The organism is Streptomyces sp. NPDC088553 (assembly GCF_044752965.1).
GTDB lineage: Bacteria > Actinomycetota > Actinomycetes > Streptomycetales > Streptomycetaceae > Streptomyces.
The window spans coordinates 1-53,994 of record NZ_JBIVMG010000005.1 but is presented as its reverse complement, the minus strand read 5'-3'; the positions used below and the strand labels follow the sequence as shown (position 1 = coordinate 53,994).

The window sequence follows — 53,994 nt, the reverse complement described above, 5'->3', positions numbered from 1 at the left end:
GAACCTGCTGGTCACCGGCCACCTGGAGACACCGGTGGAGAGCCCGAGGCCGGCCCGCCGGGCCCGTCAGCGCGGCTGAACCGGAAGCGCGACCACCCTCACTCGTTCCGTAAAAAATAGTCCGCAACAAAACCTTCTGCTAACGTCACTCCTGTCGGCTCCACCGAACAGGAGTGATCCCCGTGCCCACGTCCCCCGTGCCCACGCCCCCCGCACCCACATCCCCGCGCACCCCCTCCCGCCGGCTCGCCCTCGGCGTCCTCGCCACCGGCATGCTCATGACGGTCCTCGATGGCAGCATCGTCACCGTCGCGATGCCCGCCATCCAGAGCGACCTCGGCTTCACCCCCGTCGGCCTCAGCTGGGTCGTCAACGCCTACCTGATCGCCTTCGGCTCGCTCCTCCTCCTCGCCGGCCGCCTCGGCGACCTGATCGGCCGCAAGCGGATGTTCCTCGCGGGCACCGGGATCTTCACCGCCGCCTCCCTCCTCGCCGGAGTCGCCACCTCCCCCGGCGTCCTCATCGCCGCCCGCTTCCTCCAGGGCGTCGGCAGCGCGATGTCCTCCGCCGTCGGCCTCGGCATCCTCGTCACGCTCTTCACCGTGCCGCGCGAACGGGCCCGCGCCATCGCCGTGTTCAGCTTCACCGGCGCCGCCGGCGCCTCCCTCGGCCAGGTCCTCGGCGGCATCCTCACCGACGCCCTCACCTGGAACTGGATCTTCTTCATCAACCTGCCCATCGGCCTCGCCACCCTCCTCGTGGCCCTCCGCGCCCTCCCCTCCGACCAGGGCCTCGGGCTCAGGGCCGGCGCCGACGTCCTCGGCGCGGTGCTCGTCACGACCGGCCTCATGACCGGGATCTACGCGGTCGTCAAGATCGAGGAGTACGGGGCCGGCTCGGCGCACACCCTCGGCCTGGGGGCCCTCGCGCTCGCCCTCCTCGCCGCCTTCCTCGTCCGCCAGGCGAAGACCGCCAACCCGCTCATGCCGCTGCGGATCCTCCGCTCGCGCAGCGTCTCCGGCGCCAACGCCGTCCAGATGCTGATGGTCGCAGCGCTCTTCTCCTTCCAGATCCTCGTCGCGCTCTACCTGCAGAAGGTCCTCGGGTACGGGGCCGCGGAGACGGGTCTCGCGATGCTGCCCGCCGCGGCCGTCATCGGCGCCGTCTCCCTCGGCGTCTCGGCCCGCCTCATCGCCCGCTTCGGCGAGCGGAACGTCCTGCTCACCGGCCTCGTCCTGCTCGTCGGCGTCCTCGGCCTGCTGGCCCGCGTGCCCGTCCACGCCTCCTACACCACCGACCTGCTCCCCGTGATGCTGCTCGCCGCCGGCTTCGGCCTGGCGCTCCCCGCCCTCACCTCGCTCGCCATGTCGGGCGCCGAGGAGAAGGACGCGGGCCTCGCCTCCGGACTCTTCAACACCACCCAGCAGATCGGCATGGCCCTCGGCATCGCCGTCCTCTCCACCCTGGCCGCCACCCGCACCGAGTCGCTCACCGCGGCCGGCCGGCCCGCCGCCGAGGCCCTGACCGGCGGCTACCACCTGGCGTTCGCCGTCGGCGCCGGTCTCCTGCTCGCCGCCCTGGCCCTCGCCTTCACCGTCCTGCGCCGCCCCGGGAAGCCGGGGTCGCCGGGAACCCCGCAGCGGACCTCGAGGAAGAGGAAGGCCAAGTCCCCCGCGACAATGGCGGCATGAGAGCCGACCGACTCGTCGCCGCCCTCCTCTTCCTCCAGACCCGGCAGCGCGTCACCGCCGCCGAACTGGCCGCGGAACTGGACGTGTCCGAGCGCACCGCACGCCGGGATCTCGAAGCTCTCGCGAGCTCCGGGATCCCGGTGTACTCGCAGGCCGGCCAGGGCGGCGGCTGGTCCCTCGTCGGCGGAGCCCGTACCGATCTGAGCGGTCTCACCGCCCCCGAGATCCGCGCGCTCTTCCTCCTGACCGGACCGGACACCGACGCCGACCCCCGGACCCGGACCGCCCTGCGGAAGCTCGTACGGGCCCTCCCCGCGACCCTCCGGGAAGGCGCCGAGGCGGCGGCCCGCGCCGGTGTCTCCGACGGCACGGACTGGGCGGGCACGGAGACGGACGAGGCTCGACTCGCCCCGCTCCAGCGGGCGGTGGTCGACGCGCGGGAGGTCAGGATCGGCTACGCCCGCCCCGGCCGGGAGCCCCGCGAGCGCACCGTCCAGCCGCTCGGCATCGCCGCGAAGTCCGGGGTCCGCTACCTCGTCGCCGGCACCGAGCACGGCCTGCGGACCTTCCGGATCGGCCGCGTCACCTCCGTCACCGAGACCGGCGCCCCCGCCGTACGCCCCGACGGCTTCGACCTCCCCACCGCCTGGCGCGCGCTCGCCGCCCGCATGGAGGACCGGATGGTCGCCGCGACGGTACGGGGCCGGGCCGCCCCCGGCACGGAGCCGGTCCTGGAGGGCCTGCTCGGCGGGCGCATACGGTACGGGGAACGCGCCGCGGACGGCTGGGCGCCGTTCGAGGCCGACGGGCCGTCCCCCGAGGTGGTCGCCGCCCGACTGGCCGGCCTCGGCGCCCGCGTGGAACTCCTCGACCCGCCGCAGGCACGTGCGGCCCTCGCCCGCGTCGGAACCGAACTCACCCTGCTGTACGGGCGGCCGGCGCCGCCGGACAGTCCGGTACCGGCGCCGTCGGACAGTCCGGTACCGGCGCCGTCGGACAGTCCGGTACCGGCGCCGCCAGGCACTCCGGAAGCGCCGCCTCGTGGACCAGGGTCAGCCGTGACACCGCCCGTGTGAGCGCCACGTACAGCCGGTTCCGCCCCCGCGCCTCGGCCGCCACGATCGCGGGCGCCGGGACATCACCCGCTTCGGACTGCACACGGCCACGCTCGACGACGTCTTCCTGGCCCTCACCGCCGAGAAGGAGCCGACGCCTCAGAAGATGTCGGGCGAGAACGGCCGCAGCGGCGTACGGAACAGCAGGTCGGCGCGGGCGGCCGCGCCGGCCGTCAGCTCCTCGACGCGCCCGAGCCGGGTGAGCCGTACCGCCGACTCGTCACCGAAGGCGAGCACGCCCAACTCCGCGATGTCGAAGGCGAGATCGGCGGACTCGTCCGTAGGGACGCAGGAGACGCCCTCCGGGGAGGCGTCCAGCCGGTAGCGCCCGCCGGCGAACCCGCCCCCGTCCCGCAGGTCGAGCACCAGGGCGTCCGCCACCGGGTACGTCCGGCTCTCCAGGACCCGGACGACGTCGAGGACCCGCACCCACAGCATGTCCACGTGGGTCAGCACCCGCGCGGCGCGCGGGTCCGGCAGCAGCAGCGGCAGCGGCTCGTCGGGCGCCCGGTAGCCGGAACGGACGGTGGAGATCCAGTCGACGGAGCAGAGGTAGTGCCAGAGGGCCCGCTCGGCGGCCGGGGTGACGGCGATCAGGTCCCGTACCCTCGCCGTGTTCACCGGCTGCTTGGCGTCGTCCCACTTGTCGTCCGAGGTGTACGCCACGAAGCCCTCGACCTCGCCGGACTCCGACCGGTACACCGCGTAGTACGGCTCCCGCCACGGATCGCTCTGCACGCTGCGGCCGGTGCCGACCTCCCAGTCGCGCGGGGAGCGGTCGGTGACCCCGGCGCGGACGCCGGCGAGCCGGCGGTGCGTCTCGGGGCCGATCTTGCGGATCTCGTCGGCGTCGGTCAGATCGATCCGGCCGCCGTCCTCCGGACGGCCCGAGCGCCGCGGGTCGAGCCCGGCCCGGCCCACGTCCACGCTCCACTCGGTGCTGTGGCTCGCCGGGCCGAAGCCGAAGCGCCCGTAGATCGGGTACTCGGCGGCGATCAGGGTGGCGATCGCGTCGCCCCGCTCCTTCGCGGCGGCCAGGTCCTCGGACATCATCCGGCTGAGCAGTCCGCGCCTGCGGTGCGTCGGGGAGACGGTGACCTGGGTGATCGCGTCGGCGGTGAGACTGCCGCCGCCGACCGTGCTGACCTCCTGCCGGAAGGACCGGAAGGTGGCGACGATCCGGTCCCCGTCGAAGGCCCCGGCGGTCCGCGCGAGGTCGACGTGCGGCAGCCGGTCGGCGACCTCCGCGTCGGTCACGACCGGTGGGCGGAGGAAGCCGGTGCGCAGGGCGCGCTGCCAGTCGGGGAACTCGGACTCCGTCACCGCGCGTACGTCGACAGTCATCCCTCGACCCTACGCACGGCCCCGGCACACCCGCACGCGAGTTTCCCGGGGCGTCCCCCACCGCTCACGCCAGCAGGTCGTCGACCTGCGCCTCGCCCTCCCGGTAGCGGCGGGCGATCTCGGCGCTGCAGTCGTCGGCGGTCCGCTGGAGGTGCTGCCGGCGACGGGAGATCTGCTGCTCGTACCCGGCGAGCCGCCCCATCCCCGCGTGCAGCTCCTCGTCCGTGCGGGCCGTGAGGTCCGACAGCTCGACCTCCGACAGCATCTCGGACGCGAGCCGCCGGTACTCCTCGCTGCGCGGCGTCGAAAGGGTCACGTGCCGGGCCGACGAGCGGTGCCGCGAGGGCACGTCGGCGAGGATCTCGGAGAGCCGGTCGAGGACCGGGGCCTCAGGGTCGGTCCGCCGCGCCAGCTCGGCCCGCAGGATGTCGATCCGGCCCTGGAGCATCCGGCGGACGTAGCTCAGGTCGGCCTCGTCGCTCTGCGCGTCCCGGCGCAGGGCGCGCAGCTCGGGCAGCCGGAGCGCACCGAGCTCGGGCTGGGTCCGGTCCGGCAGGGCGGCTTCGGCGGTCCTCTGTACGGGTGGGCGCGTGGCCGGGCCTCCGCCCGGTCCACCGCCCCTGGTTCCGGCGCGGATCAGCGGTACGGGGCCGGACGGCGTCGGCCCGGTGCCAGGTGCACTCATGAGAATCGTCCCCTCGACCGGTGCGGAGCCGCACCGCCTGACACGCATCGTGCCACTCATGCACGGGCGCGTGCAGGCGCTCTGCACCCGTTCGGCCCCTCATCCGTCGGACTGGTGGCCACTCGGTAGGTTGGGGCCCATGCGTGCAGTGGTGCAGAGGGTGGACGGCGCGAGCGTCGTCGTCGCAGGGGAGACCGTCGGTGAGATCACCGGCGAGGGCTTGTGCGTGCTGGTCGGGGTGACCCACGACGACACCCCGGAGAAGGCCGCCCAATTGGCCAGAAAGCTCTGGTCCGTCCGGGTACTGGACGACGAGAAGTCGTGCTCGGACGTGAACGCCCCGCTGCTCGTCATCTCCCAGTTCACGCTCTACGGCGACGCCCGCAAGGGCCGCCGCCCCACCTGGAACGCGGCCGCGCCCGGCCCGGTGGCCGAGCCCCTCGTGGACGAGGTCGTGGCCCGGCTGCGCGCGCTGGGCGCCCACGTGGAGACGGGCCGGTTCGGAGCGGACATGCGCGTCTCGCTCACGAACCACGGCCCGTTCACGGTGCTGATCGAGGTCTGAGCGGCCCCGGCGGCGTCACGGCTCGACGACCGTCTCCTGCGCCGCCGCTGTCGTCCCGGCGATCAGGGGGGCGTCCACCGGTACGTTCCGCTTCACCAGGGCCAGGGCGATCGGCCCCAGCTCGTGGTGGCGGACGGAGCTGGTCACGAAGCCGAGCTGGCGGCCCTCCTCGCCGTCGGCGGCGAGCCGGAGCGGGGTGCCGTGCCCGGGCAGCAGCACCTCGCTGCCGTCCAGGTGCAGGAAGACCAGGCGGCGCGGCGGCTTCCCCAGGTTCTGCACCCGGGCCACGGTCTCCTGGCCCCGGTAGCAGCCCTTCTGGAGGTGGACGGCGCTGCCGATGAGGCCGACCTCGTGGGGGATGGTCCGGTGGTCGGTCTCGAAGCCGAGCCGCGGCCGGTGGGCCTCGACGCGCAGCGCCTCGTACGCGAGGATGCCGGCGGCCGGGCCGTGCGAGGCCCCGAAGGACTCCAGGTCGGCGCGGGGCAGGAAGAGGTCGCGGCCGTGCGGGGTCTCGCGTACGACGACTCCCTCGGGCACCTCGGCGATGGAACCGGCCGGGAGGTGGACGACGGCGATGTCGTCCGTACGGTCGGCCACCTCGACCCGGTAGAAGAACTTCATCGACTCCAGGTACGCGACGAGCTCCTCGCGCGTCCCCGGCTCGACGTGCGCCCACACCGTCTCGCCGTCGTCGACGAGGTACAGGGCGTGCTCGATGTGCCCGTTCGCCGAGAGGATCAGCGCCTCGGTGGCCTGTCCGGGCACGAGGTCGGTCATGTGCTGGGTGACGAGCAGGTGCAGCCAGCTCAGCCGGTCGTCACCGGTGACGGCGACGACACCGCGGTGCGAGAGGTCGACGAAACCGCGTCCGTCGGCGAGGGAACGCTGCTCACGGAACAGGTCGCCGTAGTGCGCGGCGACACCTTCGTCGCGGCCTTCCGCGGCGACGGCGCCGGGCAGGGACAGCAGAGGGCTGGTCGTTGAATGTCGCTGCATGGGGCAAGCCTACGACTCGCTGTCCAGCGCCTTCCGCGTGCAGTCCGCACACCGCCCGAAGATGGCGAAGTGCTTCATGTCGGTCTCGAAGCCGAAGGTCTCGCGGAGCTTCCCGGTGAACTCGGCGGCCACCTCGACATCCGCCTCGATCACCTCGGAGCAGTCCCGGCAGACCAGGTGCAGATGGTGGTGCCGGTCGGCGAGGTGGTACGTCGGAGCCCCGTGCCCCAGATGGGCGTGGCTCACCAGACCGAGCTCCTCCAGGAGCTCCAGGGTCCGGTAGACGGTGGAGATGTTCACCCCGGACGCGGTCCTGCGGACCTCGACGAGGATGTCGTCGGGCGTCGCGTGTTCGAGCGCGTCGACCGCCTCCAGGACGAGCTGACGCTGCGGCGTCAGCCGATAGCCGCGCTGCCGCAGGTCGCTTTTCCAGTCGGTACTCACCACGCCCCCCAGTGTAGGAGGGCGCGGCGCTCCGCCCCAGGTTCCGGCGGGATCCCGGGGGGATCCCGCGGCTTCTAGCGGAAGAAGGCGATGCCGTCGTCGGGCAGGTCGCCGAGGTTGCGGGCCATGTCCGCGACCTCTTCCGGCGTCACGACCTTCTTCAGGTGCGCCGACATGTACGGCCGCAGGGAGACCTCGGGGGTCGCCTTCTCGCCCACCCACATGAGGTCGCTCTTGACGTAGCCGTAGAGGCGCTTGCCACCGGAGTACGGCCCCGAGGCCGCGGTGCGGGCGACGGCGTCCGTGGCCAGGTCGATCTGCGGCTTCTGGTCGGCGAGCTCGCCGTACCAGATCTCGACGATGCCCTGGTCACGGACCATGACGACCTCGACCTTGCGGTCCTTGTCGATGCGCCAGTAGCCGCTCTCGCTCTCCAGCGGACGGACCTTGTTGCCCTCGTTGTCCAGGACCCAGGAGTGGGACGTGTACTCGAGGAAGTCCCGGCCGTCGTGGCTGAAGGTCACGGACTGCCCGAAGTTGCACTTCTCGGCGCCGGGGAAGTCGGAGACACCCGCGCCCTCCCACGTGCCGAGCAGGAACGCGAGGGGGACGAGGTCCGGGTTGAGGTCGGACGGGATCTCGATCATGAGCAGCTCTGGCGTTCTCTAGAAGTGGTTGGCGAGAAGGATTAGCGCTGGCCCTGGTACAGCTTCTTCACGGCCAGACCGGCGAAGGCGATCACGCCGACGGCGACCAGGACCAGGAGGGTTTCGAAGAAGATGATCACAGGGTGCTCCTCGACTGAGCGGTGAAGGCGGAACGGGCCGGACCCCAGCTTAGTGGGCGGGGGCCCGGCCCACTCGGTGAGGTGGGTCTCGCACGCTGTGACCGGCGCGGCGGAGCCGCCCACTACAGTTCGGCACATGCCGAAGAAGCTCGTGATCAAGGTGACCGCGGGGGCCGAGGCCCCCGAACGCTGCTCCCAGGCCTTCACGGTGGCCGCCGTGGCCGCCGCCAGCGGCGTCGAGGTCTCGCTCTGGCTGACCGGCGAGTCCTCGTGGTTCGCCCTCCCCGGCCGCGCCGCCGAGTTCGAGCTCCCGCACGCCGCGCCTCTCCCGGACCTGATCGACGGGATCGTGGCGGCCGGCGGCCGCATCACGGTCTGCACGCAGTGCGCGGCCCGCCGTGACATCGAGGAGAAGGACCTCCTGGAGGGCTTCCGCATCGCCGGCGCCCAGCTCTTCGTCCAGGAGGCGATGGCGGACGAGACGCAGGCGCTCGTCTACTAGCGCTCGCCCACCGGCCGGCGCCCGGGGTCAGGGCTCCCGGCGCTTCTTGCCGTCCAGCTCGTCCCACCACTCGTCCGACTGCGGGTCGCCCGAGGGGTCGTCCCACCAGCGATCCTCCGGGCCCCGGCGGTTCGCGACCATCGCGGCGACCGGGGGGATGACCATGGCGACCACGCACATGCCGATGGCCACCGGCATCGAGAAGAGGCGCACGACGGCCCAGGCGCCCACGAAGAGCAGCAGGCAGGCGCCCATCATCCAGAAATAGATGTGGCGACGTCGTGCGTACACACCTTCAGGGTACGACCGAAGGGCCGTGCCTCAAGTCCTGGAAATGGCGTCCAACCCCCCAGGAGGCACGGCCCTTCGGCCGGTTCGGTGTCGCGGATCAGACCGCGATGGCGACCTCCGCGAGGCCACCGTGCTGCGCCACGACCTGACGGTCGGCGGTGCCGCCGGGGACCAGGGCGCGGACGGTCCAGGTGCCCTCGGCCGCGTAGAAACGGAACTGGCCGGTGGCGGAGGTCGGGACCTCGGCCGTGAACTCGCCGGTCGAGTCCAGGAGGCGGACGTAACCGGTGACGGGCTCGCCGTCCTTGGTCACGAAGCCCTGGATGGTGGTCTCACCGGGCTTGATCGTCGAGGCGTCGGGGCCGCCGGGCTGCGCTCCACACATGTCGTTCTGTCCTTACGGTCGAGGGGTCCGGAGGAGGGAGGTCCGGGGTTACTTGTTGGCGCCGAGCTCGATCGGCACGCCGACGAGGGAGCCGTACTCGGTCCACGAGCCGTCGTAGTTCTTGACGTTCGGGACGTTCAGCAGCTCGTGCAGGACGAACCACGTGAGCGCGGAGCGCTCGCCGATGCGGCAGTAGGCGATGGTGTCCTTCGCCAGGTCGACCTGCTCGTCCTCGTAGAGGGCCTTGAGCTCGTCGTCCGACTTGAACGTGCCGTCGTCGTTGGCGTTCTTCGACCACGGGATGTTGCGGGCGCTCGGCACGTGGCCGGGGCGCTGCGACTGCTCCTGCGGGAGGTGCGCCGGGGCGAGCAGCTTGCCGGAGAACTCGTCGGGCGAGCGGACGTCGACCAGGTTCTGGGCGCCGATCGCGGCCACGACGTCGTCGCGGAAGGCGCGGATCGAGGAGTCCTGGGCCTTGGCCTTGTACTCGGTGGCCGGGCGGGCCGGGACGGCGGAGCCGTCGACCAGGTCGCGGGAGTCGAGCTCCCACTTCTTGCGGCCGCCGTCGAGGAGCTTCACGTCCTGGTGGCCGTAGAGCTTGAAGTACCAGTAGGCGTAGGAGGCGAACCAGTTGTTGTTGCCGCCGTAGAGCACGACCGTGGTGTCGTTCGCGATGCCCTTCGCCGAGAGGAGCTTCTCGAAGCCCTCCTGGTCGATGAAGTCGCGGCGGACCGGGTCCTGCAGGTCCTGGGTCCAGTCGATACGGATGGCGTTGCGGATGTGGTTCTTCTCGTAGGCCGAGGTGTCCTCGTCCACCTCGACGATGGCGACCTGCGGGTTGTCGAGGTTGGCCTCGACCCAGTCCGCGTCGACCAGGACGTCGCTGCGAGCCATGCTGTTCTCCTCCGGGGCAGTGTGCGGCGGTGTGGTGCGGGTGTGCGATGTGGTGCGGTACGCCTCGTCGCGGGCGGCTCGTCGGGTGACGTGTCAGGGACGTGTCGGGCAAGCGGACGTGCGTGACGGACGTGCGGCTACACGGGGCGGCCCCGACCTCGGTCGGAGGGCCTGAGGAATACGGGAGTGGTGAGTCCCGCTCAGACGGAGCGACAGAGCATGGCGGCGACGCGGCACAGGTCTACTGCCCGCCGCTTCGTGAGATCCGCCTGTCGCTTCATGCCCTCGATCGTAGGGACGGACAGGCGGCCGTGTCACCGGTGTGTCGTATTTTGAGACGCGATCGTCCGAGATGCGAGACGCGATCACCGTACGAGACGGCTCCGGACGCCTCCGTGCCGGGGCGTCCGGTTCAGATTCTGCTGGCCGGACAGCGCTGTCTCAGCATGTGACCAACGGGTACGCAATCGGGGGCCGTACGGCCGACTCGGACCTCTCGGCCGGCTCGGATACGCTCGGGCGGCTCACTCGGCCGGCTCGGACCGCTCGGGCGGCCTCCCGGGCCGTCAGCCCGCCAGGACGACGTCCCTGCCGGTCACCGAGACGGCGAGGCCGTCCGGCCTCGGCTCGACCTTCTCCACCTTCATCCCGGCGATCACGCCGATCGACCGGTCGAAGTCGGTGCGCGCCCGGACCAGGTCCTCGATGCCGGGGATGCCCTCGCCGGGCACCTCGTCGGCGCGGACGCGGATCGTGTCGCCGTTCACCACGGTCACCGTCGAGACGACCGTACGGGTCAGGGTGCGGCCCATCACCTTCACGCCGCCGGTCACCTTCACCTTCCCGTTGCCGCCGTAGGCGACGACGGCCTCCTGGTCGGAGGCGGCGGTGAGGTCCGCGTACGAGATGAGGGCGGTCCCGCTCGCGGAACCCGCCTTCGCGCCCGACCAGTCGCCGGTCACGGTCACGTCCCGCAGCGCCACGTTCAGCTCGCCGACCCGGATGTTCTTGTCGCCCGCCGTCGCGGTGACGCCGGTCAGCCGGACGTCGACCTCGTCGAGCCGCTTGGCCGCGACCTGGGTCAGGAACGGGAAGCCCTTGATGTCGACCTCGACGGCGTCGCTCTTCGCCGAGGAGAGCTTCACCCGGCCCGCCGCCTCGTCCTCGGCGTACGCCACGGCCAGCCGGTCGATCCCCACCAGGACCCCGCCCAGCACGACGGCCACGATCAACAGAATCCGCAGTGCTCGCATGGGCTGTGCGTCCCCCCTGGAGATGAATGAAGTCCGGCCCCCCGACACGAAGATCGACGTGCCGGGGGGCCGGTTGGTTCCCTCGTGGTCCCCAGGAGGGGTCAGACCAGAGCCCGGCCCAGCAGGTAGACCGCGGGTGCGGCGGCCGTCAGCGGCAGCGCGACACCGGCCGTCATGTGCACGAAGCGGGACGGATAGTCGTAGCTCGCCACCCGCAGGCCGACCAGCGCGCAGACCCCGGCCCCGAGGCCCAGCAGCGCACCGGAGGAGCCCAGGTCGGCGAGACCGCCGGCCGCGATCCCCGCGCCCGCCGAGGCCAGCAGCGCGGCGATCAGGGAGACGGGTCCGGGCAGCGGGAGCGCCCGGGCGAGCACGGCCGCGGCGACCGCGACCCCGCCGACGACGACCGCGTCCGGGTCGGCGCCCAGGTGTCCGGTGGCGACGACGGTGAGGGCCGCCGAGGCGATCGTGGCCATCAGGCCGTACATGCGCTCGTCCGGGTCGGCGTGGCTGCGCAGCTGGAGGACCAGGCAGAGCAGCACCCAGACGCCGAGCGTGCCGAAGATCGCGGCGGCCGCGTTCTCCCGGCCGGTGACGAGCAGGGCCGCGTCGGCGGCGAGGCCGCCGGCGAAGGCGAGGGCGATGCCCTGGCGGGCGGGCCACATGCCGTTGAGCCGGAACCAGCCGGCCGCGGTGAGGCCCTGGAGCAGCACGAGCGGGACGAGGAGCCCGTACGTGCCGAGGGCGGCGCCACCGGCGAGCAGCAGTCCGAGGACGGCGGTCAGCGCGGCGGGCTGCATCCCCGGCTCGATGATCGGCGAGCGGCCCTCGGCGCGGGCGCGCTGGGCGTCGGTGATCCGGGTGTTCCCGGAGGTGGTCGGCGAGGACCAGCCGGGACCCGCCCCACCGGGGGGCGCGGGAACGGGCTCCGCGACGGGGGCGGGGGCGGGGGCGGGGGCCGCCACCGGCTGTGCCTGCTGCCGAGGCTGCTGGTGCTGCGGCTCCGCGTAGTACCCGGCGGGGCTCCCGTACGACTCGTAGGAGGCCTGGCCCGACGCGTACGCGTCGTACGGCTGCTGCTGAGGCTGGTGGTGCGGCTGCTGCTGGTAGGCCTGCTGGGCCTGCGCGGCCTGCGCCCGGTCGGCCTGGACCTGCTCGTACGTGACGGCCGGCTGGAACTGGGTGTCCCAGGTCTGGCCCTCCCACGTCTGGGTGACGTCGGGGCCCTGCTGCTCCTGGTGCCCGTTCCCGGTCCCGTTCGCGTACGGGTCGTACTGCTGACCGCCGTGGTACTGGTCGTTGCTCATGCTCTGGGGTTCACCCTCCTGCGAACGGGGGGAGCACCTCGACCGTGCCGCCCTCGGCAAGCCGTACCGTCTCATGGCTCCGGGTCCCGACGGGGTCGCCGTCGACCAGGAACGAGCACCGCTTGAGGACCTGGACGAGCTCGCCCGGGTGCTTCGCGCGGGCCGCGTCGAGGGCCTCGGCGAGATGCTCGGCGGTGTACGGCTCCTCCGCGACACCGGCGGCGGCCTTGGCCGCGGCCCAGTAGCGGATGGTTCCCGCTGCCATAGCGGCGCTCCCTTCGTTCGTGTGCGCGCCGCCCCCCATGATGGGCTATGCGCGCGTCAGCCAGTCCCCGAGCCGGGCGAGCAGCGCCTCGTCCGCCGCGTTCTCGGCGTGGCCCATCCCCCGCTCGAGCCACAGTTCCGCCTCCCCCGCCCCGGCCAGCATCCGCGGGTGGTCGAGCGGGAAGTACGCGTCCCGGTCGCCGTGCACGATCAGCAGCGGGGTCGGCGCGATCAGCGGCACCGCCTCCACGGGAGAGAGGGGCACGGGGTCCCAGGCGCGGCTGTCGATCCGGGTGCGGAACCCGTACCGCCCGACGAGGCGGCCCGCCGGACGGGTGACCACCCAGTGGAGGCGGCGCATCGGCGCCGTCCCCCGGTAGTACCAGCGGGCGGGCGCGGAGACGGCGGCCACCGCGTCGGCGCGTCCGTCCGTGTCCCGGGCGAGGGCCGCGTGGCGCAGGACCACGGAGCCGCCCATGGAGAAGCCGACCGTCGCCACGCGCGCGTGGCCGAGCTCACGTGCCCAGCGGACGGCGGCGGCCAGGTCGAGGACCTCCCGGTCGCCGACGGTGGAGAGGCCGCCGGAGGCGCCGTGGCCCCGGAAGGAGAAGGTGATCACCGCCGCGCCCCGCCCGGCGAACACCCGTGCGGCGCGGCGGACGGCGGGCCGGTCGGCCGACCCGGTGAACCCGTGGGCGACGACGACCGCCGTATCGGTGACACTTGCCGGAGAGGGTTCGTAAACCGCCTCGATCCGGACATCGTCATCCGTACGCAACATTGCCCGCCGGGAGCCGGAAGTGATCAGGGAGACATCCACCATATGAAATCGACCCTCTCCCTCTGAACTCATGTGGGCTATTCTCCTTGGCAGAGGATCCGGGCGACGCAGCCCCCGGGTCCTTTTGCGTTTTCCGACCGTTGTTACGGACGGATGAACAAAAGCTCTCAGGGCGCGAGAGCCGGCAGTGATCTGTACGAAGCAGTGCACGTCCTCGCAGGGACCGAGGAGGAACCGACGTTATGAGCGAGCGACCGAAGCACGACCGACCGACGGCAGGGGCGGCAGGTGGTGCGCGATGAGCGCCTTGCTGCTCCTCACCAACGCTCTCCAGCCTTCCACCGAGGTGCTGCCCGCCCTCGGTCTGCTCCTGCACAACGTCCGGGTCGCCCCGGCCGAGGGCCCGGCCCTCGTGGACACCCCCGGCGCGGACGTGATCCTCGTCGACGGGCGGCGCGACCTCCCGCAGGTCCGTTCGCTCTGCCAGCTGCTCCGGTCCACCGGGCCCGGCTGTCCGCTGATCCTCGTCGTCACCGAGGGCGGTCTCGCGGCCGTCACCGCCGACTGGGGCATCGACGACGTGCTCCTCGACACGGCGGGTCCCGCCGAGGTCGAGGCGCGGCTGCGGCTCGCGATGGGCCGCCAGCAGATCGTCGCGGACGACTCCCCCATGGAGATCCGCAACGGCGACCTGTCGGTCGACGAGGCGACGTACAGCGCCAAGCTCAAGGGCCGGGTCCTGGACCTGACCTTCAAGGAGTTCGAGCTCCTCAAGTACCTGGCCCAGCACCCGGGCCGGGTCTTCACCCGCGCGCAGCTCCTGCAGGAGGTGTGGGGGTACGACTACTTCGGCGGCACCCGGACGGTCGACGTCCACGTACGGCGGCTGCGGGCCAAGCTGGGCCCCGAGCACGAGTCGCTGATCGGCACCGTCCGTAACGTCGGCTACCGCTTCGTCACCCCCGAGAAGGTCGAGCGGGCGGCGGAGGAGGCGCGGGCCAAGGCAGAGGAGACCCGTGCGCAGGAAGAGGCGCGGGCGGCCGCCCGCGTCAAGGACGCCACGGGGGATGTCACCCCCCTGGCGGACAAGAACGTGGCGGATGCCACAGTGCGACCTGCCGGTAGGTAGGTCACCCCGCGTAGACTGCCGCGCGTGGCCAAGGTGACGCGGGATGACGTAGCTCGACTGGCAGGTACTTCGACCGCGGTCGTGAGCTACGTCATCAACAACGGACCCCGGCCGGTCGCCCCGGCCACGCGCGAGCGTGTCCTCGCCGCCATCAAGGAACTGGGCTACCGCCCCGACCGGGTGGCCCAGGCGATGGCGTCCCGGCGCACGGATCTCATAGGCATGATCGTGCCGGACGCGCGGCAGCCGTTCTTCGCGGAGATGGCGCACGCGGTCGAGCAGGCCGCCGCGGAGCGCGGGAAAATGGTGCTGGTCGGCAACTCGGACTACCGCGACGAGCGCGAGGTCCACTACCTGCGGGCCTTCCTCGGCATGCGGGTCTCCGGACTGATCCTGGTCAGCCAGGGCATGAGCGAGCGGGCCGCGAGCGAGATCGAGGCCTGGGACGCGCGCGTGGTGCTGCTGCACGAGCGGCCCGAGGCCCTCGACGACGTGGCCGTCGTCACCGACGACATCGGCGGCGCCCAGCTCGCCACCCGGCACCTCCTGGAGCACGGCCACCCGTACGTGGCCTGCATGGGCGGCATCCCGAACACCCCGGCCGTCGGCGACCCCGTCGCCGACCACGAGGAGGGCTGGCGGCGGGCCATGCTGGAGGCGGGCCGCTCGATCGAGGGCCGGCTCTTCCAGGCCCCGTACAACCGCTACGACGCCTACCAGGTGGCCCTCAAGCTGCTCGCGGGCCCGGACAGGCCGCCGGCCATCTTCTGCTCCACCGACGACCAGGCCTTCGGTGTCCTGCGGGCGGCGCGCGAGCTGCGCATCGAGGTGCCGACGGAGCTGGCGGTCGCGGGCTTCGACGACGTGAAGGAGGCGGCGCTCACCGACCCGCCGCTGACCACGATCTCCTCGGACCGGCCGGCCATGGCCCGTGCGGCGGTGGACCTGGTCCTGGACGACTCGCTCCGCGTGGCGGGCTCGCGCCGCGAGCGCGTGAAGCTCTTCCCGTCGGCGCTGGTGGTCCGCCGCTCCTGCGGCTGCGACGGCGGCTGAGCGGTTCGCCCCACCGAGAGCCCTCCCTTCCAGGAGGGCTCTTTATATCGGGCATACAGGCTTCTGTCGGGCTTCTCAGCCGGTCCTCAGACGGCTCTCATGAACAGCTCCGAGAGTCATTGCCATGACGGACTTCCAGGAGCAGCAGCCGCAGCAGCCCTACTACCCGCCGCACCCGCCGAGGCCGCCCTACGCCCCGGCCCAGCCGCCGGTGGGCGCCGGGCAGACCGCCGCCCAGCCGATCGTCACCGAGCCCGGCACCACCGTCTGGCCGTCCGGTGGGCACGTACCGCCGTCGGGTCCGCCCGTCCCGCCCGTCCCGCCCGTCGCCCCCATGGGCGCCCCGTCCGGCGCCCCCGCCGGAGGCCCCGGCTCCCGGCGCCGCGCCAAGCGCGGGGTCGGTCTGATGGCCGCCGTGGCCATCGCGGCCGCCGCGATCGGCGGCGGTACGGCGACGCTGGTCCAGCAGGCCACCTCGGGCACCCCCGTCGCCGCCTCCTCCTCGAACGTGAACGGCACCAACGTCTCCACCGGCAACACGGGCACGGTCGCCGGCGTCGCCGAGGCCGTCTCCCCCTCCATCGTCGAGATCTCCGCGAGCTCCACCTCCGGCAAGTCCACCGGCTCGGGCGTGATCATCACCTCCGACGGAGAGATCGTCACCAACAACCATGTGATCTCCGGCGCGTCCGAGATCACCGTGCAGCTCAGCAACGGCAAGTCCTACCGGGCCGAGGTCGTCGGCACCGACCCCGACAAGGACCTCGCCCTCATCAAGCTCCAGGGCGCCTCCGGCCTCAAGACCGCCACCCTCGGCGACTCGTCCAAGGTGCGGGTCGGCGACCAGGTCGTCGCCATCGGCTCCCCCGAGGGCCTGACCGGGACCGTCACCAGCGGCATCGTCTCCGCGCTCGACCGGGACGTGACCGTGGCCAAGGACGACGGCGGCGGCGACAGCCAGGACCAGCAGGGGCAGCAGCAGTACGACCCGCGACAGGGCTGGCCGTTCGAGTTCGGCGGACAGCAGTTCAACGGCGACACCGGCTCGTCGAAGACCACGTACAAGGCGCTGCAGACCGACGCCTCGCTCAATCCGGGGAATTCCGGCGGCGCGTTGATCAATATGAACGGCGAGATCATCGGAATCAATTCGGCCATGTATTCGCCCAGTTCTTCGAATGGTTCGACGGCCGGCAGCGTCGGCCTCGGATTCGCCATCCCGGTCGACACCGTGAAGGCCGACCTGGACAGCCTGCGCGCGGGCGGCGACAGCTGACCGGCGACCGGACGGCATGCGACGCTGAGCCCATGACCGCCCAGCGACACGAGCCCGAACGCATCCTCATCGTCGACGACGAGCCCGCCGTACGGGAGGCCCTGCGCCGCAGCCTCGCCTTCGAGGGGTACGGGACGCAGGACGCCGTGGACGGACTCGACGCGCTCGGCCGGATGGAGTCGTACGCCCCCGATCTCGTCGTCCTCGACGTCCAGATGCCCCGCATGGACGGGCTGACGGCGGCCCGCCGGATCAGAGCGTCCGGATCGACCGTGCCGATCCTGATGCTGACCGCGCGCGACACGGTCGGCGACCGGGTCACCGGGCTCGACGCGGGCGCCGACGACTACCTCGTGAAGCCGTTCGAGCTGGACGAGCTGTTCGCCCGGATCAGGGCGCTGCTGCGGCGCAGCTCGTACGCCTCCGCCACGGCCTCCGGCCCGGCCGAAGCCGACGTGCTGTCCTTCGAGGACCTGCGGATGGACCTCGCCACCCGCGAGGTGACCCGGGGCGGGCGGACGGTGGAGCTGACGCGGACGGAGTTCACGCTCCTGGAGATGTTCCTGGCGCACCCGCGGCAGGTGCTGACCCGGGAGCAGATCCTCAAGGCCGTATGGGGCTTCGACTTCGAACCGAGCTCGAACTCACTGGACGTGTACGTGATGTACCTGCGACGCAAGACGGAGGCGGGCGGCGAGCCGCGCCTCGTGCACACGGTGCGGGGCGTGGGATACGCGCTGCGCGGAGGGGGCGGGGAGTGAGAAGTCCCCTCGCCTGGTTCCGGTCGCGGCCTCTGCGCTCGCGCCTCGCCCTCCTCACGGCCTTCGCCGTGGCCGTGGCCGTGGCCGCGGTGTCGCTCGCGTGCTGGTTCGTGACGCGGACGCAGCTGGAGCACGAGATGGACGCCTCGCTGCGCAGCACCCGGCTCGACCGGAGCGGGGTGCAGGGCCTGCTCAACCTGTGCCGGCAGGGCACCACACTGCCGCCGGTGGCCGGCTCGTACACGGTGCAGGTGATCTTCGGCAATGGCACCGTGTGCACCTCCGGCAAGGCCGCGATCCCGGCCGGGCCCGGCGATCTCGCGGTGGCCCGGGGGCAGCTGGAGTTCGCCCTGCACACGGTGAAGGACGACGCCGGACGGGAGATGCGGGTCTTCACCTACCCGCAGGAGGGCTCGATCGGGCTCGCCGTCTCCGTCGCCCGCCCGCTCGACGAGATCGACAACTCGATGTCCACCCTGCGCTGGGTGCTGCTCCTGGTCTCCGGGATCGGCGTCGTCGGCGCGGGCGCGGCCGGCCTGTGGGTGGCGCGGACCGGCCTCGAGCCGGTGAACCGGCTGACCGGGGCGGTCGAGCACGTGGCCGCGACCGAGGACCTGACCGTGCGGATCCCCGTCGAGGGAGAGGACGAGATCGCCCGTCTGTCGCGTTCGTTCAACGCGATGACGGCGGCGCTCGCGACGTCCCGCGACCGGCAGGCACAGCTGATCGCGGACGCCGGGCACGAGCTCCGTACGCCGCTGACCTCGCTGCGTACGAACGTCGAGCTGCTGGCGCGAAGCGAGGAGACCGGCCGGGCGATCCCGCCGGACGACCGGCGGGCGCTGATGGCCTCGGTGAAGGCGCAGATGACGGAGCTGGCGGCGCTGATCGGCGACCTTCAGGAGCTGGCCCGGCCGGACGCGGTGCAGCAGGGGCCCCTCGAAGTGGTCCCGCTGCACACGATCCTGCGGGCGGCCCTGGACCGGGCGCGGCTGCGCGGCCCCGAGCTGACCTTCGTGACCGATCTGGCGCCCTGGTACGTGCGGGCGGAACCGGCCGGCCTGGAGCGGGCCCTGGTGAACGTCCTGGACAACGCGGTGAAGTTCTCGCCGCCCCGGGGCACGGTCGGGGTGACCCTGATGCGTGGCGAACTGACCGTCCGCGACCAGGGTCCCGGCATCGCCCCGGACGAGCTCCCGCACGTCTTCGACCGGTTCTGGCGCTCCCCTTCGGCCCGTAGTCTCCCGGGCTCGGGTCTCGGCCTGTCGATCGTGGCCCGCACGGTCCACCACGCGGGCGGCACGATCACCCTGACCCCGGCGGAGGGGGGCGGCACCGTGGCGACGCTCCGTCTGCCGGGGGCGCCGACCCCGCCGCCGTCAGTTGTGGCGGATGAGGGACTCGACGAGGCCTGAGCGGGTGTTCGGGTAGTCCAGGACGGTGATGCCGAGGCCCTTCCAGGTGTTCGCCGTGCCGTCCAGGAAGCCGTGGACGCGGGGGTTGAGGTTGTCGGAGTTCCACCGCGGCGGCAGGGACGCGGACGTGCTGACGAAGTTGATGTAGAGCTTGCCGGGCTGCTCGACGGCCTTGCGGTAGTGGGCCTCGATCTTGGGGTACTTGGCGTTGGGCAGGGCGTTCCAGTCGTCCTGGAGCGCGATGGCCCCGCCGTCCCACCACTTGAGGCCGGGCAGGCCGCCGTTGTCGGCGATGAGGACGACCTTGCCGCGGGCCTCGCCGAGGGAGGGGACGGTGTCGCCGATGCGGAACAGCGAGCGCCAGCCGCGGTTGGCGAGGTAGTCGGTGAAGACGGCGCCGAAGGTGGCGTCGGAGTCGGAGGAGTACTCCTGCTTGACCCTCATCAGGACGGTCTCGGAGGGGTGGGCGGCCAGGAAGTCGCGGCAGGCGACGAGGACGTCGCCGAACATCATGTTCTGGTACGAGGCGCCGTGGTGGATGGCGAAGGAGCCGCCGGTGACCCGGCACCGTACGTCGAGGAATCTGATTCCGGCGGCGAGCTGCTGCGCGATCGTGGTGTTCTGGCACTCGGACCAGGGGCCGCCGAAGCGGGCGCCGGAGTCGTGGGTGCCGGGGATGGTGAGCTTCTGGAGCGGGGTGGGGTCGCCGTGGCCGGCCATCCAGTCCTGGGTGGTGGCCGCCCGCGCGGAGGGGGCGCCGACCAGGAGGACGGCACCCGCTGCCGCGGCTCCCGCGAGAAAGCTTCTACGGTCCATGCGCGGAGTATGACGTGTACGCGTCAGGACACGCCAGAGTGCCGCGCCCCCTGGACACGCCGGAGTGCCGCGTACCCGAAACGCGAGGGGGCGGCGGACCGTCGAACGGTCCACCGCCCCCTCGGACGTAGGAGTTACTTGACGACCGTGATCCGGCCGGTCGCCGGCGGGGCCAGCGGGGCGGTCGCGGTGGAGTGCGCCGCCAGGTAGGCGGTGAACATGTCCAGGTCGGACGCGCCGACCAGCTTGTTCTTGTGCTCCTTCAGGACGGCGAAGCCGTCACCGCCGCCGGCCAGGAACTCGTTCATCGCGACGCGGTAGGTCTTCGACGGGTCGATCGCCTCGCCGTTCAGCTTCACCGAGGACACCACGATCCGGTCGGCGCCGGTCTTCGTCATGTCCAGGGTGTAGGTGAGGCCCTTCGAGATCTGGAGGATCTTCGGGGCGGCCTGGTTGGCGCCGCTGACCTGCTGCTGGAGCGTCGTGATGAGCTGGGCGCCGGTCAGGTCGACCGCCGTCATCATGTTGGTGAACGGCTGGACCGTGTACGCCTCGCCGTAGGTCACCACCCCGTCGCCCTCGGCGCCGGACGCCTTGTGGACCAGCGGCGCGCGGACACCGCCCGGGTTCATCAGGGCCAGCTGCGCGCCGCCCTTGTCGGCCGGGGCCATGCCCTCGAGCTGCGCGTCGGCGATCAGGTTGCCCAGCGGCTTCTCGGGCGCGTCGGCGGGGTTGTCGACGTCACCGGAGATGTAGCCGACGGGACGGCTCGCGATCGGCGCCGCCAGCGCGTTCCAGCGGGTGATCAGCCGGGTCATGTCCGCGGCCTTCGGCACGTCACGGGTGACGACGTGGTTCGCGGAGGCGACGGCCGTACGGACGATGTCCTTCGTACGACGGTCGTAGGTGAGGGTCGTGTCGGTGTAGAGCTTGCCGAACGAGGCCGCCGAGGTGACCGTGCGCGGCTTGCCCGCGGGGTCCGGGATGGTGCACGCGTACGCCTGGTGGGTGTGGCCCGTGACCAGGGCGTCGACCTGCGGGCTGACGTTCTTCGCGATGTCCACGATCGGGCCGGAGATGCCGTCGCCGGGGCCGGGGCTGTCGCAGTTGTAGTTGTACGAGCCCGAGGCCGGCGCGCCGCCCTCGTGCAGCAGGGCGACGATGGACTTGACGCCCTTGCGCTCCAGCACCTTGGTGTACTTGTTGATCGTCTCGATCTCGTCGCCGAACTTCAGGCCCTTGATGCCCTCGGCGGAGACGATGTTGGCCGTGCCCTCCAGGGTCACGCCGATGAAGCCGATCTTGACGCCGTTGCGCTCCCAGATGAAGTACGGGTCGAGCAGCGGCTTGCCGCTCTCCTCGTTCGTCACGTTGGCCGCGAGGTACGGGAAGTCGGCGCCCCGGAACCGCTTGCCCTTCTCGAAGCAGCCGGCGGTCGGGTGACAGCCGCCGTTCTGGATCCGGGCCAGCTCCTTGGCGCCCTCGTCGAACTCGTGGTTGCCCACCGAGGTGACGTCGAGCTTCAGACGGTTGAGCGCCTCGACGGTCGGCTCGTCGTGGAAGAGCCCGGAGACCAGCGGAGACGCGCCGATCATGTCGCCGGCGGCGGCGGTGATGGAGTACCGGTTGCCCTCACGGGCCTGGCGCAGGTGCGTGGCCAGGTACTCGACGCCACCGGCGTCGATGGTCCTGGTGGTGCCGTCCGGGTTGGTGTGGGTGACCCGCCCCGCCGAGCCGGTCGGCGGCTCCAGGTTGCCGTGCAGGTCGTTGAAGGAGAGCAGCTGGACGTCGACGTACCGCCCGTGACTGCCCCCGTCCTTCGGCCCCGAGGCGCCCGCGGGCAGCGCGGCGACGAGTGCGCCGACGGTGGCGAGCCCCGCGCCGACGGCGAGTATCCGCCCGGCTGTCCTCTTCTTCTTCGGTGTCGCTGCCATCGCTCCCCTTGTCCCCGCGCCCGTTCCGGTGCGCCTCTCGACTGCTGACGTGCGAGCGAAGCCTAGAGTCAACGCGCGTAGCGCAACAGGGGGTAGCGGGTTACGAGACAGTTGCCGTCGCCTTTCCCCGGCGCGGCCGCGTGTCACCGTAGGCTCGGGCCCATGACTTCCGACGCGGCGCCGGCCCTCGAACCCGGACGGCAGATCCACACCTACGACGAGCTCACGCCCGAGCAGATCCAGGACGTACTGGACCTGCTGAAGGCCGCGGACCAGGCCGACGGCGTGCACGCCGTCTCCGAGCAGGGCAGGCTCTACCTCCGGCACGGCGGCCGCGAGGGCGTGCGGCACTTCCTCCTCACCGTCGGCACCCACCTCTACGGCTACGCCCAGCTGGAGGAGACCGACCCCATCGAGGCCCCGGCCGCCGAGCTGGTGGTCCACCCCGGACACCGCGGCCGCGGCCACGGCCGGGCACTCGGCACCGCCCTGCTCACCGCCTCCGGCAAGCGGCTGCGCGTCTGGGCGCACGGCGGGAAGTCCGCCGCCCGGCACCTCGCCCAGGTCCTCGGCCTGACCCTCTTCCGCGAACTGCGCCAGCTCCGCCGCTCCCTGACGCCGCTCGACATCCCGGAGCCGGTGCTCCCCGAGGGCGTCACCATCCGCACCTTCGTCCCGGGCCAGGACGACACGGCCTGGCTGGCCGTCAACTCCGCGGCCTTCGCCCACCACCCCGAGCAGGGCTCGCTCACCCAGCGGGACCTGGACGACCGGATGTCCGAGCCCTGGTTCGACCCGAAGGGCTTCTTCCTCGCCGAGAAGGACGGCCGGCTCATCGGCTTCCACTGGACGAAGACCCACGCCGAGGAGCAGCTCGGCGAGGTGTACGTCGTCGGGATCCTGCCCGACGCCCAGGGCGGCGGCCTCGGCAAGGCGCTCACCGCGACCGGGCTGCGGCACCTGGCGGCGCAGGCGCTGCCGACGGCGATGCTGTACGTGGACGCCGACAACACGGCGGCGGTGACGGTGTACGAGCGGCTGGGCTTCGTCACGCACGAGGTGGACCTCATGTACCGCACGGAGTCGTGAGCACGAAGTCGTAACACCTGTGACTCAGGGGGCGGTTGACACCGCCCCCTTCTTTCCACCACCCTTTCACTACTTGATTAGTGAAAGGGTGGTGGAAGCGATCGTGGTCGAGTACCGCATCGACCGGCGCAGTGGCGTCGCCACCTACCTCCAGATCGTCCAGCAGACGAAACAGGCCCTCCGGATGGGCCTCCTGGAGCCCGGCGACCGACTGCCCACCGCACGCGAGGTCGTCGAAGCGACGGCCATCAATCCCAACACGGTCCTCAAGGCCTACCGCGAGCTCGAACGCGAAGGCCTCGTCGAAGCCCGCCGCGGCCTCGGCACCTTCGTCCGCGCCACGCTCGGCACCGGCCCGGCCGACTCGCCCCTGCGCGGCGAACTCGCCGACTGGGCCCGCCGCGCCCGCACCGCCGGCCTGGACCGCGATGACGTGGCCGCGCTCTTCACATCCGTACTGAAGGAACACTTCGAGGGGGACGCATGACCGACCCGGTCATCGAGGCCGAGGGACTCGGCCTGCACTACCGACGGCGCGGCGGGGTCTGGGCCCTGAAAGACTGCACCTTCGCCCTGCCCGCCGGCCGTATCGTCGCCGTCGTCGGCCCCAACGGGGCAGGCAAGTCGACCCTCCTCACCCTGGCCGCGGGCCTGTCACGGCCCACCGAGGGCCGGATCACGACACCCGCGCGGGAGCGTCTCGCCTACGTCGCCCAGGACAAGCCGCTCTACGGACAGCTCACCGTCGCCGAGACACTGAGGCTGGGCCGCGAGCTCAACCCGGAACGCTGGGACCCGGCCACCGCCGAACGCCTCGTCGCGGCCGGACCCCTGCCCCTGAACGCCCGGGTCCACTCCCTCTCCGGCGGCCAGCGCACCCGCCTCGCGCTCGCGCTCGCCCTCGGCAAGCGGCCCGAGATCCTGCTCCTCGACGAACCGATGGCCGACCTCGACCCGCTCGCCCGGCACGAACTCATGGGCGCCCTCATGGCCGACGCCGCCGAACACGGCACGACCGTCCTCATGTCGTCGCACATCCTCACCGAACTGGAGGGCGCCTGCGACCACCTGCTGCTCGTGCAGGAAGGCCGGATCCGCCTCGACGGCGCGATCGACGACCTGCTCGCCGCGCACAGGCTGCTGACCGGACCGGTCGCCGACCTCGCCCCCCACACCGTCGTCGACTCCCGCACCACGGGCCGTCAGCTCACGGCGCTGGTCCGCCGGGAGGGCCCCATCGAAGGCCCCTGGACGTCCGCCGAGCCGTCCCTGGAGGAACTCCTCCTCGCCCATCTCCGCACCCCGCGCACACCGGAAGGAGCCTCCGCATGAGCACCCTCGCCCTCAAGGGCCCCTCCTGGGTGACCGTCCGTCAACACCGCAGGGCGATCTGGTGGGCGCTCGCGCTCGCCGCCGTCGGGGTGGCGACGATGGCCGCCTCACGGCTGTGGTCCGACAGCGCGGTGGAGGCACTGCGCGCGACCGGCTGCGCCTTCGACAGCACGGAGCCGGCCTGCATCCAGCACGCCGGCGACTTCACCGACGGCCAATGGTTCGCCCGCAACCTCCTCGGCTACGTCTCCGTGTGCATGCTCGTCCTGCCCGGCCTGCTCGGGGCGTTCGTCGCGGGCCCCATGCTCGCCCGCGAGCTGGAGTCCGGGACGTACAAGCTGGCGTGGACCCAGTCGATCAGCCCGGCCCGCTGGCTCGCCTCCAAGGTGGCCGTGCCCGCCGCGCTCACCCTCACCGTCGTCACACTGCTGAGCCTGGCCTTCCACTGGTCGTGGTCGACGGGCCCCACCAACGACTTCCCCACCTACTGGTACGACCCGGCCATGTTCGTCTCCTTCGGCATCGTGCCGATGGGGCACGCGCTCCTGGGTCTGGCCCTGGGCACGGTCATCGGCCTCCTCGTCCGACGCACGGTCGTCGCGATGGGCGTCGCCGCGCTGGTCATCGGCACGGCCCTCGCCCTCCTCGCCCGGCTGCGCGCAGGGCTCTGGCCCATCCAGACCCTGACCGGCCACGAGCTGTCACCGCGGGGCAACGTCTGGCAGCTGAGCAGGGGCATGCTCACCGCCTCGGGCGAGCGCCTCTCCTGGGACGACTGCTACGTCGGCCGGCCGCAGGACGCCGGGCAGTGCATGACCGACCGGGGCGGCGTCGTCGAGTTCATCGACGTCCACCCTGCCTCGCACTACTGGCCTCTCCAGCTCGTCGAGACCGGCATCTGCCTCGCCGTCGCCGCCCTGGCGCTGTACGCCGCCTTCCGCGTCCTGCGCACCCTTCACCCGTAAGGACGCACGGGCACCCCTGGGCACGCACCGGCAACCCGTAGGGACGCACCGGCACCCGTAAAACATTCAGACGATCAGGGGGCGGGGCCCGCACACGGCCCCGCCCCCGATTCCCGTACGACATGTCGTCGTTACCGGCCATTCAGACGCGCTTGCGACGCTCACGCAATGAAGCGCTCCGTGACCCCGCCCGGCAGGGCGGCCCTCCCCAAGGGGAGACTTCCCTCCCCCACGGCCCGCTCCGACGCGCCCGACCACCCCTTCGCGCGGAAGAATGGGGCCATGAGCCAGCAGCCCGCCGAGGTCCCGGTCCAGTCCTCCGCCACGCAGTCCGTCCCGTCGTCCGCCGCACGGTCCGCGGACTCCATAGCCACGCGCCGCGCGCAGGTGGTCAACGGTGCCGTCGTCACCGATCTGGACGGCGACCTGGACTCCGACCCGGACACCTACAAGGACGACGGCGCGCTCGGCGACGACCTGCCGCAGGGGCGCTTCCTCGACCGGGAGCGCAGCTGGCTCGCCTTCAACGAGCGCGTGCTCGAACTGGCCGAGGACCCCACCACCCCGCTCCTCGAACGGGCGAACTTCCTCGCGATCTTCGCGTCGAACCTCGACGAGTTCTTCATGGTCCGGGTCGCCGGCCTCAAGCGCCGCATCGCCACCGGCGTCGCCACCCGTTCGGCCTCCGGCCTCCAGCCCCGCGAGGTCCTCGACCTGATCTGGACCCGCTCGCGCGAGCTCATGGCCCGGCACGCGGCCTGCTTCCAGCAGGACGTGGCCCCCGCCCTGGCCGACGAGGGCATCCACCTGATCCGCTGGCCCGAACTCACGGAGAAGGAGCAGGCCCGCCTCTTCACCCTGTTCCGGCAGCAGATCTTCCCGGTCCTCACCCCGCTGGCCGTGGACCCGGCGCACCCCTTCCCGTACATCTCGGGGCTCTCGCTCAACCTCGCCGTGGTCGTACGCAACCCGGTCAGCGGCCACCGGCACTTCGCGCGCGTGAAGGTGCCGCCGCTGCTGTCCCGCTTCCTGGAGGCCTCCCCGCAGCGCTACGTCCCCCTCGAGGACGTCATCGCGGCGCACCTGGAAGAGCTCTTCCCCGGCATGGAGGTGCTCGCGCACCACATGTTCCGGGTCACCAGGAACGAGGACCTGGAGGTCGAGGAGGACGACGCCGAGAACCTGCTCCAGGCCCTGGAGAAGGAGCTCATGCGGCGCCGCTTCGGCCCGCCGGTGCGCCTGGAGGTCGAGGAGTCCATCGACCCGTACGTCCTCGACCTGCTCGTCCGCGAGCTGAAGGTCTCCGACGCCGAGGTCTACCCGCTGCCCGGCCCGCTCGACCTCACCGGCCTCTTCGGCATCTCCGGGCAGGACCGGCCCGAGCTCAAGTTCCCCACGTTCGTGGCCGGCACCCACCGGGACCTCGCCGAGGTCGAGTCCGCGTCCCCACCGGACATCTTCGCGGCGCTGCGCGAGCGCGACGTCCTGCTCCACCACCCGTACGACTCGTTCTCGACGTCCGTACAGGCCTTCCTGGAGCAGGCGGCGGCCGACCCGGACGTCCTCGCCATCAAGCAGACGCTGTACCGGACCTCCGGCGACTCGCCGATAGTCGACGCCCTCATCGACGCCGCCGAGTCCGGCAAGCAGGTCCTCGTCCTCGTCGAGATCAAGGCCCGCTTCGACGAACAGGCCAACATCAAGTGGGCGCGCAAGCTGGAGGAGGCCGGCTGCCACGTCGTCTACGGCCTCGTCGGCCTGAAGACCCACTGCAAGCTGTCGCTCGTCGTACGGCAGGAGGGCGAGCTCCTGCGCCGCTACTCCCACGTCGGCACCGGCAACTACCACCCGAAGACGGCCCGCCTCTACGAGGACCTGGGCCTGCTGACCGCCGACCCGCAGGTCGGCGCGGACCTCTCGGACCTGTTCAACCGGCTCTCCGGCTACTCCCGCCGCGAGACGTACCGCCGGCTGCTCACCGCCCCGAAGTCGCTGCGCGACGGGCTCGTCTCCCGCATCACCAAGGAGATCGCCCACCACCGCGCCGGCCGGCCCGCGTACGTCCGGATCAAGGTCAACTCGATGGTCGACGAGGCCGTCATCGACGCCTGCTACCAGGCCTCGCGGGCGGGCGTCCCGGTCGACATCTGGGTCCGCGGCATCTGCGCCGTACGCCCCGGGGTCACCGGCCTCTCGGAGAACATCCGGGTCCGCTCGATCCTCGGCCGCTTCCTGGAACACTCCCGGATCTTCGCCTTCGGCAACGGCGGCGAACCCGAGGTGTGGTTCGGCAGCGCCGACATGATGCACCGCAACCTGGACCGCCGGATCGAGGCCCTCGTGCGGGTCTCGGACCCGGCGCACCGGGCAGCGCTCACCCGGCTCCTGGAGACCGGGATGTCCGACACCACCTCCTCCTGGCACCTCGGCCCCGACGGGAACTGGACGCGGCACGCGACCGACCCCGAGGGCCGACCGCTCCGGCACGTCCAGGAGATGCTCATCGACGCGCGGAGGCGCCGGCGTGCACAACCCTGACCAGTCGCAGGACGTCTCGGCGGGCGAGGTCCTGGCCCCCTACCTGCACGCCCGCGCCGCGGACTTCCTCCGCGGCCTCCGGCTCCACGGCGAGAGCGGCTCGGACACGGCCGGATCGGAGGAGGCGGCCCGCACGCTGCGCGGCGCCGCCCGCCGCATCAGCGGGACGCTCCACACGTTCCGGCCGCTGCTCGACACGGCCTGGGCGGACCAGCTGCGCACCGAGCTCGCCTGGCTCTCGGGCACCCTCGCCCTTGAGCACGCCTGCACCTCACGGCTCGTCCGCCTGGTGGACGCGCTGTCCCGGCTGTCGAACGGTACGGGCGGGATGAACGGCAGCGGACCCGTCCCCGCCGCCCGCGGCGGCGAGGCGGCCGGCCTCACCGTCGGCGCCGCCCGGGCGGGCGCCCTCCTGGAACGGCAGCTGACACTGGCCCGGACGCGCGCCCACTCGGCGTCGCTCCAGGCCCTGGGCTCGGCCCGCTTCCACGCGGTCGCCGACGCCGTCGCGCTCCTCGCCTCCGAGGTCCCGCTCGGCCCCGCGGGCGGCGCCCCCGCCGTCGAGGTCCTGGACGGCCCCGCCGAGGTCGCCGAGCGGCGCCTCCTGGACGCGGTGGCCGCCCTGCCGCTGACGCGGGCGGCCCACCCGTACAACGCGGACGCCCTCGCGCTGGCCGCCGGGGAGAGCCAGGACGCCCCCTGGCACCAGACACGGCTCCTGCTCCGGCTGCACCGGTACGCCACCGAGGCCCTGCACACCGGGGGCGAACCCGACGCCGTCCTGTTCGAGGCCGCCCGGGCCCTCGACCGGCACCGGGACGCCGCCGAGGCCGCGTCGGCGGCCGCCGCGGCCGCCCGTACCCCTCGGATCGCCCCGGCGACCGCGTACGCCCTGGGCGTCCTCCACGCCGACCAACGCCACGAGGTCGAGGCCTCCCGCTTCGCCTTCCAGCGCGCCTGGCGCAGAACGACGGCACCCGTCCCGTGAGCGTCCCCGCCCCCGAGTCCCCGATCCTCGCCGCCGGCTGCGTCCTCTGGCGTCCGGCGCGTTCCGGCCACGGCATCGAGATCGCCGTCGTCTTCCGACCGAAGTGGTCCGACTGGTCCCACCCCAAGGGCAAGCTGAAGTCCGGAGAAGAGGCGCGAGCGGCTGCGGTCCGCGAGGTTCGGGAGGAGACGGGCATGACGTGTGTGCTGGGCGTCGAGCTGCCCACCGTCCGCTACCAGGTCCAGGGCCGTCCCAAGGAGGTCCGCTACTGGGCGGCCGAGGCCACAGGCGGCTCGTTCGAACCGAACCGGGAAGTGACGCGTCTACTGTGGCTCGACCCCGATGCCGCCCGCGCCTGCCTCACCCAGGAGAGGGACAAGCACTTGATCAGCGTGTTCCTCAGGGGGCGCGGCGCCCGGACGTCGTCTCCCGGCGCCACTCGGGGATGAGCAGGGCGGGGTCGAACGGCGCCTTGTCGCTGATGCCCTGCGGGACGGGCAGGACAAGGACCGACGCGAGGATGCGCGTGATCACCGCGCGCTTCTCGCGCACGGTCATGCGGGCCCACCTGTCCGGGCTCCACGCGCGCAGCAGCTTCTTCTCCGCCTGCTCTAGGGTGTGCTCCCGCCGCTCCGACTCCAGACTCTCGATGTGCCGCCCGAGCCGCACCAGCAGATCCCGGACGTCATCCCAGGCCACCTCGCCGCTGACGAGCGCCGACTCGATTCCGCCTCGCGCTGCGCGCAGCTCGGCCAGCTTCCCCTCGCCACGCCACGCGGCCGTGTCGGGAGTACCGTCCGTGACGTGTTCCTCGAGATGGCCGATCACCAGCCCTTCCAGGAACGCGTCCACGGGAGCCACCCTCCGGCCCACACCTCTGCAGTTGGGGTCCCCGCAGCGGTAGTAGTCGCCGTACTTCGCGTTCCGCCCGGTGGCCCTGTTTCCGCAGAGCCGGGACCGGCAGATCTGCCCCAGGTCGTTGACACGCCCGCACCGGAGTACGCCCGAGAACAGGTAGACGCGGGGAGTCCGCGCCATGGCTGCCGGGGCCAAGGCACGTCCCGGAGCCAGGCCTCGTCGCGCGCGCCCCGCCCTCACCCCGTTCATGATGCCGATCCATGTCCCGTGGCCGACGCCGTCCCGAGCCTCGTCGGCGTGGTCCCACCGGCCGATCACCGGTTCCCCGGTGGCGGGATCCCGTACAAGGGCACCGTCCAAGATCCGGCCGCCCCACCAGGCAGGATGGGTCACCAGGCCCTTCACTCCCTGCTCTGACCAGCGACCCTCCCTCGCCGTCCTGACCCCCCTCCGGTTCAGGTCGGCGGCGATCCCCCGCCATGACCCGCCGGCCGCCCGCGCCTTGATCATGCTCAGCAGGTGACGCCACTCCTCGTCGTTCCTGTGCTTGTTCCCGATCCGGTGGGGGTCCGTGGAAGCCCCCAACCAGCCGAACCGGCGCGGTCCGGCGTAGACCCCGCCTTCCTCGGCACGGTCGGCTCGGCTCCTGGCTGTACGGGCCCGCACTCTGTCGACTTCGCCCCGTCCCGACGGAGCATCCGCCTCGGTGAGGTCGACCGCCACGGCCCCCTCGACGAAGACCCCGCCACCGGCCATGGCAAAGGCGTCCTGGAAAGCGACGAAGTCACGGGACAAGCGGTAGACCCTCTCCCGCTCGACGCTGACGCACCCCTGGACCGGAATGCCCGTCTCCCTCTCGGAGCCGTGGGCGATGTCCTGGCACATGCGCCGGAAAGCCGGCCTCGGCGTCTGTTCCTTGGCAGCCGTCAGGTTGTTGTCCTCGTAGTGCAGCACCACGACACACCCCAGAGCCGCCGCACTCCTGGTGTTGCCGCGGTGCTGACGCGTGACCCCGACGGAGCCCCCGTCCAGTCGGTCCGCGGAGATCCGTGCGTACGAGATCAAGGGTGTACGTCCGCGCAACCAGCCCTCCGCGGTCCCGCCCCCGTCGAGCCACGCCTGGAGCGCCGGTGCGACGAAACAGCGGGAGAAGGTTCTGGACGGTCGCTCCGGGTCGCGCGTGTCGAGCATGTTCACGTAGCCCTCCTGCATCGTGGTCGACACGACAACAGCCGGTAGCACCGAAAGGGCACGTGTCCGCCCCGCCCGGCCTCACCACCGCCCCCACGACCCGCACCCGGCCTTACGGCACGGTTCACTTTCCGTTCACCCTGTCCCGTCGACGGCTTCACCTGTTCTGCCTAATTTCGGCCTTACACGGTGCACAGAGCACAGCGATGCACCACCCACCGACACACGCCGCCGTAGAACGTTCAGGACACTCGGTCCGCGACAGGGCGGCTTCTGGAAGGAACACCCGAAAGTGAAGCTTTCGCGCAAGAACGGGCTTCGCGCCTCCGCGATCGGTGCCCTCGTCGTCTCCGGTGCGCTCGTCCTCTCGGCGTGTGGCTCGGACAACAACACGGAGACGCCGGCCAAGGAAGGCGGCACGAAGAGCTCCTCCGCCGCCGCCTCGAACATCGCCTGCGAGGGCGCCAAGGGCCAGCTCCTCGCCGCCGGCTCCAGCGCGCAGAAGAACGCGATGGACCTCTGGGTCAAGAACTTCCAGGCCGCGTGCTCCGGTGTCGAGATCAACTACCAGGCCATCGGCTCCGGCGGTGGCATCACCAAGTTCAACCAGGGCCAGGTCGCCTTCGCGGGCTCCGACTCCGCCCTGAAGGACGAGGAGGTCGCCGAGTCGGCGAAGATCTGCAAGACCGGCAAGGGTGTCAACCTGCCCATGGTCGGCGGCCCCATCGCCATCGGTTACAAGCTGGACGGCGTGGACAACCTGGTCCTCGACGCCTCCACCATCGCCAAGATCTTCGACAACAAGATCACCAAGTGGAACGACCCGGCGATCGCCAAGCTGAACCCGGGCGCCAAGCTCCCCGACAGCACGATCCAGGCCTTCCACCGCTCGGACGAGTCGGGCACCACCCAGAACCTGGGCAAGTACCTCTCCACCGCGGCCGCCGCCGACTGGAAGCACGACCCGAAGTCGAAGTCGTGGCCCGCCCAGGGTGGCCAGGCCGCCAACGGCTCCTCCGGTGTCGCCACCGCGGTGAAGGACGCCGAGGGCTCCATCGGCTACTTCGAGCTCTCGTACGCCGCCGCGAACAAGATCTCCACCGTCAGCATCAACACCGGTGCCGCCGCCCCGGTCGCCGCCTCCTCGGAGAACGCGTCCAAGGCCATCGCCGCCGCCAAGGTCAAGGGCACGGGCAGCGACGTCGCCCTCTCCCTCGACTACGCCACGAAGGCCGAGGGTGCCTACCCGATCGTCCTCGTCACCTACGAGATCGCCTGCGACAAGGGCAACAAGGCGGAGACCCTGCCGACCCTGAAGGCGTTCCTCAACTACACCGTGAGCGAGGAGGGCCAGAAGGTCCTCGCCGACGCCGGCTACGCCCCGCTCCCGGCCGAGATCGCCGCGAAGGTCCGCGCGATCGTCCCCACCCTGTCCTGACCCCCGGCCGGGTCCGGCCCCCCGCTCCGGGGGCCGGACCCGGCATCCGGTGCACCGCCGCCAGGAGCCCGTACGTCCGTAGGGGCCCCGCAGACCGGAGAAGCAGATGGCTACCACCACACCAGACATAAAGAGGAGCCGGAGCGCCAAGGGCGCGTCCCGCCCCGGGGACCGCATCTTCAGCGGTCTGTCCCGCGGCTCCGGCATCACCCTTCTCGTGATCATGGCCGCGATCGCCGGCTTCCTCACCTACCGCGCCGTCCTCGCGATCTCGAAGGACAGCACGAACTTCTTCACCACCTTCGAGTGGAACCCGGCCGGCAACCCGCCGGTCTTCGGCATCGCCGTCCTCGCCTTCGGCACGGTCGTCTCGTCGATCATCGCCATGGCCATCGCCGTCCCCATCGCGATCGGCATCGCCCTCTTCATCTCGCACTACGCCCCGCGCAAGCTGGCCAAGCCGCTCGCGTACGTCGTCGACCTGCTCGCCGCCGTGCCCAGCATCATCTACGGCCTCTGGGGCGCGATCTTCCTCGTCCCGTACCTGGACGGCCTCAACAAGTGGCTGAACGAGTACTTCGGCTGGACGTACATCTTCGACAAGGCCAACGACGGCCCGGCCCGCAACCTCTTCACCGTGGGCATCCTGCTGGCGATCATGATCCTGCCGATCATCACCAACGTCACCCGTGAGGTCTTCCTCCAGGCCCCGAAGATGATCGAGGAAGCCGCGCTCGCCCTCGGCGCCACGCGCTGGGAGGTCATCCGCATGTCGGTGCTGCCCTTCGGCCGCTCCGGCATCATCTCCGCCTCCATGCTGGGCCTCGGCCGCGCACTCGGCGAGACCATGGCCGTCGCCGTGGTCCTCTCCCCCAGCTTCCTCATCTCGGGCCACCTTCTCGACCCCGGTGGCGGCACGTTCGCGCAGAACATCGCCGCCAAGTTCAACGAGGCCAACGAGTTCGGCCGGGACGCGCTGATCGCGTCCGGTCTCGTCCTCTTCGCCATCACCCTGCTGGTCAACGGCGCCGCCCGCTGGATCATCGGTCGCCGCAAGGAGTACTCGGGGGCAGCGGCATGAGCCACGCCATACAGGATCGTCCGGTCTCGACGGTCAAGCGCGCCAGTTCGCTCTCCAGCGCCCGTCTCCCCCGCTGGAGCCCGATCGCCATCGCCGCCGGCTCCATCGCCGCCGGCATCGGCATCGGCCTCGGCGCCGGCTGGCACAGCAAGGTCCAGTGGGGCATGATCGCCGCGCTGCTCTTCGTGCTCACCACGTACGCGCTGACCACCAAGGTCGAGGGCAGCCGCCAGGCCAAGGACCGCGTCGCCACCAGCCTCGTCTGGGTCTGCTTCATCCTGGCCGTCGTCCCGCTGCTCTCCCTCGCCTGGGTCACGATCAGCAAGGGCATGGAAGTCCTCGACCCGTACTTCCTGAGCCACTCGATGAACGGCGTCCTCGACGCCGAGGCCGGCGGCGGCGTCTACCACGCGCTGCTCGGCACCATCGAGCAGGTCGCCATCGCGACCGTGATCGCCGCCCCGATCGGCCTCCTCACCGCCGTCTACCTCGTCGAGTACGGCGGCGGCAAGCTCGCCCAGGCCGTCACCTTCTTCGTCGACGTCATGACGGGCATCCCGTCGATCGTCGCCGGCCTCTTCATCCTCGCCACCTGGAACCTGATGCTGGGCTTCGGCCCCTCCGGTTTCGCCGGCGCGATGGCCCTGGCCATCCTGATGATGCCGGTCGTGGTCCGCTCCACCGAGGAGATGCTCAAGCTCGTCCCGAACGAGCTCCGCGAGGCCTCCCTCGCCCTCGGCATCCCCAAGTGGCGCACCATCCTGAAGGTGGTCCTCCCCACCGCGATCGGCGGCATCACCACGGGCGTCATGCTCGCGGTCGCCCGTATCACCGGTGAGACGGCCCCGGTCCTGCTCCTCGTGTTCGGTACGAAGCTCATCAACCCGAACCCCTTCGAAGGCGCTCAGTCCTCCCTGCCGCTCTACGTGTACGAGCAGTACGCGGTCGGCACCGACGCCGCCGTGTCCCGCGCGTGGGCAGCGGCGCTCGTCCTGATCGCCTTCGTCATGATCCTCAACCTGGTGGCCCGCGGCATCGCCCGCTGGAAGGCCCCCAAGACCGGCCGCTGACCAGCGTCCACCTCTGGAAGTGAATTGATATGGCCAAGCGAATCGACGTCAGCGGCCTCTCCGCGTACTACGGCGCCCACAAGGCGATCGACGACATCTCCATGACCGTCGAGCCCCGCTCCGTGACGGCCTTCATCGGCCCGTCCGGCTGCGGCAAGTCCACCTTCCTGCGCACCCTGAACCGCATGCACGAGGTCACCCCCGGCGGCCGCGTCGAGGGCAAGGTGATGCTGGACGACGAGAACCTGTACGGCAGCAACGTCGACCCGGTCGCCGTGCGCCGCACGGTCGGCATGGTCTTCCAGCGCCCGAACCCCTTCCCCACCATGTCGATCTTCGACAACGTGGCGGCGGGCCTGCGCCTCAACGGCAAGTACAAGAAGTCGCAGCTCAACGACATCGTCGAGAAGTCCCTCAAGGGCGCCAACCTCTGGAACGAGGTCAAGGACCGCCTGAACAAGCCGGGCTCCGGCCTCTCCGGCGGTCAGCAGCAGCGTCTGTGCATCGCCCGCGCCATCGCGGTCGAGCCCGACGTCCTGCTGATGGACGAGCCCTGCTCGGCCCTCGACCCGATCTCGACGCTGGCGATCGAGGACCTGATCGGCGAGCTGAAGGAGCGCTTCACGATCGTCATCGTGACGCACAACATGCAGCAGGCCGCCCGCGTCTCGGACCGCACGGCCTTCTTCAACCTGGCGGCCGTCGGCCAGCCCGGCAAGCTGATCGAGCTGGACGACACCGAGCGCATCTTCTCCAACCCGAGCGTCCAGGCGACCGAGGACTACATCTCCGGCCGCTTCGGATAAAGACTCGTCTACGGTGCTGCATGGCGGTGCCACCGTTAGACGAAGGGCCCGGCTCCCCCACAGGGGAGCCGGGCCCGACCATTTCAAGCCACCGCTCGTCAGCCGAAGAGCAGCTGCACCACGTAGAAGCTCGCCGCAGCGACAAGCGCGGCCGCCGGCATCGCGATACGGCATCCCCCGGGGGATCACCCCCGGACCCCCAGCAGAACAGCGGCCACCGCTCGTCAGCCGAAGAGCAGCTGCACCACGTAGAAGCTCGCCGCAGCGACAAGCGCGGCCGCCGGCATCGTGATGAACCAGCCCAGGATGATGTTCTTGGCGACACCCCACCGCACCGCGTTGACCCGCTTCGTCGCGCCCACGCCCATGATCGCGGAGGTGATGACGTGCGTCGTCGAGATCGGCGCGTGGAAGAGGAACGCCGAGCCGAACATGATCGACGCACCCGTGGTCTCCGCCGCGAAACCCTGTGGCGGGTCCAGCTCGATGATCTTCCGGCCGAGGGTCCGCATGATGCGCCAGCCACCCGCGTACGTACCCAGCGAGAGCATCACGGCGCACGCGATCTTGACCCACACCGGGATGTCGTCGCCGGAGTCCTGCACATCGGCGATGACGAGGGCCATCACCACGATGCCCATCGTCTTCTGCGCGTCCTGCAGACCGTGGCCGAGCGCCATGCCGGCCGCCGACACCGTCTGCGCGATACGGAAGCCGCGCTTGGCCTTGTGCGGGTTGGCCTTGCGGAACATCCACATGATCGCGCACATGACCAGGTAACCCGCCACGAGGCCGACCACCGGCGAGATGAACATCGGGATGACGACCTTGTCGAGGACGCCACCCCAGATGACCTCCGTACCGCCGGCCAGCGCCGCACCCACCATGCCGCCGAACAGGGCGTGCGAGGAGGAGGACGGCAGACCGAAGTACCAGGTCACCAGGTTCCAGATGATCGCGCCGACCAGCGCGGCGAAGAGGATCCCCATCCCCTTGTCGCCGTGCGGCGTCTCGATCAGGCCCTCGCTGACCGTCTTGGCGACCCCGCTGCCCATGAAGGCACCGGCGAGGTTCATGACGGCGGCCATGGCCAGGGCCGCGCGGGGGGTCAGCGCACGCGTCGACACCGAGGTGGCGATGGCGTTGGCCGAGTCGTGGAAGCCGTTCGTATAGGTGAAGCCGAGCGCGACACCGATGGTCACGATCAGAGCAAAGGTGTCCACGAAGCCTCAGGACTCCTTGACCGCGATGGTCTCCACCGTGTTGGCCACGTGCTCGAACGCGTCGGCCGCCTCTTCCAGCACGTCGACGATCTGCTTGAGCTTCAGCACCTCGATGGCGTCGTACTTGCCGTTGAAGAGCGTCGCGAGCAGCTTGCGGTGGATCTGGTCCGCCTGGTTCTCCAGCCGGTTGACCTCGATCCAGTACTCGGTCAGGTTGGCCATCGTCCGCAGGTTCGGCATCGCCTCGGCGGTCAGCTCCGCCGCCCGCGCCAGCACCTCGATCTGCTGCTCGACACCCTTGGGGAGCTCCTCGACGTTGTAGAGGACGACCAGGTCGACGGCCTCCTCCATGAAGTCCATGATGTCGTCGAGGGAGGACGCGAGGTTGTAGATGTCCTCACGGTCGAACGGCGTGATGAACGAGGAGTTCAGCTGGTGGAAGATGGCATGGGTCGCGTCGTCGCCGGCGTGCTCCGCTGCCCGCATCCGCTCCGCGATCTCGGCCCGGGCGGAAGGCTCCGCTCCGAGCAGTTCCATCAGGAGTTTCGAGCCCGTGACGATGTTGTCCGCGGACGCGGCGAACATGTCGTAGAAGCTCGTCTCCCTGGGGGTCAGACGAAATCGCACGTGAGGTCCTCGGGGTGCTGGGTTTCGGTCAGGCTGATGCTAGGCGCATCATCCGGCCACGGCTAACCGGCGTCTCTCAGTGTCGCCCATCAGGCACAGTGAACAGCACGGGCCCCCGCCCGGATCGGCGGGGATCGGTACCATATACCCACGAGGGGTATACACCCCCTTAATGGACAACGGGAGGACGCCATGACGACCACCGAGGCGGACCAGGTCACCCCCGAGGCCGTCGAGGCCGTCGGGCCGGCCGACCACGAGCACGGTGTGCACGGCTACCACAAACAGAAGGACGAGCACCTCAAGCGGCTCCGCCGGATCGAGGGCCAGATCCGCGGTCTCCAGCGGATGGTCGACGAGGACGTCTACTGCATCGACATACTCACGCAGGTCTCCGCCTCGACGAAGGCCCTGCAGTCGTTCGCCCTCCAGCTCCTGGAGGAGCACCTGCGGCACTGCGTCGCGGAGGCGGCGACCAAGGGCGGCGACGGCATCGACGCCAAGGTCGAGGAGGCCACCAAGGCCATCGCCCGCATGATGCGGACCTGAGGCCTCTCTCCCGCTCCTCCCGTACGCGGTGACGAGCCGGGCCGTCCCGTCAGAGGTCCTCCACGGCCCGCTCCACCGCCACCCTCAGCACCTCGTCGATCCGGTCGGCGCTGAGCCGCTCCCCGTCCGCGGCCGACGCGGCGATGATCAGCTCGCCGCACAGTTCGATCTCGGCGAGGGCGACGCAGTCCGGGTCTGCGGTCACGGTTGCTGTACCGGGCGGGGCCACGCGCATCCACCTCTTCCTGCCGGCGTCGGTCTCCCAGCGGTCTCCCAGCGTAGGGACGGCGACACGCACCGCGCATGACACGTCCGGACCATTTGCCGATGGTCCACGCCAGTACCGGGCCAGGTCAGCCCGTTCAGGCCTTGATCTTCCCGGCGTAGATGTCCCGGCGGTCCGGCAGCGTCACCTGGACGGGGACCCCGAAGCCGTACAGCAGGGTCGTCGACGCGACCGCGACCGTACGGCCCTGGTTGCTGAAGCTGAACTGGTGGCGCACCTTCCGCAGCCGCCCCTCCCCGTCGAGGTACGCGTCGAAGGGCACGGTGTCCGTGGTGAACCCTTTCGCCGCCGCGGCGAGCGCCCCCCTGAGCTGCGGCGCGGCGACCCGGGCGGCGTGCGCGATGTCCGCGACCCCCCGGTAGTGGCTGACTCTCACCCCTGCCAGATCGACCTCACCGACATAGGTGACCTGCCGGGCGCCCCGCAGCAGCTCCGCCGCGGCGGCGGGATCGGTGGCCCCGCCCGTGACGAGGTTCCCGTCGTCGAGGGTGGTGGTGTCGACCCGCACCCACTTGTCGGCGGGCACCCCGGCCCCCCGGTTCTTCATGTAGAGGGCGCCGGGGGTGAGGAGCTCGGTGATCGGCCGGTGCTCGCTGGCCCCGGCCGCGTCCTTCGGCAGCACCACCTGGAGCCGGCCGGTGCGGCGCCGGAAGTCGTAGCCGCCCTCGCCCCGGATGGTGACCCGCGTCCCGCCGGCCGCCATCTCCATGGAGGTGCTCGCCTTGGAGGTGCCGGCCTTCGTCAGCGCGTCGGGGGCGTTCCGTACGGCGAGGGTGGGGTCGCCCTTCGGCCTGGGGTCCTCGGGGGCGGCGCACCCCGAGACCGCCGCGGTCCCGACGAGGGAACCGACCAGGACGGCGGCGACGGCGAACGCCCCGCTCCCGCGCGCGCCCGGACGGCCGTACCGCAGCTGTACCACCATCGCCTGCCAACCCCCAACGCCTCACCGCTGTTTGCCCGGGACCCGCCCGTCCCCGGCCCGCAGGCCCTGGGGACGCCCGATCCGCATAACGACGGTCGAGGCGTGCCGTCACGCGCAGTACCGTGGTGAGGTGCACGCGCAGTCCTCTCCTCACACCACCACGACGTCGGAGCGCGGCTCGTTCGCGCTGGCACGCTGCAGCTGCGGCTGGACGGGACCGGCCCGAAGATCCCGCGACCGGGCCCGCACGGACGCGGCGGACCACCTCCGCACCGCGGAGGGCACAGAGGGCTAGGCGGCGAGGTCGTTGCGGCCGGGGCCGGAGGCCGGGCCCCCGACGCGGGGCTCGGGGATGCCGACCGCCTCCGGGTGCCGGGCCGGCGCGGCCCGGCGGGAGCGGACCAGCGCCGCGCAGCGGCCCGAGCGGGCGACGGCGGACATCACCGGGGTGAGCAGGGCGAGGGCGAGCGGGGCCAGGAGGAGCGCCACCGCCGTACCGAGGGCGAGGCCGCCGATCACGTCGGTCGGGTAGTGGACCCCCATGTAGACCCGCGCGAAGCCCTCGGCGAGGGCCAGGCCGATCGCGACGAGACCGAACCTGCGGTGGGCGACGAAGACTCCGACAGCGAGGGCCATCGCCAGCGTGGCGTGGTCGCTGACGAAGGAGAAGTCGGTCTTCCCGGCGACGAGGACCTCAAGTCCCTGATGGTCCCTGAAGGGCCGGGGACGCTCGACGAAGCCGCGGATGGGGATGTTCACCAGGAGGGCGATACCGGCGGCCAGCGGGGCCCAGACGAGCCCGGCGACGGCCGAGACGGAGTCGGCCAGGGTGCCGCGGCGGCGCACGCCCCACCAGCACCACAGCACGACGAGGGCCATCGCGAGCATGATCCCGTACTCGCCGACGAACTCCATGACGCGGTCGAACCACGGCGGGGCGGCCTTGGCCAGCCCGTTGATGTCGTAGAGCAGGCTGACATCGGGGTTCGAACCGTCCGATGCGAGTCCAGCCATCTGCTGAGGCCCCTTGCTCTCGTGTCTGTGTTTTCCAACCCCCGTGGTCAGAGCGGTCGGACCAAGGAACGAACCGCCTGAGGCGCACGTTCCGATCTCTCCGGTGGATCATGATGACGTTATCGAAGAGTGACGGTTCACCGCAGCTCAGGGCCTGTGCATGACGGAGAGTTCCGGCCATGTCCGGTACGGCCCGAAGGCGCGCGCCGGCCGACGGCCCGTCTGCTCCGCTCAGGCCTGCGGAGCCGACGGCCCGTCTGCTCGGCTCAGGCCTGCGGGAGATGAGTGGGCAGCGCCGCCGCGCCCTCCGCGGTGACCCGGGTCGCACCGAAGTAGTCCGGGGTGTCGATCCGGTCGAAACGGATCACCGCCCCGGTGCGCGGCGCGTCGATCATGTACCCGCCGCCGACGTAGATGCCGACGTGCCGGATGGCCCGCGAGTTGGTCAGGTCGTCGGAGAAGAAGACCAGGTCCCCGGGGAGCAGCTCCTCGCGCGAGGGGTGCGGCCCGGCGTTGTACTGGTCGTTGGCCACGCGCGGCAGCCGGATGCCGACACTCTCGTACGCGGCCTGGGTGAGACCCGAGCAGTCGAACCGGCCGTCCTGCGCGGCCGTGCCCGTACCGCCCCAGAGGTACGGCGTGCCGAGCTTCTCCTGCGCGTAGTGGATCGCACTGGCCGCCTGCCGGGAGGGATCGACACGGCCGACGGGCCGGGCGAAGCTCTTCTCCAGGGACTTGATGATGCGCACGTAGTTCCGGGTCTCGCTGATGGGCGGCACCCCGCCGTGCTTGATCACCCGGTACGCGCCCGCGTTGTACGCGGCCAGCATGTTGCTCGCCGGGTCCCCGGGCACGTTCTTCACATAGCCGGCCAGCTCGCAGTCGTACGAGGCGGCCGAGGGGATCGCGTCCTTGGGGTCCCAGATGTCCCGGTCGCCGTCCCCGTCGCCGTCCACCCCGTGACCGGCCCACGTGCCGGGGATGAACTGGGCGATGCCCCGCGCGTCGGCCGAGGAGACGGCCCGCGGGTTCCAGCCGCTCTCCTGGTAGAGCTGGGCGGCGAGCAGGGCCGGGTTGATGGCGGGGCAGAGGTTCCCCCACCGCTGCACGAGCCCCTGGTAGAGCGCCGGGACCGCGCCCTTGGCGAGCGCCACGGTGCCGTTCGCACTGCTGCCCGCACCGCCGGCGAGACCCGCCGCCGCCGAGTACGTACCGACGACGAGCAGCGCGACGAAGCTCAGACAGACCCCGAAGGCCCCACCGGCCACCAGCCACGCCTTGCCGGCCCTACGCACCGTCAACCACCCCTCGGCTCATGGCAGTACGCCCCCGGGAACGAGTCTAGGCGGTGGGCCGCCGACACCGCCCCAAGAGTGCAACAACGACAATCATTGCCCGGAGTCACTCTCCGTGATACACAGAGTGACCATACGCTTCTTTGCATAGAAACCGGCCAGACCGTCGCAGGTCAAGACGGTCAAGTCGGTCAGATGTGCGGGGATCGGGTAAAGAGAGCCGCCAAGCCGTCACACGCGGGCGGTTTCATCAGCGAAGATAGGGCGATGACCCATGCCGTCCGGCAGGGGCGACTAACTACCCATACAGGGGCGGTGAGTTACATGTACCTGGCGGCAGAAAAAGGCGACATCACCACCATCATCGGTGGAATCGCCCCGAACTGGGGCCCCTTCGGCAGCCTGGGCGCCGAGGCCAAGATCATGATCGAGGTGGTGATGGCCGTGGCCATCCTGCTCTGCCTCGGCATCGCCATCTGGGGAGCGGCCAAGCAGCGCATCGGCGCGACCGCCCTCCGCGACACGTTCAGCGCGGAACAGGGCAAGGGGCTCATCGTGGCCGGCCTGACCGGCGTCTTCATCATCGGATCCCTGGGGACGCTGTTCACCATCGTGTACGGGATGGCGGTCTGACCCCCCGTCGGACACCACCCCCTGAGAATGCGTTCCCCAGATGTCCAGCACGACGTACTGCCCGTACCGCGAACCAGTGAGGGGGCGTTCCCGGCATGAGTCCCGGTGACGAGCACGACAGCTTCGGCGGCGTGGGCGGCTCGGGCCAGACCCGGACCCGCCTGCCCGAAGGCAACAGCGGCGACGTGTACGGCGGCGCCCGCCGCCCCGTCCGCAGCTCCCGCTCCCTCATCACGGTCGTCGGCGTGGTGGTCCTCCTCGTCGCGGCCATCGCCTTCGCCAACCGCGGCGGCGGCGACCCGGCGGACGCGGCGGGCCCCTCCTCCGACACCCCCGGCCGAACGGCCCCCACAGCGGCGACGGGCGTCCGCCCGGTCACCGGCAAGAACGGCCAGATCCCCACGGGCTACGCGCAGGACGAGCAGGGGGCGCAGAGCGCGGCTACGAATTACGCGGTGGCGCTGGGTTCGGTCGACATGTTCAACGCCGACCGGCGCCGGGAGATCGTACGCACCGTCCACGCCCCGGCGGTCGTGGACGACTTCCTCAGGAAGTTCGACGCCTCCTACACAGCCGATCTCATGGCCAGCGCAGGACTCAACAAGGACGGAACCGCCCCCTCCGGCATGACCCTGGTGGCACGCACCATCCCTATCGGCGCGAGGGTCCTGGACTACACGGAGAACTCCGCGACGGTCGAGGTCTGGTGCACCAGCCTTGGTGGCCTCGCAGGCACGGGCTCGACCAAGCCCGTCACTTCCACGTGGTTCACCATCACGGAGAAACTCACGTGGGTCGGGGGCGACTGGCGCCTCGAATCCCTCGACCAGCGCGAGGGGCCCACCCCGGTCAACGGCGACAACCGTGCCTCCATGGCCGACGAGATCGCCGAAGCGGTCGAGGGATACGGAGGGTTCACCTATGCCCGCTGAGCGAAGCCTCCCCGTACGCGCGGCGACCGCGATCGTGGCCGTGTTCCTCTTCCTGCCACTCCTGCTCGCATCGGCCGCCCAGGCCGCTCCCACACCGACGCCTTCGACGCCCACGCCCTCCCCGAGCACGAGCGCGGGCAACAGCGAGTGCAGATTCCTGGTGGGAGAAGCCAGGACGCTCTGCGAGCGGAGTCAGCCCGGTGGTGGCACGGTGCCGCTCCCCGAGACCAACAACGAGCAGGACCCCCTCAAGTCCCTCGCCCGCGGCTTCTCCGACGCCGCCATCGCCACCATCGACTACCTCTCCAAGGCCGTCAAAGAAACCGCCGACGTCGACTTCACCAACACGGAGTTCCTCGGCCGGTACGCCATCGTCTTCGCCGCCTCCACCGTCCTCACCCTCCTCCTCTGGCTCCTCGCCGTCGCCAAGCGCGCCGTCCGCGGCGTCCCCCTCACCACCGCGCTCTCCGAAGCCATCGGCTTCCTCTGGCTGACGGTCCTCGCCTCCGCCTTCACCCCCCTGATCCTCTACACCGTCGTCAACGCCACCGACGCCGTCACCGAGGTCATCGCCTCCGGCACCGGCCAGCAGACCGACATCTTCTTCGGCAGCTTCAAGGAGGCCCTCCAGAAGGGCGACAGCATCGGTGGCGGCCCCATCATGCTGATCATCGTGTCCCTGGTGACCGTCATCGCCGCCGGCGTGCTCTACCTGGAGCTCTTCCTCCGCGCCGTCATGCTGTACGTCGGCGCCCTCCTCGGCGTCGTCGTCTACTCCGGCCTCGTCGACAAGAACATGTGGGGCCACGTCCGCCGCTGGGCCGGCATCATGATCGCGATCATCCTGGTCAAGCCGATCATCGTCATCGTCCTCGGCCTGGCCGGCGCGCTCTCCTCCGGCACCGGACCCGACTCGTTCTCCGCCGTCGTCTCCGGCCTCGCGATCATCCTGCTCGCGATCTTCGCCTCCGCGATGATCTACCGCTTCGTCCCCGGCTTCGGCGATGAGATCGCCGCCTCCCGCAACAACCGCCTCCACCGCGCCGGGGAGAACGCGGCCGCCGCCGTCATCTCCTCCCCCGCCTCCCTGGTCTCCCAGGGCATCAAGACCCACAGCTCCCGCGGCGACGGCGGCGGCGGCCAGGGCGCCCAGCCCGCCCGCCCCGCCAACCCCGTGTCCGGCGGCATGGCCGCCCACAGCAGCCGCGGCGGAAGCGGTGGCGGCGGCGCGACTCCCCCGCCCCCGCCCCGCAGCAGCAGTCCCACCGCGGGAACCCCGCACAGCAGCCGCAAGAACTCTGGAGGTGCAGGGCGTTGACGACCCAGTCCCAGCCGGTCGCGCCCCGCCGTACGTATCTCGTGGGCCGGGCCCGGCCGAACGCGATCGTCGGCAAGAACCGCGAGACGGGCGAGATCGCCCTGATCATCGTCGGCGCCTTCCTCGGCATGGTGAGCGGACTCCTCGTCCCCCTCCTCCCCCTGCGGATCGCGCTCCTCGCCGGCCTCCCGATGCTCGCGATCGCCGCCGTGTACCTCCCGTACAAGCACCGCACGTTCTACAAGTGGTTCGAGATCAACCGCAGCTACAAGCGGATGCTCAAGCGCGGCACGGCCTACCGCTCCGTCGTCACCGAGGCCGGCACCCACCTCGACGGCCGCGAGGTCGAGGTCGGCCCGCCGCCCGGCATCGGCCGCGTCGGCTGGCTCGCCGCCCCCTTCGGCCCCGACGAGATCGCCGTCCTCCTGCACGCCGACCGCCGCACCGTCACCGCCGCCATCGAGATCGAGGGCCCCGGCGTCGGCCTGCGCGACAGCGAGGACCAGGAGGCCCTGGTCGACCGCTTCGGCACCCTCCTCAAGCACGTCGCCAACGGCGACGGCTTCGTGACCCGCCTCCAGATGCTGGCCCGCACCCTCCCCGCCGACCCGGACGCCCACGCCAAGGACGTCGGCCAGCGCGGCGACCCGAACGCGCCGACCTGGCTCATGGAGTCGTACGACCAGCTCCAGTCGATGGTCTCCACCTCCAGCGAGCAGCACCGCGCCTACCTCGTCGCCTGCATGCACTACACCCGCGAACTCGCCGCCGAGGCCAACGCCATGGCCCGCGCCGCCAAGCACGCCTCCGGCGCCCGCAAGCTCGACCGCGACGCCGGCCTCGCCGTCGTCATGGCCCGCGAGCTCACCGACATCTGCGCCCGCCTCGCCGAGGCCGACATCCGCGTCCGCCAGCCCCTCGGCCAGTCCCGGCTCGCCTCCCTCGTGCACTCCATGTACGACCCGGACCACCCCATCGACCACATCCAGGCCATGACGAAACGAAACGCTTGGCCCGCCGAACTGGACGCGATGGAGCCGACGTACCTCCAGGCAAAGACCCGCGAGTCCTCCACCCGCGCCCCCTGGTGCCACGCCACCGCCTGGGTGAAGGAGTGGCCCATGACCCCCGTCGGCGTCAACTTCCTCGCCCCGCTGCTCGTCCACACCCCGGACGTGATCCGTACGGTCGCCGTGACCATGGATCTCGAGCCCACCGAGGTCGCCATCGAGCGGATGCTCACCGAGAAGACCAACGACGAGGCCGACGCCAGCCGCGCCGCCAAGATGAACCGCACCGTCGACCCGCGCGACATCGCCGCCCACGGCCGGCTCGACCAGCGGGGTGAAGATCTCGCCAGTGGCGCGGCCGGAGTGAACCTCGTCGGGTACATCACGGTGTCGTCGCGTTCACCCGAGGCCCTGGCCCGGGACAAGCGCACGATCAGGGCCTCCGCCGGCAAGTCGTATCTGAAGCTGGAGTGGTGCGACCGCGAGCACCACCGGGCCTTTGTGAACACCTTGCCGTTCGCGACCGGCATCCGCCGCTAGGGCCGAAGGGGCACAGACCCATGCGAGATCCGCTGTCCGTCCTCACCGACGCCTTCACCGCCTTCCTCTTCGGCAAGGTGGAGACGACCCGTCTGCCCGTCCGCACCTCCACCGGGCAGGCCCAGGCCGTCTACCTGCCGACCGCCGCCCCCGGCCTCGGCGACTCCGGCGTCATCATCGGCCGCGAGGTCTACAGCGGCAAGGGGTACATCTACGACCCCTTCCAGCTGTACGGGCAGCAGCTCCCCGCCCCGCACTGGCTGGTCCTCGGCGAGTCCGGCAACGGCAAGTCGGCGCTGGAGAAGACGTACGTGCTCCGCCAGCTCCGCTTCCGCGACCGGCAGGTCGTCGTCCTCGACGCCCAGGGCGAGGACGGCGTCGGCGAATGGAACCTCATCGCGCAGGAGCTGGGGATAACCCCCATCCGCCTGGACCCCATGGTCGCCAACGACTCCGGGATCCGCCTCAACCCGCTCGACCCGTCGATCACCACGACCGGCCAGCTCGCCCTGCTCCGGACGATCATCGAGGTGGCGATGGGCCACGGCCTCGACGAGCGCTCCGGCTTCGCGCTCAAGGTCGCCCACGCGTACGTCGTCGAGCACACCACCCACCGCCAGCCGATCCTCACCGACATCGTGGAGCGGCTCCGGCACCCCGAGGCGGAATCCGCCGAGGCGATGAACGTCGACATAGACGATGTACGGGCCTGGGGCCTGGACGTCGCCCTCGTCCTGGACCGGCTGGTCGACGGTGACCTCCGGGGCATGTTCGACGGCCCGACGACCGTCGGCATCGACCTCGACGCGCCCCTGATCGTCTTCGACCTCTCCCACATCGACCGCAACTCCATCGCCATGCCGATCCTCATGGCGATCGTCGGCGTCTGGCTGGAGCACACCTGGATCCGCCCCGACCGGAAGAAGCGCATCTTCCTCGTCGAGGAGGCCTGGCACATCATCAACAGCCCGTTCGTGGCGCAGCTGTTCCAGCGGCTGCTCAAGTTCGGCCGCCGCCTCGGCCTGTCCTTCGTCGCCGTCGTCCACCACCTCTCCGACGTCGTCGACGGAGCGGCGGCGAAGGAGGCCGCGGCGATCCTCAAGATGGCGTCCACCCGGACCATCTACGCCCAGAAGGCCGACGAGGCACGCAACACGGGCCGGGTCCTCGGACTGCCCCGCTGGGCGGTCGAGATCATCCCGACCCTCACCCCCGGCATCGCGGTCTGGGACGTCAACGGCAATGTGCAGGTGGTCAAACACCTCATCACCGAACGAGAACGCCCGCTGGTCTACACGGACCGCGCCATGACGGAGGCCTCGGCCCCGTCGGGAGACCCGGACCTCGAATGGGAGACGGAGCAGCGCGCGATCCTCATCGAGCAGCAGATGAACGGCACTTCGCAGTCGACGGTGGCATAGATGGAAGAGGCACGGAAGGGCGGGGGAGGGGTCTCCGACGGGCTGTTGCTCAGCCTGTTCGGCCTCCTTCTGTGCCTCACGGTCCTGGTGTGGACGGCGACCGGCCTGGCCGGTCTGTTCTCCCACGGCGCCTGGCCGCGGGGCGTCGCCTTCATGGGCACGCCCTCGGCCCTGCGCTCCCTGGCCACGGCCCCGACGGACCTCGCGGCGGCCTGGCCGGCCACCCCGCCGGGCCAGCTCTCCGGCTACGGCCTGTTCTGGGGCCTGCTGATCGGCGAGGCGATGATCCTCTTCGTCCTCGCGGTCTTCGCGCTGGGCACCCTGGCCCGCTGGCGTGCGGTGCGCGCCAACAGGAAGGCGGGGGCGTACGGGCACGTCCCCCCGGCTCCGGTACGGGAGGACCGGGCTCCGGCGTCCCCCGCCGAGGCCGCTCAGGTCATACCGCCCCGGACGGAGACCCCCGCGGCGTCCGCCCCGGCGGTCCCTCCCGCCCCTGCGACGTCACCGGGCCCGGGGGTCCCGGCGCCCGTCGGTGCGACGCCCGCCACCCCGTCCCCCGCGCCGACGGCCACGGCGGCGATGCCCGTCGTCCCGGCACCCGCCGAACCGACGTCCGCTTCCGCGGGCACGGGGGCGGGCACACCGGTCGTACCGGCGCCCCTCGTGACCTCGCCCGTTCCCGCTCCGCACCCCGTCTCCGGTACCGCTGCCGCTGCCGCCGGTCAGGCGACCCGTACGTTCTACGGCCCCCCGGACGCCCGCCTCCCCGCAGCCGTCCAGGCCGTCCAGGACGCCGAGGGCCCTGTCCTGGTCGTCACCTCCGACCCCGCCCTCTGGGCCGCGACCAAGGACGCGCGCGGCAAACTCGGCCCGGTCCTCGTCCACGACCCCGGCCACCTGTGCGACACGCCCGCGCGACTCCACTGGTCGCCGTCCGAGCGCTGCGAGGACCCGGCCGTGGCCGCGGAACGGGCGGTCGCCCTCCTCGCCCCCGTACGCCCGCATTCCCGCCTCGACGCGGCCACCGCCGACACCGCGGAAACGCTCCTGCGCTGCTGGCTGCACGCCGCCGCCGTGGACGGACGCCCGTTCCGCCAGGTCCACCGCTGGGCGCAGGGCACGGGCGCCCACGAACCGGTACGGATCCTCCGCAGCCACCCGAAGGCGGCCTCCGGCCACGCGGGACTGCTCGAATCGGCGCTCACCGCGCACCCGGAAAGCCGCCGCATGGCACAGGAACTGACGGCCCGTGCGCTGGCGTCGCTCTCCTCGGTCCACATCCGGGAGGCCTGCACCCCGAATCGAACGGATTCGCTGGCGCTGGCATCTTTCCTCCCCGAAGGGGGCACCCTCTACGTGGTGGGGGAACCGATCGAGGATCCCCGCACCCACCCCGGCGCGATGCCGCTCCTGACGGCGCTCGCCGCAAGCGTGGTCGAGCACGGCCGCCGCATGGCCGCACGGTCATCCGACGGTCGGCTCGACCCACCAATGACCCTCGTCCTGGACGACGTCGCCGCCGTGGCCCCGCTCCCCCAGCTCCCGGAGCTCCTCACCACCGGCCACACCCTGGGCCTCCCGACGCTGGCACTGATGCGCTCACCGGAACAGGCCCGCACCAGATGGCCGGAAACCTCCCTGAGCCACTGAGAGCCCCGGCCCCGCCCCTCCCGGGTCAGAGGGCGCGGCCGCGCAGGGAGTGCAGGTGGGCGCGGGCGGCCTCGGCGGCATGGGTGAACCAGTCGGCGATGACCGCGGTCTCCTCCGGGGTGTACCGGGCGAAGACCTCCTCAAGTCGGGCGTAGAACGGCTGGTACAGCGCGACGACCCGTGCGGCCGCGTCCGGGTCCGCGACCACGCGCACCCGCCGCCGGTCGGCCGGGTCCGGGGCCCGGCGGGCGTAGCCGGCCTTCTCCAGCCGGTTGAGCACACCGGTCACGGCCCCCGTGGTGAGGTTGGCGCGCTCCGCCAGGTCCCCGGCCGACAGCGGGTCCTCGCCGGCGCCGAGCACGTGCCCGAGACAGGTCAGGTCGGTCACGTTGAGGCCGAGGGCCTGGGCGACCTCCTGCTGGCCGATGAGGCCCAGGGCCACGTACGCGTCCATCCGATGGATCGCCTCGCCGACGGTGGCCGGGGGACGGCTCTTGCCCTCCACGCAGGGACTCCTTAGCATCTAAGTTACTTAGCTCGTGAGATAAACCGTCTCACCGATGCCTTCATCCTGCCTGCCCCGACACCCCACAGGAGCATCCATGAGCGCCCACGGCGACGTCGACCTCGGCCACACCCTGGCCGGCTGGACCGGAACCGCCCTCGCCGGACTGGGCTCCGCCGTCGCCGGAGCCGGAATCTGCCTGGACCGCACCTCGGCCCTGTGGCTCGGCGCGGCACTGACCGTCCTCGCCGCCGCCGTGACCTGGGCCCTCCACCTGGCCGGCTGGGGCAAGCCCTCCGGCCCCCGCCCGGCCGACCAGTGGGACTGGCGCGTCCGCGACGCCGGTGCCCGCCACGGCCACCCCGACTGCCTCGGCTGCCGCCTCGCGGGCCGCACCGACACGGCCACCGCCCGGACGCGGCCGCGTCCCGAACCGGCCCCCGCCCGCCCCTGATCCCGACGCTGGCCCCCGCCGTGGTCCCGGCCCTGATCCCCACCGTGATCCCGGCCCCACCACCGACGACCTACGAAGCCCGCCGCACCTCGTACTCGATCTCCGTCGCCGTGTCGTGCCCCGGGACGGGCGCCCGGTCCCCCGTCGCCACGAAGCCGAAGCGGCGGTAGAAGGCCGCGGCCCGCGCGTTGTCCTCGTGGACGTAGAGCCGCACCCGCTCGACCGGCTCCTCAAGCGACCAGGACCACTCGACGCCCGCACGGAACAGCGCGTCGATCACACCCGTCCCCCGCGCCTCGGGCCGTACATAGACACCCACGATGTGCGTCTGGTCGACCTTCGCCGGCCCCCCGAAGCGCACCTCGCCCGACGGCCGCTCCACCAGGAGCGAGATCGTGCCGACCCAACTCCCGTCCGGGGCCTCGGCCACGAACTGCCGCACCTTCCCGTCACCCGTCTCGGACGCCCCCTCGGCACGCTCCTGCCAGAACGAGTCCGGGCGCCGCACGGCGTCCTCGTACGTGTCGAGGAACGCGAGATGAGCGACCGGGTCCCGGAGCGCCGCCAGGCGGATCTCGCGGGTCTGCTCCCACTCGTCGGCGCGGATGACACGTATCGAAAAGTCCATGGGCCCGATCCTCCGACGCCCGCACCCGACTGACAAGGGCTTTTCGTCTCCGTCGTACCCCGGTACTACGCCCACGCCCCACCTCCCGCCCCAGGTCGGACGAACGCCCGCCGTCGGCTCCCTAGCGTCGTCAGCATGATCCGAGCAGAGAACCTCACCAAGCGGTACGGGGACACCACCGTCGTCCGGGACCTCAGCTTCACCGTCCGACCGGGCGCCGTCACCGGCTTCCTCGGCCCCAACGGCGCCGGAAAGTCCACCACCCTCCGCATGATCCTCGGCCTCGACGCCCCCACCCGCGGCCACGCCACCGTCGACGGCCGCCCCTACGCCCGGCACGGCGCCCCGCTCACCCGCGTCGGCGCCCTCCTCGAAGCCCGCTCCGTGCACCCCGGCCGCTCCGCCCGCCACCACCTCACGGCCCTCGCCCTCACCCACGGCATCCCGCGCTCCCGCGTCGACCGGGTCCTCGCCGTCACCGGCCTCACCCATGTCGCCGACAAGCGCGTGAAGGGCTTCTCCCTCGGCATGGGCCAGCGCCTCGGCATCGCCGCCGCCCTCCTCGGCGACCCGGCCACCGTCGTCCTCGACGAACCGGTCAACGGGCTCGACCCCGAGGGCGTGCTCTGGATCCGCACCCTCCTCAAGTCCCTCGCCGCCGAGGGCCGCACCGTCCTGGTCTCCTCCCACCTGATGAGCGAGATGGCCCTCACCGCCGAGCACCTCATCGTCATCGGCAAGGGCCGGCTCCTCGCCGACACCACCGTCGACGAACTCGTCCGCACCTCCGGCGGCGCCACCGTCAAGGTCGTCACCCCGGAGGCCGACCGGCTGCGGAACCTCCTCCTCGGCGCCGCCATCACCCTGGAGGCCCCCGACACCCTCCTCGTCACCGGCCCGGACGCACCGGAGATCGGCCGCACGGCCGCCGCCCACGGCCTCCCCCTCCATGAACTCACCCCCCAGGCCGCCTCCCTGGAACAGGCGTTCATGGCCCTCACCCACGATTCCGTCGAATACCAGGGAGCCCCCGCATGACCACCCCGACCATCCCCCGGACCGTCACCCCGGCCACCGCCCCGACCGTGACCGCGCGCCTCACCCACCCGCGCGTACTCCGCTCCGAGTGGCACAAACTGTGGACCGTCCGCTCGACCTGGATCACCGTCCTCACCGCCACGGCGCTCGTCCTCGGCATCGGCATCCTCATGGGCGCCACCTACACCTCCGACGGCGGCGACTCCGACGTCGACACCGTCATCCTCACCCTCTACGGCAGCCAGCTCGGCGCCATCGCCCTCGCCGTCCTCGGCATCCTGGTCACGGCCGGCGAGTACGCGACGGGCATGATCCGCGCCACCCTCACCGCCGTCCCCAGCCGCCTCCCCGTCCTGGGGGCGAAGGCCGCCGTCTACACCGGCACCGTCCTCACCCTCACCCTCGTCACCAACCTGCTGACCTTCCTCACCGCGCAGGTCTTCCTCTCCGACACCGACCAGGCAGCCTCCCTCACCGACGACGGCGTCCTCGCCGCCCTCGCGGGCAACGCCGCCGGCATCACCCTCCTCGGCCTGATCGCCCTCGGCCTCGGCGCGACCCTTCGTTCCGTACCCGGCGCGATCGGCGCCTTCGTCGGCGGCGTGATGATCCTGCCCGAGGTCCTCGGGATGCTCCCGTACGAGGTCATGGAGACGGCCGTCCGGTACTTCCCCACCCAGGCCGCCGGCGCCCTCGGCTCTGCCACCCCGCTCCCGGGCGCGGCGTCCCCCGGCGCCGGCCTCCTCGCCCTGCTCCTCTGGGCGGCCGCGACACTCGCGGTCCCCGCACTGTTGCTCAAGCGCCGGGACGTATGAGGATGATGACCGAGTGACCACGGAAGCGACCGCGACGACGGGCCTCAGCCGCTCCCTCCAGCGACTGCTCGCGCGGGCCCGGGCGTCCGACACCCGCCGACCCTGGTTGTGGGACTCCACGCTGACGCTCTTCTGGACGGCCGCGACACTGGTGGACGCGTCGGGCGGCTGGCGGAACACCGCCCCCGACCCGTCCGTCCCCACCTGGCTCGTGGTCACCCTGAGCCTCGGCCTCTCCCTCCCGCTGTACCGACGCCGCCGGAACCCCCTGGCCGTCCTCGCCGTGATGGCCTGCGCGGCGCTGGTCAGCGCCGCCTCGGGCGCCTTCCTCCAGGCCGGCTACCTCCAGCTGATCCCGCTCTTCCACATCGCCCTCACCCGCCCGCCCCGCGCCCTCCTGTGGTCCTCCGCCCTGCTCCTGCCGCCCCTCCTCACGGGGGCGGTCCGCTTCCCCCGGGGAAGCTGGGACCAGCACGTCGTCCCCACCCTGTGGACGTACGCGCTCGTCGCACTCCTCGGCATCGCGGTCCGCTCCCGCATGGACCACACGGCGGCCCTCGTCGACCGGGCCCGCCGCCTGGAGATCGAACGCGACCAGGAGGTACGGCTCGCGGCCGCGGCCGAACGCACCCGGATCGCCCGCGAGATGCACGACATCATCGGCCACAACCTCTCGGTCATCACGGGCCTCGCGGACGGCGGCCGGTACGCGGCGGCGAAGAACCCCGAGCGCGCCGCCCAGGCCCTCGAAGCCATCGGCACGACGAGCCGCGAGGCCCTCGCCGAACTCCGCCGGCTCCTCGGCGTCCTGCACGACGACGCCCCGGAGGCGGCCCGCGACCCCCAGCCCACCCTGGCCGACCTCGACGCCCTGATCACCGGCGTACGGAAGGCGGGCCTGCCGGTACGGTTCGACCGGGCCGGCACCTCCCCCGACCGCCCGCTCACCCCGGGCGCCCAGCTGACGGTCTACCGGGTGGTCCAGGAAGCCCTGACGAACGCCCTGAAGCACGCGGGCGAGGGCGCGAAGGCGACCGTGCTCCTCACCCACTCTCCCCAGGAGGTACGGGCGGAGATCACGAACACGGGCCCGGCCGTCCCGCCGACCCCACCGTCCGGTCAGGGCCAGGGACTTACCGGGATGCGGGAGCGCGCGGCCCTCTACGACGGCACACTCGACACCGGCCCGCTGCCGACCGGCGGCTGGCACGTCGGACTCCGACTTCCCCGGGAGGACTCCCCCTCGTGACGACCGTTCTCATCGCGGACGACCAGCCGATGCAACGCTTCGGCTTCCGCATGCTGTTGGAGAGCCAGGACGACATGACCGTCGTCGGCGAGGCCGCGAACGGCACCGAGGCGATCCGGCTGGTCGACCGCCACCACCCCGACGTCGTCCTGATGGACATCCGGATGCCGGGCCTCGACGGCATCGAGGCCACCCGCCGGATCGTCGCCGCGGGAGCCCGCACCCGCATCCTGATCGTCACCACGTTCGACCTGGACGAGTACGCGTACGACGGCCTGCGCGCCGGCGCCAGCGGCTTCCTGGTGAAGGACGCCCGGCCGGAGGAACTCCTCGCCGGGATCCGCGCGGTGGCGAGCGGCGACGCGGTCGTCGCCCCGAGCCTCACCCGCCGCCTCCTGGACGCCTACATCCACCACCTGCCGACGTCCCCCACGGCGGACCCACACCCGGAGGACCCGCGCCTCGGCTCCCTCACGGAGCGGGAACGCGAGATCCTCACGGTCATCGGCCAGGGCTGGACGAACAGCGAGATCGCCGAACGCCTCCACCTCGCGGAATCGACGGTGAAGACCCACGTCGGCCGCATCCTCGCGAAGACGGGCGCCCGCGACCGCGTCCAAGCGGTGATCCTGGCGTACGACACCCAACTGGTCACGCCGGCCTGAGCCGAGGGAGCCCCGAAAGGGGTTCCGGCCCGTAAACGCAGAAAAGCCCCGCACCATGAGGTGCGGGGCTTTCCCACAATGATTGTTCGGCGGCGTCCTACTCTCCCACAGGGTCCCCCCTGCAGTACCATCGGCGCTGAAAGGCTTAGCTTCCGGGTTCGGAATGTAACCGGGCG

At 71.5% G+C, this 53,994-nt stretch carries 57 protein-coding genes and 1 rRNA gene (1 of these 58 only partly in view); 33 read left to right on the top strand and 25 right to left on the bottom strand.

Going from position 1 to position 53,994, the window contains the following annotated elements:
• From ACIP8Z_RS16930 to ACIP8Z_RS16920, 3 genes are all read left to right on the top strand, one after another.
• Positions 1 to 79, top strand: partial view of a MarR family winged helix-turn-helix transcriptional regulator gene (locus tag ACIP8Z_RS16930; protein ID WP_402083990.1) — the 3' portion only. It extends 407 nt beyond the left edge of the window; 79 of the gene's 486 nt are visible here — the last part of the coding sequence; the start codon falls outside the window, past its left edge; it ends in the stop codon at positions 77 to 79.
• A gap of 193 nt (positions 80 to 272) precedes the next feature.
• A complete protein-coding gene (locus tag ACIP8Z_RS16925) occupies positions 273 to 1,691 on the top strand; it encodes an MFS transporter (RefSeq protein WP_402085272.1) in 1,419 nt (472 codons plus the stop codon).
• Positions 1,688 to 2,767: a WYL domain-containing protein gene (locus tag ACIP8Z_RS16920; RefSeq protein ID WP_402083988.1), complete on the top strand. Its 1,080-nt coding sequence runs from the start codon at positions 1,688 to 1,690 to the stop codon at positions 2,765 to 2,767. The genes ACIP8Z_RS16925 and ACIP8Z_RS16920 overlap by 4 nt, the downstream gene beginning before the upstream one ends.
• Before the next feature lie 138 nt (positions 2,768 to 2,905).
• Here the strand turns inward: ACIP8Z_RS16920 and ACIP8Z_RS16915 are convergent, their stop codons facing one another.
• Both ACIP8Z_RS16915 and ACIP8Z_RS16910 read right to left on the bottom strand, forming a co-directional pair.
• Complete coding sequence (locus ACIP8Z_RS16915) at positions 2,906 to 4,150, bottom strand: GNAT family N-acetyltransferase (RefSeq protein ID WP_402083986.1); 1,245 nt, start codon at positions 4,148 to 4,150, stop codon at positions 2,906 to 2,908.
• 64 nt (positions 4,151 to 4,214) lie between these two features.
• A complete protein-coding gene (locus ACIP8Z_RS16910; protein WP_402083984.1) occupies positions 4,215 to 4,835 on the bottom strand; it encodes an ABC transporter substrate-binding protein in 621 nt (206 codons plus the stop codon).
• Positions 4,836 to 4,974: 139 nt separating this feature from the next.
• Here ACIP8Z_RS16910 and dtd point away from each other — a divergent pair, with 139 nt between their 5' ends.
• On the top strand, positions 4,975 to 5,400 hold the full coding sequence (dtd, locus tag ACIP8Z_RS16905; protein ID WP_319311228.1) for a D-aminoacyl-tRNA deacylase: 426 nt from the start codon (positions 4,975 to 4,977) through the stop codon (positions 5,398 to 5,400).
• Positions 5,401 to 5,415: 15 nt separating this feature from the next.
• Here dtd and ACIP8Z_RS16900 read toward each other — a convergent pair whose 3' ends face one another.
• The 3 genes from ACIP8Z_RS16900 to ACIP8Z_RS16890 all read right to left on the bottom strand — a co-directional run bounded on the left by ACIP8Z_RS16900 (position 5,416) and on the right by ACIP8Z_RS16890 (position 7,487).
• Positions 5,416 to 6,396 carry a YgfZ/GcvT domain-containing protein gene (locus ACIP8Z_RS16900; RefSeq protein WP_402083982.1) on the bottom strand — a complete coding sequence of 327 codons (981 nt, stop codon included), beginning with the start codon at positions 6,394 to 6,396 and terminating at the stop codon, positions 5,416 to 5,418.
• 9 nt (positions 6,397 to 6,405) lie between these two features.
• A complete protein-coding gene (locus tag ACIP8Z_RS16895) occupies positions 6,406 to 6,843 on the bottom strand; it encodes a Fur family transcriptional regulator (RefSeq protein ID WP_055600541.1) in 438 nt (145 codons plus the stop codon).
• A 71-nt stretch (positions 6,844 to 6,914) separates the two neighbouring features.
• Positions 6,915 to 7,487 carry an FABP family protein gene (locus ACIP8Z_RS16890; RefSeq protein ID WP_402083980.1) on the bottom strand — a complete coding sequence of 191 codons (573 nt, stop codon included), beginning with the start codon at positions 7,485 to 7,487 and terminating at the stop codon, positions 6,915 to 6,917.
• Between the two features lie 276 nt (positions 7,488 to 7,763).
• Between ACIP8Z_RS16890 and ACIP8Z_RS16885 the strand changes: the two genes are divergently transcribed.
• The gene (locus tag ACIP8Z_RS16885; protein WP_383583052.1) at positions 7,764 to 8,129 is read left to right on the top strand and encodes a DsrE family protein; all 366 of its coding nucleotides are present in this window, start codon (positions 7,764 to 7,766) and stop codon (positions 8,127 to 8,129) included.
• Between the two features lie 27 nt (positions 8,130 to 8,156).
• On the opposite strand, the gene ACIP8Z_RS16880 is transcribed toward ACIP8Z_RS16885, so the two are convergent.
• From ACIP8Z_RS16880 to ACIP8Z_RS16845, 8 genes are all read right to left on the bottom strand, one after another.
• Complete coding sequence (locus ACIP8Z_RS16880) at positions 8,157 to 8,420, bottom strand: DUF3099 domain-containing protein (RefSeq protein WP_402083977.1); 264 nt, start codon at positions 8,418 to 8,420, stop codon at positions 8,157 to 8,159.
• Positions 8,421 to 8,517: 97 nt separating this feature from the next.
• Positions 8,518 to 8,805, bottom strand: a complete 288-nt coding sequence (locus ACIP8Z_RS16875; protein ID WP_319311238.1) for a DUF1416 domain-containing protein — start codon at positions 8,803 to 8,805, stop codon at positions 8,518 to 8,520.
• Positions 8,806 to 8,853: 48 nt separating this feature from the next.
• Positions 8,854 to 9,699: a sulfurtransferase gene (locus ACIP8Z_RS16870; protein WP_402083974.1), complete on the bottom strand. Its 846-nt coding sequence runs from the start codon at positions 9,697 to 9,699 to the stop codon at positions 8,854 to 8,856.
• A 200-nt stretch (positions 9,700 to 9,899) separates the two neighbouring features.
• Positions 9,900 to 9,980 (bottom strand): putative leader peptide, encoded by an 81-nt coding sequence (locus ACIP8Z_RS16865; RefSeq protein WP_350497993.1) that lies wholly within the window; start codon positions 9,978 to 9,980, stop codon positions 9,900 to 9,902.
• A 285-nt stretch (positions 9,981 to 10,265) separates the two neighbouring features.
• Complete coding sequence (locus ACIP8Z_RS16860) at positions 10,266 to 10,952, bottom strand: DUF2993 domain-containing protein (protein WP_402083971.1); 687 nt, start codon at positions 10,950 to 10,952, stop codon at positions 10,266 to 10,268.
• Between the two features lie 101 nt (positions 10,953 to 11,053).
• On the bottom strand, positions 11,054 to 12,259 hold the full coding sequence (locus ACIP8Z_RS16855; protein WP_402083968.1) for a hypothetical protein: 1,206 nt from the start codon (positions 12,257 to 12,259) through the stop codon (positions 11,054 to 11,056).
• A 10-nt stretch (positions 12,260 to 12,269) separates the two neighbouring features.
• A complete protein-coding gene (locus ACIP8Z_RS16850) occupies positions 12,270 to 12,524 on the bottom strand; it encodes a MoaD/ThiS family protein (protein ID WP_030323286.1) in 255 nt (84 codons plus the stop codon).
• Between the two features lie 45 nt (positions 12,525 to 12,569).
• A complete protein-coding gene (locus tag ACIP8Z_RS16845) occupies positions 12,570 to 13,376 on the bottom strand; it encodes an alpha/beta hydrolase (RefSeq protein ID WP_402083965.1) in 807 nt (268 codons plus the stop codon).
• A 226-nt stretch (positions 13,377 to 13,602) separates the two neighbouring features.
• Here ACIP8Z_RS16845 and ACIP8Z_RS16840 point away from each other — a divergent pair, with 226 nt between their 5' ends.
• The 5 genes from ACIP8Z_RS16840 to ACIP8Z_RS16820 all read left to right on the top strand — a co-directional run bounded on the left by ACIP8Z_RS16840 (position 13,603) and on the right by ACIP8Z_RS16820 (position 18,938).
• Positions 13,603 to 14,433 carry a response regulator transcription factor gene (locus ACIP8Z_RS16840; protein ID WP_402083963.1) on the top strand — a complete coding sequence of 277 codons (831 nt, stop codon included), beginning with the start codon at positions 13,603 to 13,605 and terminating at the stop codon, positions 14,431 to 14,433.
• 24 nt (positions 14,434 to 14,457) lie between these two features.
• Complete coding sequence (locus ACIP8Z_RS16835; RefSeq protein ID WP_319311254.1) at positions 14,458 to 15,486, top strand: LacI family DNA-binding transcriptional regulator; 1,029 nt, start codon at positions 14,458 to 14,460, stop codon at positions 15,484 to 15,486.
• A 124-nt stretch (positions 15,487 to 15,610) separates the two neighbouring features.
• Positions 15,611 to 16,762, top strand: coding sequence for a S1C family serine protease (locus ACIP8Z_RS16830; RefSeq protein ID WP_402083960.1), 1,152 nt, complete (start codon positions 15,611 to 15,613; stop codon positions 16,760 to 16,762).
• A 32-nt stretch (positions 16,763 to 16,794) separates the two neighbouring features.
• Positions 16,795 to 17,523, top strand: a complete 729-nt coding sequence (locus ACIP8Z_RS16825) for a response regulator transcription factor (protein ID WP_402083957.1) — start codon at positions 16,795 to 16,797, stop codon at positions 17,521 to 17,523.
• Entirely contained in the window at positions 17,520 to 18,938 is a 1,419-nt protein-coding gene (locus tag ACIP8Z_RS16820) for a sensor histidine kinase (protein WP_402083955.1), read from the top strand. The genes ACIP8Z_RS16825 and ACIP8Z_RS16820 overlap by 4 nt, the downstream gene beginning before the upstream one ends.
• On the opposite strand, the gene ACIP8Z_RS16815 is transcribed toward ACIP8Z_RS16820, so the two are convergent.
• Both ACIP8Z_RS16815 and ACIP8Z_RS16810 read right to left on the bottom strand, forming a co-directional pair.
• Entirely contained in the window at positions 18,903 to 19,754 is an 852-nt protein-coding gene (locus ACIP8Z_RS16815; RefSeq protein WP_402083952.1) for a phosphatidylinositol-specific phospholipase C, read from the bottom strand. The two genes, ACIP8Z_RS16820 and ACIP8Z_RS16815, sit on opposite strands and share 36 nt — an antisense overlap.
• 134 nt (positions 19,755 to 19,888) lie before the next feature.
• Positions 19,889 to 21,688, bottom strand: coding sequence for a bifunctional metallophosphatase/5'-nucleotidase (locus tag ACIP8Z_RS16810; protein ID WP_402083950.1), 1,800 nt, complete (start codon positions 21,686 to 21,688; stop codon positions 19,889 to 19,891).
• A 162-nt stretch (positions 21,689 to 21,850) separates the two neighbouring features.
• Here ACIP8Z_RS16810 and mshD point away from each other — a divergent pair, with 162 nt between their 5' ends.
• The 7 genes from mshD (at position 21,851) to ACIP8Z_RS16775 (ending at position 29,049) form a co-directional block, all read left to right on the top strand.
• The gene (gene mshD, locus ACIP8Z_RS16805) at positions 21,851 to 22,777 is read left to right on the top strand and encodes a mycothiol synthase (RefSeq protein WP_402083948.1); all 927 of its coding nucleotides are present in this window, start codon (positions 21,851 to 21,853) and stop codon (positions 22,775 to 22,777) included.
• A 103-nt stretch (positions 22,778 to 22,880) separates the two neighbouring features.
• Positions 22,881 to 23,264, top strand: a complete 384-nt coding sequence (locus ACIP8Z_RS16800) for a GntR family transcriptional regulator (protein ID WP_402085271.1) — start codon at positions 22,881 to 22,883, stop codon at positions 23,262 to 23,264.
• A complete protein-coding gene (locus ACIP8Z_RS16795) occupies positions 23,261 to 24,109 on the top strand; it encodes an ABC transporter ATP-binding protein (RefSeq protein ID WP_402083945.1) in 849 nt (282 codons plus the stop codon). The genes ACIP8Z_RS16800 and ACIP8Z_RS16795 overlap by 4 nt, the downstream gene beginning before the upstream one ends.
• The gene (locus ACIP8Z_RS16790) at positions 24,106 to 25,074 is read left to right on the top strand and encodes an ABC transporter permease (RefSeq protein WP_402083944.1); all 969 of its coding nucleotides are present in this window, start codon (positions 24,106 to 24,108) and stop codon (positions 25,072 to 25,074) included. Before ACIP8Z_RS16795 ends, ACIP8Z_RS16790 begins: the two co-directional genes overlap by 4 nt.
• A 282-nt stretch (positions 25,075 to 25,356) precedes the next feature.
• Positions 25,357 to 27,612, top strand: coding sequence for an RNA degradosome polyphosphate kinase (locus ACIP8Z_RS16785; RefSeq protein ID WP_402083941.1), 2,256 nt, complete (start codon positions 25,357 to 25,359; stop codon positions 27,610 to 27,612).
• Positions 27,599 to 28,600, top strand: a complete 1,002-nt coding sequence (locus ACIP8Z_RS16780) for a CHAD domain-containing protein (protein WP_402083939.1) — start codon at positions 27,599 to 27,601, stop codon at positions 28,598 to 28,600. The genes ACIP8Z_RS16785 and ACIP8Z_RS16780 overlap by 14 nt, the downstream gene beginning before the upstream one ends.
• Positions 28,597 to 29,049 carry an NUDIX hydrolase gene (locus tag ACIP8Z_RS16775; RefSeq protein WP_402083936.1) on the top strand — a complete coding sequence of 151 codons (453 nt, stop codon included), beginning with the start codon at positions 28,597 to 28,599 and terminating at the stop codon, positions 29,047 to 29,049. Before ACIP8Z_RS16780 ends, ACIP8Z_RS16775 begins: the two co-directional genes overlap by 4 nt.
• On the opposite strand, the gene ACIP8Z_RS16770 is transcribed toward ACIP8Z_RS16775, so the two are convergent.
• Positions 29,000 to 30,682, bottom strand: coding sequence for a recombinase family protein (locus ACIP8Z_RS16770; protein WP_402083934.1), 1,683 nt, complete (start codon positions 30,680 to 30,682; stop codon positions 29,000 to 29,002). The genes ACIP8Z_RS16775 and ACIP8Z_RS16770 overlap by 50 nt on opposite strands.
• 259 nt (positions 30,683 to 30,941) lie before the next feature.
• On the opposite strand from ACIP8Z_RS16770, the gene pstS reads away from it, so the two are divergent.
• The 4 genes from pstS to pstB all read left to right on the top strand — a co-directional run bounded on the left by pstS (position 30,942) and on the right by pstB (position 35,044).
• Positions 30,942 to 32,087, top strand: a complete 1,146-nt coding sequence (pstS, locus tag ACIP8Z_RS16765; protein WP_402083931.1) for a phosphate ABC transporter substrate-binding protein PstS — start codon at positions 30,942 to 30,944, stop codon at positions 32,085 to 32,087.
• Positions 32,088 to 32,193: 106 nt separating this feature from the next.
• Positions 32,194 to 33,168: a phosphate ABC transporter permease subunit PstC gene (gene pstC / locus ACIP8Z_RS16760; RefSeq protein ID WP_402083929.1), complete on the top strand. Its 975-nt coding sequence runs from the start codon at positions 32,194 to 32,196 to the stop codon at positions 33,166 to 33,168.
• A complete protein-coding gene (gene pstA / locus ACIP8Z_RS16755; RefSeq protein WP_402083927.1) occupies positions 33,165 to 34,238 on the top strand; it encodes a phosphate ABC transporter permease PstA in 1,074 nt (357 codons plus the stop codon). The genes pstC and pstA overlap by 4 nt, the downstream gene beginning before the upstream one ends.
• Before the next feature lie 29 nt (positions 34,239 to 34,267).
• Entirely contained in the window at positions 34,268 to 35,044 is a 777-nt protein-coding gene (gene pstB, locus ACIP8Z_RS16750; RefSeq protein ID WP_030323320.1) for a phosphate ABC transporter ATP-binding protein PstB, read from the top strand.
• A 224-nt stretch (positions 35,045 to 35,268) separates the two neighbouring features.
• On the opposite strand, the gene ACIP8Z_RS16745 is transcribed toward pstB, so the two are convergent.
• The gene (locus tag ACIP8Z_RS16745; RefSeq protein ID WP_402083925.1) at positions 35,269 to 36,267 is read right to left on the bottom strand and encodes an anion permease; all 999 of its coding nucleotides are present in this window, start codon (positions 36,265 to 36,267) and stop codon (positions 35,269 to 35,271) included.
• A gap of 6 nt (positions 36,268 to 36,273) precedes the next feature.
• A complete protein-coding gene (locus ACIP8Z_RS16740; RefSeq protein WP_015035093.1) occupies positions 36,274 to 36,894 on the bottom strand; it encodes a DUF47 domain-containing protein in 621 nt (206 codons plus the stop codon).
• 192 nt (positions 36,895 to 37,086) lie between these two features.
• Between ACIP8Z_RS16740 and ACIP8Z_RS16735 the strand changes: the two genes are divergently transcribed.
• Complete coding sequence (locus ACIP8Z_RS16735) at positions 37,087 to 37,443, top strand: metal-sensitive transcriptional regulator (RefSeq protein WP_229315229.1); 357 nt, start codon at positions 37,087 to 37,089, stop codon at positions 37,441 to 37,443.
• Between the two features lie 49 nt (positions 37,444 to 37,492).
• Here the strand turns inward: ACIP8Z_RS16735 and ACIP8Z_RS16730 are convergent, their stop codons facing one another.
• The 4 genes from ACIP8Z_RS16730 to ACIP8Z_RS16715 all read right to left on the bottom strand — a co-directional run bounded on the left by ACIP8Z_RS16730 (position 37,493) and on the right by ACIP8Z_RS16715 (position 40,960).
• Positions 37,493 to 37,678, bottom strand: coding sequence for a hypothetical protein (locus ACIP8Z_RS16730; protein WP_030323327.1), 186 nt, complete (start codon positions 37,676 to 37,678; stop codon positions 37,493 to 37,495).
• A 127-nt stretch (positions 37,679 to 37,805) separates the two neighbouring features.
• The gene (locus ACIP8Z_RS16725; protein WP_402083922.1) at positions 37,806 to 38,651 is read right to left on the bottom strand and encodes a hypothetical protein; all 846 of its coding nucleotides are present in this window, start codon (positions 38,649 to 38,651) and stop codon (positions 37,806 to 37,808) included.
• Between the two features lie 291 nt (positions 38,652 to 38,942).
• On the bottom strand, positions 38,943 to 39,665 hold the full coding sequence (locus ACIP8Z_RS16720; RefSeq protein WP_402083919.1) for a phosphatase PAP2 family protein: 723 nt from the start codon (positions 39,663 to 39,665) through the stop codon (positions 38,943 to 38,945).
• A gap of 266 nt (positions 39,666 to 39,931) precedes the next feature.
• On the bottom strand, positions 39,932 to 40,960 hold the full coding sequence (locus tag ACIP8Z_RS16715; protein ID WP_402085268.1) for an NlpC/P60 family protein: 1,029 nt from the start codon (positions 40,958 to 40,960) through the stop codon (positions 39,932 to 39,934).
• A 324-nt stretch (positions 40,961 to 41,284) separates the two neighbouring features.
• Between ACIP8Z_RS16715 and ACIP8Z_RS16710 the strand changes: the two genes are divergently transcribed.
• The 6 genes from ACIP8Z_RS16710 (at position 41,285) to ACIP8Z_RS16685 (ending at position 48,464) form a co-directional block, all read left to right on the top strand.
• The gene (locus ACIP8Z_RS16710) at positions 41,285 to 41,593 is read left to right on the top strand and encodes a hypothetical protein (protein WP_017242359.1); all 309 of its coding nucleotides are present in this window, start codon (positions 41,285 to 41,287) and stop codon (positions 41,591 to 41,593) included.
• 95 nt (positions 41,594 to 41,688) lie between these two features.
• Positions 41,689 to 42,525 carry a hypothetical protein gene (locus ACIP8Z_RS16705; RefSeq protein ID WP_402083916.1) on the top strand — a complete coding sequence of 279 codons (837 nt, stop codon included), beginning with the start codon at positions 41,689 to 41,691 and terminating at the stop codon, positions 42,523 to 42,525.
• Entirely contained in the window at positions 42,515 to 43,843 is a 1,329-nt protein-coding gene (locus tag ACIP8Z_RS16700) for a hypothetical protein (RefSeq protein ID WP_402083914.1), read from the top strand. Before ACIP8Z_RS16705 ends, ACIP8Z_RS16700 begins: the two co-directional genes overlap by 11 nt.
• Entirely contained in the window at positions 43,840 to 45,393 is a 1,554-nt protein-coding gene (locus tag ACIP8Z_RS16695) for an SCO6880 family protein (protein WP_402083911.1), read from the top strand. The genes ACIP8Z_RS16700 and ACIP8Z_RS16695 overlap by 4 nt, the downstream gene beginning before the upstream one ends.
• 20 nt (positions 45,394 to 45,413) lie before the next feature.
• Positions 45,414 to 46,814, top strand: a complete 1,401-nt coding sequence (locus ACIP8Z_RS16690) for an ATP-binding protein (RefSeq protein WP_402083908.1) — start codon at positions 45,414 to 45,416, stop codon at positions 46,812 to 46,814.
• The gene (locus tag ACIP8Z_RS16685; RefSeq protein ID WP_402083905.1) at positions 46,815 to 48,464 is read left to right on the top strand and encodes a type VI secretion protein; all 1,650 of its coding nucleotides are present in this window, start codon (positions 46,815 to 46,817) and stop codon (positions 48,462 to 48,464) included.
• A 25-nt stretch (positions 48,465 to 48,489) separates the two neighbouring features.
• Here the strand turns inward: ACIP8Z_RS16685 and ACIP8Z_RS16680 are convergent, their stop codons facing one another.
• Positions 48,490 to 48,969, bottom strand: coding sequence for a MarR family transcriptional regulator (locus tag ACIP8Z_RS16680; protein ID WP_073911780.1), 480 nt, complete (start codon positions 48,967 to 48,969; stop codon positions 48,490 to 48,492).
• Between the two features lie 97 nt (positions 48,970 to 49,066).
• Between ACIP8Z_RS16680 and ACIP8Z_RS16675 the strand changes: the two genes are divergently transcribed.
• Positions 49,067 to 49,423 carry an HGxxPAAW family protein gene (locus ACIP8Z_RS16675; protein WP_402083902.1) on the top strand — a complete coding sequence of 119 codons (357 nt, stop codon included), beginning with the start codon at positions 49,067 to 49,069 and terminating at the stop codon, positions 49,421 to 49,423.
• Positions 49,424 to 49,493: 70 nt separating this feature from the next.
• On the opposite strand, the gene ACIP8Z_RS16670 is transcribed toward ACIP8Z_RS16675, so the two are convergent.
• Complete coding sequence (locus ACIP8Z_RS16670) at positions 49,494 to 50,051, bottom strand: GNAT family N-acetyltransferase (RefSeq protein WP_402083899.1); 558 nt, start codon at positions 50,049 to 50,051, stop codon at positions 49,494 to 49,496.
• A 135-nt stretch (positions 50,052 to 50,186) separates the two neighbouring features.
• Here ACIP8Z_RS16670 and ACIP8Z_RS16665 point away from each other — a divergent pair, with 135 nt between their 5' ends.
• Genes ACIP8Z_RS16665 through ACIP8Z_RS16650 form a run of 4 tightly spaced genes read left to right on the top strand, consistent with a single transcriptional unit; the run spans position 50,187 to position 53,818 of the window.
• Positions 50,187 to 51,089 carry an ABC transporter ATP-binding protein gene (locus tag ACIP8Z_RS16665; protein ID WP_402083896.1) on the top strand — a complete coding sequence of 301 codons (903 nt, stop codon included), beginning with the start codon at positions 50,187 to 50,189 and terminating at the stop codon, positions 51,087 to 51,089.
• Entirely contained in the window at positions 51,086 to 51,904 is an 819-nt protein-coding gene (locus tag ACIP8Z_RS16660; RefSeq protein ID WP_402083894.1) for an ABC transporter permease, read from the top strand. Before ACIP8Z_RS16665 ends, ACIP8Z_RS16660 begins: the two co-directional genes overlap by 4 nt.
• A 13-nt stretch (positions 51,905 to 51,917) precedes the next feature.
• Entirely contained in the window at positions 51,918 to 53,153 is a 1,236-nt protein-coding gene (locus ACIP8Z_RS16655) for a sensor histidine kinase (protein ID WP_402083892.1), read from the top strand.
• On the top strand, positions 53,150 to 53,818 hold the full coding sequence (locus tag ACIP8Z_RS16650; RefSeq protein WP_402083889.1) for a response regulator: 669 nt from the start codon (positions 53,150 to 53,152) through the stop codon (positions 53,816 to 53,818). Before ACIP8Z_RS16655 ends, ACIP8Z_RS16650 begins: the two co-directional genes overlap by 4 nt.
• A gap of 84 nt (positions 53,819 to 53,902) precedes the next feature.
• Here the strand turns inward: ACIP8Z_RS16650 and rrf are convergent.
• A 5S ribosomal RNA gene (gene rrf, locus ACIP8Z_RS16645) occupies positions 53,903 to 53,994 on the bottom strand; the annotation flags it as partial.

Excerpts from the sequence above, each read along its gene's own strand:
- ACIP8Z_RS16920 (WP_402083988.1), top strand. The coding sequence starts at position 1,688 with ATGAGAGCCGACCGACTCGTCGCCGCCCTCCTCTTCCTCCAGACCCGG.
- ACIP8Z_RS16690 (WP_402083908.1), top strand. The coding sequence starts at position 45,414 with ATGCGAGATCCGCTGTCCGTCCTCACCGACGCCTTCACCGCCTTCCTC.
- ACIP8Z_RS16785 (WP_402083941.1), top strand. The coding sequence starts at position 25,357 with ATGAGCCAGCAGCCCGCCGAGGTCCCGGTCCAGTCCTCCGCCACGCAG.
- ACIP8Z_RS16865 (WP_350497993.1), bottom strand. The coding sequence starts at position 9,980 with ATGAAGCGACAGGCGGATCTCACGAAGCGGCGGGCAGTAGACCTGTGC.
- ACIP8Z_RS16790 (WP_402083944.1), top strand. The coding sequence starts at position 24,106 with ATGAGCACCCTCGCCCTCAAGGGCCCCTCCTGGGTGACCGTCCGTCAA.
- ACIP8Z_RS16795 (WP_402083945.1), top strand. The coding sequence starts at position 23,261 with ATGACCGACCCGGTCATCGAGGCCGAGGGACTCGGCCTGCACTACCGA.
- ACIP8Z_RS16725 (WP_402083922.1), bottom strand. The coding sequence starts at position 38,651 with ATGGTGGTACAGCTGCGGTACGGCCGTCCGGGCGCGCGCGGGAGCGGG.
- ACIP8Z_RS16885 (WP_383583052.1), top strand. The coding sequence starts at position 7,764 with ATGCCGAAGAAGCTCGTGATCAAGGTGACCGCGGGGGCCGAGGCCCCC.
- ACIP8Z_RS16840 (WP_402083963.1), top strand. The coding sequence starts at position 13,603 with ATGAGCGCCTTGCTGCTCCTCACCAACGCTCTCCAGCCTTCCACCGAG.
- ACIP8Z_RS16845 (WP_402083965.1), bottom strand. The coding sequence starts at position 13,376 with ATGAGTTCAGAGGGAGAGGGTCGATTTCATATGGTGGATGTCTCCCTG.
- ACIP8Z_RS16915 (WP_402083986.1), bottom strand. The coding sequence starts at position 4,150 with ATGACTGTCGACGTACGCGCGGTGACGGAGTCCGAGTTCCCCGACTGG.
- ACIP8Z_RS16900 (WP_402083982.1), bottom strand. The coding sequence starts at position 6,396 with ATGCAGCGACATTCAACGACCAGCCCTCTGCTGTCCCTGCCCGGCGCC.
- ACIP8Z_RS16675 (WP_402083902.1), top strand. The coding sequence starts at position 49,067 with ATGAGCGCCCACGGCGACGTCGACCTCGGCCACACCCTGGCCGGCTGG.
- ACIP8Z_RS16815 (WP_402083952.1), bottom strand. The coding sequence starts at position 19,754 with ATGGACCGTAGAAGCTTTCTCGCGGGAGCCGCGGCAGCGGGTGCCGTC.
- ACIP8Z_RS16720 (WP_402083919.1), bottom strand. The coding sequence starts at position 39,665 with ATGGCTGGACTCGCATCGGACGGTTCGAACCCCGATGTCAGCCTGCTC.
- ACIP8Z_RS16825 (WP_402083957.1), top strand. The coding sequence starts at position 16,795 with ATGACCGCCCAGCGACACGAGCCCGAACGCATCCTCATCGTCGACGAC.
- ACIP8Z_RS16670 (WP_402083899.1), bottom strand. The coding sequence starts at position 50,051 with ATGGACTTTTCGATACGTGTCATCCGCGCCGACGAGTGGGAGCAGACC.
- pstC (WP_402083929.1), top strand. The coding sequence starts at position 32,194 with ATGGCTACCACCACACCAGACATAAAGAGGAGCCGGAGCGCCAAGGGC.
- ACIP8Z_RS16855 (WP_402083968.1), bottom strand. The coding sequence starts at position 12,259 with ATGAGCAACGACCAGTACCACGGCGGTCAGCAGTACGACCCGTACGCG.
- ACIP8Z_RS16730 (WP_030323327.1), bottom strand. The coding sequence starts at position 37,678 with ATGCGCGTGGCCCCGCCCGGTACAGCAACCGTGACCGCAGACCCGGAC.
- ACIP8Z_RS16810 (WP_402083950.1), bottom strand. The coding sequence starts at position 21,688 with ATGGCAGCGACACCGAAGAAGAAGAGGACAGCCGGGCGGATACTCGCC.
- ACIP8Z_RS16700 (WP_402083914.1), top strand. The coding sequence starts at position 42,515 with ATGCCCGCTGAGCGAAGCCTCCCCGTACGCGCGGCGACCGCGATCGTG.
- ACIP8Z_RS16705 (WP_402083916.1), top strand. The coding sequence starts at position 41,689 with ATGAGTCCCGGTGACGAGCACGACAGCTTCGGCGGCGTGGGCGGCTCG.
- pstA (WP_402083927.1), top strand. The coding sequence starts at position 33,165 with ATGAGCCACGCCATACAGGATCGTCCGGTCTCGACGGTCAAGCGCGCC.
- ACIP8Z_RS16660 (WP_402083894.1), top strand. The coding sequence starts at position 51,086 with ATGACCACCCCGACCATCCCCCGGACCGTCACCCCGGCCACCGCCCCG.
- ACIP8Z_RS16860 (WP_402083971.1), bottom strand. The coding sequence starts at position 10,952 with ATGCGAGCACTGCGGATTCTGTTGATCGTGGCCGTCGTGCTGGGCGGG.
- ACIP8Z_RS16685 (WP_402083905.1), top strand. The coding sequence starts at position 46,815 with ATGGAAGAGGCACGGAAGGGCGGGGGAGGGGTCTCCGACGGGCTGTTG.
- ACIP8Z_RS16910 (WP_402083984.1), bottom strand. The coding sequence starts at position 4,835 with ATGAGTGCACCTGGCACCGGGCCGACGCCGTCCGGCCCCGTACCGCTG.
- ACIP8Z_RS16870 (WP_402083974.1), bottom strand. The coding sequence starts at position 9,699 with ATGGCTCGCAGCGACGTCCTGGTCGACGCGGACTGGGTCGAGGCCAAC.
- pstB (WP_030323320.1), top strand. The coding sequence starts at position 34,268 with ATGGCCAAGCGAATCGACGTCAGCGGCCTCTCCGCGTACTACGGCGCC.
- ACIP8Z_RS16665 (WP_402083896.1), top strand. The coding sequence starts at position 50,187 with ATGATCCGAGCAGAGAACCTCACCAAGCGGTACGGGGACACCACCGTC.
- ACIP8Z_RS16875 (WP_319311238.1), bottom strand. The coding sequence starts at position 8,805 with ATGTGTGGAGCGCAGCCCGGCGGCCCCGACGCCTCGACGATCAAGCCC.
- ACIP8Z_RS16735 (WP_229315229.1), top strand. The coding sequence starts at position 37,087 with ATGACGACCACCGAGGCGGACCAGGTCACCCCCGAGGCCGTCGAGGCC.
- ACIP8Z_RS16925 (WP_402085272.1), top strand. The coding sequence starts at position 273 with ATGCTCATGACGGTCCTCGATGGCAGCATCGTCACCGTCGCGATGCCC.
- ACIP8Z_RS16710 (WP_017242359.1), top strand. The coding sequence starts at position 41,285 with ATGTACCTGGCGGCAGAAAAAGGCGACATCACCACCATCATCGGTGGA.
- dtd (WP_319311228.1), top strand. The coding sequence starts at position 4,975 with ATGCGTGCAGTGGTGCAGAGGGTGGACGGCGCGAGCGTCGTCGTCGCA.
- ACIP8Z_RS16890 (WP_402083980.1), bottom strand. The coding sequence starts at position 7,487 with ATGATCGAGATCCCGTCCGACCTCAACCCGGACCTCGTCCCCCTCGCG.
- ACIP8Z_RS16850 (WP_030323286.1), bottom strand. The coding sequence starts at position 12,524 with ATGGCAGCGGGAACCATCCGCTACTGGGCCGCGGCCAAGGCCGCCGCC.
- ACIP8Z_RS16830 (WP_402083960.1), top strand. The coding sequence starts at position 15,611 with ATGACGGACTTCCAGGAGCAGCAGCCGCAGCAGCCCTACTACCCGCCG.
- mshD (WP_402083948.1), top strand. The coding sequence starts at position 21,851 with ATGACTTCCGACGCGGCGCCGGCCCTCGAACCCGGACGGCAGATCCAC.